This window comes from Pseudomonas sp. IPO3747, assembly GCF_013385245.1.
Classification (GTDB): domain Bacteria; phylum Pseudomonadota; class Gammaproteobacteria; order Pseudomonadales; family Pseudomonadaceae; genus Aquipseudomonas; species Aquipseudomonas edaphica.
On record NZ_JACAQL010000004.1, the window covers coordinates 438,364 to 495,339 of the forward strand.

54 protein-coding genes, 4 tRNA genes and 1 riboswitch (2 of these 59 cut by a window edge) are annotated in these 56,976 nt (G+C 59.7%); of the genes, 14 read left to right on the forward strand and 44 right to left on the reverse strand.

Annotated features, from left to right (window positions below; all coding sequences use genetic code 11):
* From tmk to HX790_RS09000, 10 genes are all read right to left on the reverse strand, one after another.
* Window positions 1–105, reverse strand: the 5' portion of a protein-coding gene (gene tmk / locus HX790_RS08955; protein ID WP_017138363.1) for a dTMP kinase. Its footprint begins 528 nt before the window's first position; the window shows 105 of its 633 coding nt (coding positions 1–105); its start codon is at window positions 103–105; the stop codon falls past the left edge of the window.
* Between the two features lie 19 nt (window positions 106–124).
* Entirely contained in the window at window positions 125–1,261 is a 1,137-nt protein-coding gene (gene mltG, locus HX790_RS08960) for an endolytic transglycosylase MltG (RefSeq protein ID WP_176991445.1), read from the reverse strand.
* Window position 1,262: 1 nt separating this feature from the next.
* A complete protein-coding gene (gene pabC, locus HX790_RS08965; RefSeq protein WP_176991446.1) occupies window positions 1,263–2,078 on the reverse strand; it encodes an aminodeoxychorismate lyase in 816 nt (271 codons plus the stop codon).
* On the reverse strand, window positions 2,078–3,322 hold the full coding sequence (gene fabF / locus HX790_RS08970) for a beta-ketoacyl-ACP synthase II (RefSeq protein WP_017138365.1): 1,245 nt from the start codon (window positions 3,320–3,322) through the stop codon (window positions 2,078–2,080). Before fabF ends, pabC begins: the two co-directional genes overlap by 1 nt.
* Before the next feature lie 128 nt (window positions 3,323–3,450).
* A complete protein-coding gene (gene acpP, locus HX790_RS08975; RefSeq protein ID WP_016973676.1) occupies window positions 3,451–3,687 on the reverse strand; it encodes an acyl carrier protein in 237 nt (78 codons plus the stop codon).
* A 192-nt stretch (window positions 3,688–3,879) separates the two neighbouring features.
* Window positions 3,880–4,623: a 3-oxoacyl-ACP reductase FabG gene (gene fabG / locus HX790_RS08980; RefSeq protein ID WP_015885432.1), complete on the reverse strand. Its 744-nt coding sequence runs from the start codon at window positions 4,621–4,623 to the stop codon at window positions 3,880–3,882.
* Between the two features lie 21 nt (window positions 4,624–4,644).
* Window positions 4,645–5,583: an ACP S-malonyltransferase gene (gene fabD, locus HX790_RS08985; RefSeq protein WP_099548165.1), complete on the reverse strand. Its 939-nt coding sequence runs from the start codon at window positions 5,581–5,583 to the stop codon at window positions 4,645–4,647.
* Between the two features lie 126 nt (window positions 5,584–5,709).
* A complete protein-coding gene (gene plsX / locus HX790_RS08990; protein ID WP_176991447.1) occupies window positions 5,710–6,720 on the reverse strand; it encodes a phosphate acyltransferase PlsX in 1,011 nt (336 codons plus the stop codon).
* Between the two features lie 4 nt (window positions 6,721–6,724).
* Window positions 6,725–6,907 carry a 50S ribosomal protein L32 gene (gene rpmF / locus HX790_RS08995; RefSeq protein WP_004371305.1) on the reverse strand — a complete coding sequence of 61 codons (183 nt, stop codon included), beginning with the start codon at window positions 6,905–6,907 and terminating at the stop codon, window positions 6,725–6,727.
* A gap of 13 nt (window positions 6,908–6,920) precedes the next feature.
* Window positions 6,921–7,451: a YceD family protein gene (locus HX790_RS09000; protein WP_005790551.1), complete on the reverse strand. Its 531-nt coding sequence runs from the start codon at window positions 7,449–7,451 to the stop codon at window positions 6,921–6,923.
* 105 nt (window positions 7,452–7,556) lie between these two features.
* Between HX790_RS09000 and HX790_RS09005 the strand changes: the two genes are divergently transcribed.
* Window positions 7,557–8,135 (forward strand): nucleoside triphosphate pyrophosphatase, encoded by a 579-nt coding sequence (locus tag HX790_RS09005; protein ID WP_138449123.1) that lies wholly within the window; start codon window positions 7,557–7,559, stop codon window positions 8,133–8,135.
* 133 nt (window positions 8,136–8,268) lie between these two features.
* Here the strand turns inward: HX790_RS09005 and HX790_RS09010 are convergent, their stop codons facing one another.
* Genes HX790_RS09010 through rluC form a run of 3 tightly spaced genes read right to left on the reverse strand, consistent with a single transcriptional unit; the run spans window position 8,269 to window position 10,882 of the window.
* Window positions 8,269–9,252 (reverse strand): S49 family peptidase, encoded by a 984-nt coding sequence (locus tag HX790_RS09010; RefSeq protein ID WP_017138369.1) that lies wholly within the window; start codon window positions 9,250–9,252, stop codon window positions 8,269–8,271.
* A gap of 24 nt (window positions 9,253–9,276) precedes the next feature.
* Window positions 9,277–9,936 (reverse strand): HAD-IA family hydrolase, encoded by a 660-nt coding sequence (locus HX790_RS09015; RefSeq protein WP_017138370.1) that lies wholly within the window; start codon window positions 9,934–9,936, stop codon window positions 9,277–9,279.
* Window positions 9,923–10,882, reverse strand: a complete 960-nt coding sequence (gene rluC, locus HX790_RS09020; protein ID WP_169985036.1) for a 23S rRNA pseudouridine(955/2504/2580) synthase RluC — start codon at window positions 10,880–10,882, stop codon at window positions 9,923–9,925. The genes HX790_RS09015 and rluC overlap by 14 nt, the downstream gene beginning before the upstream one ends.
* A gap of 756 nt (window positions 10,883–11,638) precedes the next feature.
* Here rluC and rne point away from each other — a divergent pair.
* Window positions 11,639–14,815: a ribonuclease E gene (rne, locus tag HX790_RS09025; protein ID WP_176991448.1), complete on the forward strand. Its 3,177-nt coding sequence runs from the start codon at window positions 11,639–11,641 to the stop codon at window positions 14,813–14,815.
* 173 nt (window positions 14,816–14,988) lie between these two features.
* Here rne and HX790_RS09030 read toward each other — a convergent pair whose 3' ends face one another.
* From HX790_RS09030 to HX790_RS09040, 3 genes are all read right to left on the reverse strand, one after another.
* On the reverse strand, window positions 14,989–15,576 hold the full coding sequence (locus tag HX790_RS09030; protein WP_176991449.1) for an NTP transferase domain-containing protein: 588 nt from the start codon (window positions 15,574–15,576) through the stop codon (window positions 14,989–14,991).
* The gene (locus HX790_RS09035) at window positions 15,576–16,562 is read right to left on the reverse strand and encodes an XdhC family protein (protein ID WP_176991450.1); all 987 of its coding nucleotides are present in this window, start codon (window positions 16,560–16,562) and stop codon (window positions 15,576–15,578) included. The genes HX790_RS09030 and HX790_RS09035 overlap by 1 nt, the downstream gene beginning before the upstream one ends.
* A 138-nt stretch (window positions 16,563–16,700) precedes the next feature.
* Complete coding sequence (locus tag HX790_RS09040) at window positions 16,701–18,032, reverse strand: dicarboxylate/amino acid:cation symporter (protein ID WP_017138374.1); 1,332 nt, start codon at window positions 18,030–18,032, stop codon at window positions 16,701–16,703.
* A 338-nt stretch (window positions 18,033–18,370) separates the two neighbouring features.
* Between HX790_RS09040 and HX790_RS09045 the strand changes: the two genes are divergently transcribed.
* Entirely contained in the window at window positions 18,371–19,369 is a 999-nt protein-coding gene (locus tag HX790_RS09045) for an AraC family transcriptional regulator (protein WP_176991451.1), read from the forward strand.
* 122 nt (window positions 19,370–19,491) lie between these two features.
* Here the strand turns inward: HX790_RS09045 and HX790_RS09050 are convergent, their stop codons facing one another.
* The 3 genes from HX790_RS09050 to HX790_RS09060 are packed head-to-tail and all read right to left on the reverse strand — an operon-like array spanning window position 19,492 to window position 21,839.
* The gene (locus HX790_RS09050) at window positions 19,492–20,838 is read right to left on the reverse strand and encodes an ATP-binding protein (RefSeq protein ID WP_138451490.1); all 1,347 of its coding nucleotides are present in this window, start codon (window positions 20,836–20,838) and stop codon (window positions 19,492–19,494) included.
* Entirely contained in the window at window positions 20,835–21,512 is a 678-nt protein-coding gene (locus tag HX790_RS09055) for a response regulator (RefSeq protein WP_017138377.1), read from the reverse strand. The genes HX790_RS09050 and HX790_RS09055 overlap by 4 nt, the downstream gene beginning before the upstream one ends.
* Window positions 21,513–21,530: 18 nt before the next feature.
* Entirely contained in the window at window positions 21,531–21,839 is a 309-nt protein-coding gene (locus HX790_RS09060) for a hypothetical protein (protein ID WP_170039843.1), read from the reverse strand.
* A 138-nt stretch (window positions 21,840–21,977) separates the two neighbouring features.
* Between HX790_RS09060 and HX790_RS09065 the strand changes: the two genes are divergently transcribed.
* A complete protein-coding gene (locus tag HX790_RS09065; RefSeq protein WP_099548169.1) occupies window positions 21,978–22,694 on the forward strand; it encodes a 4'-phosphopantetheinyl transferase in 717 nt (238 codons plus the stop codon).
* Window positions 22,695–22,783: 89 nt separating this feature from the next.
* Here HX790_RS09065 and HX790_RS09070 read toward each other — a convergent pair whose 3' ends face one another.
* Both HX790_RS09070 and HX790_RS09075 read right to left on the reverse strand, forming a co-directional pair.
* The gene (locus tag HX790_RS09070) at window positions 22,784–24,394 is read right to left on the reverse strand and encodes an ATP-binding protein (protein WP_017138380.1); all 1,611 of its coding nucleotides are present in this window, start codon (window positions 24,392–24,394) and stop codon (window positions 22,784–22,786) included.
* Complete coding sequence (locus HX790_RS09075; RefSeq protein WP_176991452.1) at window positions 24,391–25,116, reverse strand: response regulator; 726 nt, start codon at window positions 25,114–25,116, stop codon at window positions 24,391–24,393. The genes HX790_RS09070 and HX790_RS09075 overlap by 4 nt, the downstream gene beginning before the upstream one ends.
* 716 nt (window positions 25,117–25,832) lie before the next feature.
* On the opposite strand from HX790_RS09075, the gene HX790_RS09080 reads away from it, so the two are divergent.
* On the forward strand, window positions 25,833–28,727 hold the full coding sequence (locus HX790_RS09080) for a ribonucleoside-diphosphate reductase subunit alpha (RefSeq protein ID WP_099548171.1): 2,895 nt from the start codon (window positions 25,833–25,835) through the stop codon (window positions 28,725–28,727).
* A gap of 84 nt (window positions 28,728–28,811) precedes the next feature.
* Here the strand turns inward: HX790_RS09080 and HX790_RS09085 are convergent, their stop codons facing one another.
* The 5 genes from HX790_RS09085 to flgB all read right to left on the reverse strand — a co-directional run bounded on the left by HX790_RS09085 (window position 28,812) and on the right by flgB (window position 33,046).
* A complete protein-coding gene (locus HX790_RS09085; RefSeq protein ID WP_176991453.1) occupies window positions 28,812–29,906 on the reverse strand; it encodes a hypothetical protein in 1,095 nt (364 codons plus the stop codon).
* A 186-nt stretch (window positions 29,907–30,092) separates the two neighbouring features.
* On the reverse strand, window positions 30,093–31,403 hold the full coding sequence (flgE, locus tag HX790_RS09090) for a flagellar hook protein FlgE (protein WP_017138383.1): 1,311 nt from the start codon (window positions 31,401–31,403) through the stop codon (window positions 30,093–30,095).
* Between the two features lie 31 nt (window positions 31,404–31,434).
* A complete protein-coding gene (gene flgD / locus HX790_RS09095; protein ID WP_176991454.1) occupies window positions 31,435–32,166 on the reverse strand; it encodes a flagellar hook assembly protein FlgD in 732 nt (243 codons plus the stop codon).
* Window positions 32,167–32,182: 16 nt separating this feature from the next.
* Window positions 32,183–32,635: a flagellar basal body rod protein FlgC gene (gene flgC, locus HX790_RS09100; protein WP_017138385.1), complete on the reverse strand. Its 453-nt coding sequence runs from the start codon at window positions 32,633–32,635 to the stop codon at window positions 32,183–32,185.
* A 3-nt stretch (window positions 32,636–32,638) separates the two neighbouring features.
* A complete protein-coding gene (flgB, locus tag HX790_RS09105) occupies window positions 32,639–33,046 on the reverse strand; it encodes a flagellar basal body rod protein FlgB (RefSeq protein ID WP_003214246.1) in 408 nt (135 codons plus the stop codon).
* A gap of 325 nt (window positions 33,047–33,371) precedes the next feature.
* Here flgB and HX790_RS09110 point away from each other — a divergent pair, with 325 nt between their 5' ends.
* A complete protein-coding gene (locus tag HX790_RS09110; RefSeq protein WP_176991455.1) occupies window positions 33,372–34,151 on the forward strand; it encodes a hypothetical protein in 780 nt (259 codons plus the stop codon).
* 88 nt (window positions 34,152–34,239) lie between these two features.
* Here HX790_RS09110 and cheR read toward each other — a convergent pair whose 3' ends face one another.
* Entirely contained in the window at window positions 34,240–35,067 is an 828-nt protein-coding gene (gene cheR / locus HX790_RS09115) for a protein-glutamate O-methyltransferase CheR (RefSeq protein WP_017138387.1), read from the reverse strand.
* 44 nt (window positions 35,068–35,111) lie between these two features.
* On the reverse strand, window positions 35,112–36,044 hold the full coding sequence (locus HX790_RS09120; protein ID WP_017138388.1) for a chemotaxis protein CheV: 933 nt from the start codon (window positions 36,042–36,044) through the stop codon (window positions 35,112–35,114).
* 95 nt (window positions 36,045–36,139) lie between these two features.
* Between HX790_RS09120 and flgA the strand changes: the two genes are divergently transcribed.
* The 4 genes from flgA to HX790_RS09140 all read left to right on the forward strand — a co-directional run bounded on the left by flgA (window position 36,140) and on the right by HX790_RS09140 (window position 38,749).
* A complete protein-coding gene (flgA, locus tag HX790_RS09125) occupies window positions 36,140–36,898 on the forward strand; it encodes a flagellar basal body P-ring formation chaperone FlgA (RefSeq protein ID WP_026013793.1) in 759 nt (252 codons plus the stop codon).
* A 159-nt stretch (window positions 36,899–37,057) separates the two neighbouring features.
* Window positions 37,058–37,384, forward strand: coding sequence for a flagellar biosynthesis anti-sigma factor FlgM (flgM, locus tag HX790_RS09130; RefSeq protein ID WP_017138390.1), 327 nt, complete (start codon window positions 37,058–37,060; stop codon window positions 37,382–37,384).
* A gap of 48 nt (window positions 37,385–37,432) precedes the next feature.
* Window positions 37,433–37,903: a flagella synthesis protein FlgN gene (locus tag HX790_RS09135; protein ID WP_017138391.1), complete on the forward strand. Its 471-nt coding sequence runs from the start codon at window positions 37,433–37,435 to the stop codon at window positions 37,901–37,903.
* Between the two features lie 96 nt (window positions 37,904–37,999).
* The gene (locus HX790_RS09140; protein ID WP_017138392.1) at window positions 38,000–38,749 is read left to right on the forward strand and encodes a flagellar brake protein; all 750 of its coding nucleotides are present in this window, start codon (window positions 38,000–38,002) and stop codon (window positions 38,747–38,749) included.
* Between the two features lie 61 nt (window positions 38,750–38,810).
* On the opposite strand, the gene HX790_RS09145 is transcribed toward HX790_RS09140, so the two are convergent.
* Window positions 38,811–40,202: an MFS transporter gene (locus HX790_RS09145; protein ID WP_017138393.1), complete on the reverse strand. Its 1,392-nt coding sequence runs from the start codon at window positions 40,200–40,202 to the stop codon at window positions 38,811–38,813.
* Window positions 40,203–40,484: 282 nt separating this feature from the next.
* Window positions 40,485–40,561 (reverse strand) — tRNA-Arg (locus HX790_RS09150).
* Between the two features lie 325 nt (window positions 40,562–40,886).
* Here HX790_RS09150 and HX790_RS09155 point away from each other — a divergent pair.
* The 3 genes from HX790_RS09155 to HX790_RS09165 all read left to right on the forward strand — a co-directional run bounded on the left by HX790_RS09155 (window position 40,887) and on the right by HX790_RS09165 (window position 42,024).
* A complete protein-coding gene (locus HX790_RS09155; protein ID WP_099548206.1) occupies window positions 40,887–41,114 on the forward strand; it encodes a hypothetical protein in 228 nt (75 codons plus the stop codon).
* Between the two features lie 11 nt (window positions 41,115–41,125).
* Window positions 41,126–41,305, forward strand: a complete 180-nt coding sequence (locus HX790_RS09160; protein ID WP_017138414.1) for a PA3371 family protein — start codon at window positions 41,126–41,128, stop codon at window positions 41,303–41,305.
* Window positions 41,306–41,697: 392 nt separating this feature from the next.
* Window positions 41,698–42,024 carry an Arc family DNA-binding protein gene (locus HX790_RS09165; protein ID WP_003193592.1) on the forward strand — a complete coding sequence of 109 codons (327 nt, stop codon included), beginning with the start codon at window positions 41,698–41,700 and terminating at the stop codon, window positions 42,022–42,024.
* A 123-nt stretch (window positions 42,025–42,147) separates the two neighbouring features.
* Here HX790_RS09165 and mgtE read toward each other — a convergent pair whose 3' ends face one another.
* From mgtE to ltaE, 8 genes are all read right to left on the reverse strand, one after another.
* Complete coding sequence (gene mgtE, locus HX790_RS09170; RefSeq protein ID WP_017138415.1) at window positions 42,148–43,590, reverse strand: magnesium transporter; 1,443 nt, start codon at window positions 43,588–43,590, stop codon at window positions 42,148–42,150.
* A gap of 339 nt (window positions 43,591–43,929) precedes the next feature.
* A tRNA-Arg gene (locus HX790_RS09175) sits at window positions 43,930–44,006 on the reverse strand.
* Window positions 44,007–44,078: 72 nt separating this feature from the next.
* Window positions 44,079–44,155: transfer RNA gene (locus HX790_RS09180), tRNA-Arg, on the reverse strand.
* A gap of 108 nt (window positions 44,156–44,263) precedes the next feature.
* Window positions 44,264–44,354 (reverse strand) — tRNA-Ser (locus tag HX790_RS09185).
* Between the two features lie 62 nt (window positions 44,355–44,416).
* Window positions 44,417–44,605 (reverse strand): carbon storage regulator CsrA, encoded by a 189-nt coding sequence (csrA, locus tag HX790_RS09190; protein ID WP_003175645.1) that lies wholly within the window; start codon window positions 44,603–44,605, stop codon window positions 44,417–44,419.
* A gap of 174 nt (window positions 44,606–44,779) precedes the next feature.
* Entirely contained in the window at window positions 44,780–46,021 is a 1,242-nt protein-coding gene (locus HX790_RS09195; RefSeq protein ID WP_017138417.1) for an aspartate kinase, read from the reverse strand.
* A 97-nt stretch (window positions 46,022–46,118) separates the two neighbouring features.
* The gene (gene alaS, locus HX790_RS09200; protein ID WP_138450939.1) at window positions 46,119–48,737 is read right to left on the reverse strand and encodes an alanine--tRNA ligase; all 2,619 of its coding nucleotides are present in this window, start codon (window positions 48,735–48,737) and stop codon (window positions 46,119–46,121) included.
* A gap of 146 nt (window positions 48,738–48,883) precedes the next feature.
* Window positions 48,884–49,888: a low-specificity L-threonine aldolase gene (gene ltaE, locus HX790_RS09205; protein WP_138450940.1), complete on the reverse strand. Its 1,005-nt coding sequence runs from the start codon at window positions 49,886–49,888 to the stop codon at window positions 48,884–48,886.
* Between the two features lie 182 nt (window positions 49,889–50,070).
* Window positions 50,071–50,240, forward strand: a riboswitch (FMN riboswitch).
* A 114-nt stretch (window positions 50,241–50,354) separates the two neighbouring features.
* Between ltaE and HX790_RS09210 the strand changes: the two genes are divergently transcribed.
* Window positions 50,355–50,864 carry a 6,7-dimethyl-8-ribityllumazine synthase gene (locus tag HX790_RS09210; protein ID WP_003233516.1) on the forward strand — a complete coding sequence of 170 codons (510 nt, stop codon included), beginning with the start codon at window positions 50,355–50,357 and terminating at the stop codon, window positions 50,862–50,864.
* Between the two features lie 166 nt (window positions 50,865–51,030).
* Here the strand turns inward: HX790_RS09210 and astE are convergent, their stop codons facing one another.
* The 6 genes from astE to aruF all read right to left on the reverse strand — a co-directional run.
* Window positions 51,031–52,035, reverse strand: a complete 1,005-nt coding sequence (gene astE / locus HX790_RS09215; RefSeq protein ID WP_176991456.1) for a succinylglutamate desuccinylase — start codon at window positions 52,033–52,035, stop codon at window positions 51,031–51,033.
* An 11-nt stretch (window positions 52,036–52,046) separates the two neighbouring features.
* Window positions 52,047–52,337 (reverse strand): hypothetical protein, encoded by a 291-nt coding sequence (locus HX790_RS09220; RefSeq protein ID WP_003214319.1) that lies wholly within the window; start codon window positions 52,335–52,337, stop codon window positions 52,047–52,049.
* A 37-nt stretch (window positions 52,338–52,374) separates the two neighbouring features.
* Entirely contained in the window at window positions 52,375–53,721 is a 1,347-nt protein-coding gene (astB, locus tag HX790_RS09225; RefSeq protein ID WP_017138421.1) for an N-succinylarginine dihydrolase, read from the reverse strand.
* Between the two features lie 169 nt (window positions 53,722–53,890).
* Window positions 53,891–55,360 carry a succinylglutamate-semialdehyde dehydrogenase gene (astD, locus tag HX790_RS09230; RefSeq protein ID WP_176991506.1) on the reverse strand — a complete coding sequence of 490 codons (1,470 nt, stop codon included), beginning with the start codon at window positions 55,358–55,360 and terminating at the stop codon, window positions 53,891–53,893.
* On the reverse strand, window positions 55,357–56,382 hold the full coding sequence (gene astA / locus HX790_RS09235) for an arginine N-succinyltransferase (RefSeq protein WP_017138423.1): 1,026 nt from the start codon (window positions 56,380–56,382) through the stop codon (window positions 55,357–55,359). Before astA ends, astD begins: the two co-directional genes overlap by 4 nt.
* A 49-nt stretch (window positions 56,383–56,431) precedes the next feature.
* Window positions 56,432–56,976, reverse strand: partial view of an arginine/ornithine succinyltransferase subunit alpha gene (gene aruF / locus HX790_RS09240; RefSeq protein WP_017138424.1) — the 3' portion only. The gene runs 475 nt beyond the window's last position; the window shows 545 of its 1,020 coding nt (coding positions 476–1,020); its start codon lies off the right edge, out of view; the stop codon is at window positions 56,432–56,434.

Sequence of the window (56,976 nt, forward strand, 5' to 3'; positions counted from 1 at the left end):
CAGCACCTCGATGCCTTCAGCGCGCAAACGCTCGGCCAGGTAATCGCGGTTGGTGCTTTTGCCGGCGCCTTCCGGGCCTTCCAGGGTAATAAACAAGCCAGTCACAGGCAGTCCTTAGTCAGAGTCATTGCGGGCTTTGCGGCGCAGCGGCGTCCGGCGCTGGCTCGGCGTTTTTTTCAACCGGCGCGGCATCGGCCGGTGGTGTCGCGTCTTCCGGCGGTTTTACCGCCGGTGCCGGGCTGGAGCGATAATCGGCGCGGCGCTTGAGCTGGAACTCACGCACGGCGGCATTATGCGCATCCAGGTCATCGGAGAAAATATGGCTGCCATCGCCCCGGGCGACGAAATACAGGCTGCTGCCGGCCACCGGGTTCAAGGCGGCATGGATCGCCTCGCGGCCGACCATGGCGATCGGCGTCGGCGGCAGGCCGGCAATCATGTAGGTGTTATAGGGGTTGGCTTCCTTGAGGTGCGCGCGGGTCAGCTTGCCGGTGTAGCGCTCGCCCAGGCCGTAGATCACCGTAGGGTCGGTCTGCAGCAGCATGCCGATTTTCAGGCGGCGCACGAACACCCCGGCGATCTGGCCGCGCTCTTGCGGCACACCGGTTTCCTTTTCTACCAGGGAGGCCATGATCAGCGCCTGGTAAGGGTCGGTATACGGTGCATCGGCGGCGCGTTGGCTCCATTCCTGGGCCAGTACATCATCCAGGCGGTTGTAGGCTTTTTTCAGGAATTCGACATCGGTCATGCCGCGCACGAAGCGGTAGGTGTCAGGAAAGAATCGCCCTTCGGGAAACACGCCAGGGTGGCCGAGCTTGTCCATCACCTCGTTGTCGCTCAGGCCAGACAGGGTCTGCACGATCTTTTCGTGTTTGGCCAACGCTGAACGCACCTGGCGGAAGTTCCAGCCTTCCACCAATGTCAGGCTGTATTGCACCACTTCACCACGCTGCCACAAGCCGATCAGGCCTTCGGCAGTCAGGCCTGGGGTCATGCGGTATTCGCCGCTGTGCAGCGGCTGGCCCTCGAGGTTGAAGCGCCAGTACAGGCGCAACCAGAAGGCGCCATCCAGCACGCCTTCGGTTTCAAGGCGATTGAAGGTGCCCGTGGGGGTTGCCCCGGCGGGTACATCCAGCAATTGTTCCTGGGTCAGATTCAGGGGCTGCTTCAGCGCAGAGTCGAGCTTCCAGGCCGAGAAGCCCAGCAGCAAGCCTGCCGAGACCAGGCTGATCTGCAGCAGTAAAACCAGTTTTCGTATCAACTCAAATTTCCAATAGCGCGCGAACAATGCCCTGCAGTTTACGGGTGAGCGGCCCAACCGACCAGCTCATCCCGGCGCAACCACGTACGGGCCAAATGCCATAAACGCTGTTGCACACGAAAACTTCGTCGGCCTGTTGCAACTGGTCCATGCTGATGTCGGCCACGGCCACCGGGATGCCCAGGGTTTGCGCCTGCGCCAGAATCTCCGCGCGCATGACACCGGCAACCCCGCAACGATTCAGATCAGCGGTTAGTAACAAGCCATTGCGCACCATAAACAGATTGCTGAACACCCCTTCGATGACGCGGCCGGACATATCCAGCATCAAGCCCTCGGCATGTTCGGCGTCCTGCCATTCGGCGCGGGCGATCACCTGTTCAAGACGATTAAGGTGCTTGAGACCGGCCAGCAACGGCTGCTCGGCCAAGCGAGTGGCGCACGCAAACAGGCGGATGCCATCGGTTGCATGGGCCAGGGGATAAGCAGCGGGCGGATTGCCCTGCAAGATACGGCGCACGGGGACGCCAGGGTTGATGCCATAGCCGCGCAGGCTGTCGCCACGGGTGAGGATCAATTTGAGTACGCCATTACCCATGGCAGCGGCGTAAGCCAGCACTTCGCTGCGGATCAGGGTTTGATCCGCAATCAAGGCGAGGCGCCTGCACCCCTCTTCAAGGCGTTGTAGGTGACGGTCGAGCAGCACCGGCTGCCCGGCCTTGACGGCGATGGTCTCGAACAGGCCATCGCCGTACGCCAGGCCACGATCTTTCAGGGGCACGCTGTCCGCTGGCTGACCGTCGACCCAGCTGTGCATCACTCGGCGAACCGGCGGAACACCAGTGAACCGTTGGTGCCACCGAAACCGAACGAGTTGGAGATCACCACGTCGATCGGCATCGGCTGCGCTTCGTGAGGCACGAAGTTGAGGTCGCAGCCTTCGTCCGGCTCATCAAGGTTGATGGTCGGCGGAGCGACCTGATCCTTGATGGCCATGACGCTGAAGATCGCCTCGACCGCGCCCGCCGCACCCAACAGGTGGCCGGTCATGGACTTGGTGGAGCTGACCGCCAGCTTGTAGGCGTGCTCACCGAACACCGACTTGATGGCTTCGGCTTCCGCCAGGTCGCCCGTCGGGGTCGAAGTGCCGTGGGCATTGATGTACTGCACCTGGTTGGCGTTGACCTTCGCATCGCGCAAGGCGTTGGTGATGCAACGTGCAGCACCGGCACCGTCGGACGGCGGCGAGGTCATGTGGTAGGCGTCACCGCTCATGCCGAAGCCAATCAACTCGGCGTAAATGGTGGCACCGCGCGCCTTGGCGTGCTCCAGCTCTTCGAGTACCAGCGCACCGGCACCGTCGGACAGTACGAAGCCATCACGGCCCTTGTCCCACGGACGGCTGGCGCGAGTCGGCTCGTCATTGCGCGTCGACAGCGCACGGGACGCGCCGAAGCCACCCATGCCGAGGCCGCAGGCAGCCATTTCGGCGCCACCGGCGATCATCACGTCGGCTTCGTCATAGGCAATGTTACGCGCCGCCATGCCGATGCAGTGCGTGCCGGTGGTGCACGCGGTGGCAATGGCGTAGTTAGGTCCCTGGGCACCCAAGTGGATGGACAGGAAACCGGAAATCATATTAATGATCGAGCCCGGCACGAAGAACGGTGAAATTCGACGGGGGCCGGAATCGTGCAGCGTGCGGCTGGTTTCTTCGATATTGGTCAAACCGCCAATACCCGAACCCATGGCCACGCCGATGCGCTCACGGTTGGCGTCGGTGACTTCCAGGCCGGCATTACGCACCGCCTGAAAACCGGCTGCCAGGCCGTATTGAATGAACAGGTCGAGCTTGCGGGATTCTTTGATCGAGAGATATTCCTCGACATTGAAGCCCTTTACCGAGCCGCCAAAACGGGTGGAATAGGCTGAAAGGTCCGTGTGTTCGATCAGACCGATACCACTGTGGCCAGCCAGAATGCCCTGCCAACTGCTCGGCACATCCGTACCCAGTGGCGACAACATACCCATACCGGTGACTACGACGCGTCTACGCGACACAGCACTCTCCTTTTTCTAATGACGACACTTTGCTTCGCAGCTTACTTTTCATCACCGCTTAAAGAAAAAACCGCACGCCGTTACAGCAGTGCGGTTTTTCCCTGACAGCAAGCGACGACTACAAACTATTACGCTTGGTGGGCAGTAACGTAGTCGATAGCAGCTTGAACAGTAGTGATTTTTTCAGCTTCTTCGTCCGGGATTTCGGTCTCGAATTCCTCTTCCAGAGCCATCACCAGCTCAACGGTGTCAAGGGAATCGGCACCCAGGTCTTCAACGAAGGAAGCGGAGTTGGTCACTTCTTCTTCTTTAACGCCCAGTTGCTCGGCAACGATTTTCTTGACGCGCTCTTCGATGGTGCTCATACCTTGTTTAACTCCTAATGGACAAATTCAGGCAGCTGGCCAGTGGGTAAGTGTATAGAAAGCCTTTTCAGCTTTTCAACTGAAAGCTTCACCCTCGTACCCGACCGACCACCTGCCTATAAATTAAGTTGCAGCTTTATAACGGATTTTAGACAGCTCGTATGACATTTTTTTGAAGCGATCCGTCACAATTTAACTCATGTACATCCCGCCGTTCACCGGGATTGTAGCCCCAGTCACGTATGCCGCACCGTCGGATGCCAGGAAAGTGACCACATTTGCGATCTCTTGAGCCTGGCCCAGACGGCCCAGCGGAATCTGGGTCAGCAAAGCTTCACGCTGAGCTTCCGGCAGTTCGCGGGTCATATCGGTGTCGATGAACCCTGGGGCCACCGAGTTGACCGTAATCGAACGCGAACCGACTTCACGGGCCAATGCACGGCTGAAACCTTCCAGACCGGCCTTGGCCGCGGCATAGTTTACTTGGCCTGCGTTGCCCATGGCACCCACTACGGAGCCAATATTGATAATTCGGCCCCAACGCGCCTTGGTCATGCCGCGCAAAACGCCCTTGGACAGGCGAAACAGACTGTTCAAGTTGGTATCGACCACGTCGTACCACTCGTCGTCTTTCATGCGCATCATCAGGTTGTCACGGGTGATACCGGCGTTGTTCACCAGAATAGCCGGTGCGCCGAACTGTGCAGTAATTTCAGCCAGCACAGCAGCAACAGACTCGTCGCTGGTCACATTCAGCTCAAGACCGGTGCCCTGTACGCCGTTTTCCTTCAAGGTGGCAGCAATACGCTCAGCGCCCGAAGCGGAAGTGGCGGTGCCGATCACAACGGCGCCTTGACGGCCCAGTTCCAGGGCGATCGCCTGGCCAATGCCACGGCTTGCGCCAGTAACCAGTGCAACTTTACCTTGCAGACTCATGCAGGCTTCTCCTAAAGGGTTTCAGGCCAGTGCCGCGCGCGCGGCAGCGAAGGCATCCGGGGTATTGAGGTTGGCAGTCGACACGCCATCGGCGCAGCGCTTGTTCAGGCCGGCCAGGACTTTGCCCGGGCCGCACTCGACCAACTCAGTGGCACCATTGGCAGCCAGGGTCTGTACCGACTCAACCCAGCGTACCGGCTTGTAAAGCTGCTCCAGCAGGTCGCGCTTGAGGGTGTCGAGGTCGGCGGCAACGGCCGCACTGACGTTCTGCACCAGCGGGATCTGCGGCGCTTGCCAATTGATGGCGGCGATGGACTCGGCAAAACGCTCGGCAGCCGGGCGCATCAGCTCGCAGTGGGACGGCACGCTCACCGGCAACGGCAAGGCGCGCTTGGCACCACGGGCCTTGCAGCCTTCAATGGCGCGCTCCACAGCGGCCTTGGCGCCAGCGATGACCACCTGGCCAGGGGAGTTGAAGTTCACCGCGCTGACCACTTCGCCCTGGGCCGCTTCGGCACAGGCTTCGATCACCACAGCGTCGTCCAGGCCGAGGATAGCGGCCATGCCGCCCTGCCCGGCCGGAACAGCTTCTTGCATCAGCTGACCACGACGCTCGACCAGCTTGACCGCTTCAGAGAGGGTCAGGCTGCCGGCGGCCACCAAGGCGCTGTACTCGCCCAGGCTGTGACCGGCGACGTAGGCCGGGCGCGCGCCGCCTTCGGCCAACCACAAGCGCCACAGGGCGATCGAGGCGGTCAGGATCGCCGGCTGGGTTTTATCGGTTTGATTGAGTTGCTCTTCCGGCCCTTGCTGGGTCAGTGCCCACAGGTCGTAACCCAGGGCATCGGAAGCTTCCTTGAAAGTTTCCAGGATCAGTGGATGTTGCGCGCCCAGCTCGGCCAACATACCGAGGGACTGCGAACCCTGCCCTGGAAAGACGAATGCGAGGGATGTAGACATGTAACAAGCCCCTAATGATCTGGTCGTCAAAAATGCTCGCACCGAAGGTGGGCGCGAACGAAACTGACAGATTGGATGGTCAATTGAACTGGCCGGTCACATTTAAGCACTCCCGGGCCGATTCGCCTAAGGCAACAGATCCTCAAGACGCCCGTGCAAGCGTTGCGGCAGGTTTTCCTGGATCTCGATCAATGCCCGCGCAATCGCACTTTGAAAGCCCTGCACACCTGCAGAGCCGTGGCTTTTTACCACAATGCCCTGCAGCCCCAGAAAACTCGCGCCATTATGCCGTGCCGGTGCCAGGTCGGCCTGCAGGCGGCGCATCAACGGTAACGCCAGCGCGCCGACCATGCGTGAGGCCAGGTTCTGCTTGAACAAGGCCTCGATACGCGTGGCAATCATGGTCGCCAGGCCTTCGCTGGACTTAAGCAGGATATTGCCGACAAAACCGTCGCACACCACTACATCCGCCTCGCCTCGGTACAAGCCGTCACCTTCGACAAAACCGATGTAGTTCAAGCCCCGTGCGCCCTGCAACAAAGTCGCAGCCAGCTTGACCTGCTGATTGCCCTTGATGTCCTCGGTGCCGATATTGAGTAACGCCACACGTGGCCGGACCACACCCAACGCCTCAGCGGCCACCGAGCCCATCACAGCAAACTGGAGCAGGTGCTCGGCACTGCAATCGACGTTTGCACCCAGGTCCAGCAGTTGGCAATAGCCTTTCTGCGTCGGAATCGCCGCCACCATCGCTGGCCGATCAATCCCCGGCAACGTCTTGAGCACATGCCGCGACAACGCCATCAACGCCCCGGTATTGCCGGCACTGACACAGGCTTGCACCTTGCCATCACGCAACAACCCAAGGGCCACCCGCATTGAAGAGTCGGGCTTGCCACGCAAGGCCGCCGCGGGCTTTTCATCCATGCTGATGGTTTCGCTGGCCGCAGTAACTGTCAGGCGCGCGCGATCCACCGCCGGATGGCTGGCAATCAGTTCTTCAAGTAGGGAATGTTGACCGACGAGGGTCAGGTGCAGCGAGGGCGTAGCGGACAGGCTGGCAATGCAGGCCTGAACAATGCTGCGGGGACCGAAGTCCCCGCCCATTGCGTCAATCGCGATGACTTGAGCAGACAAGTGATTACTCGTCAGCGCCCTTGTCGATCACTTTACGGCCACGGTATACGCCTTCTGGCGATACGTGGTGACGCAGGTGAACTTCACCGGTGGTTTTTTCTACGGACAGAGTGCTTGCCGTCAGGGCATCGTGCGAACGACGCATGTCACGGGCAGAGCGGGATTTTTTGTTCTGCTGAACAGCCATAATTGATTAACTCCTAAACGTTTGGGTCACGCTTTAACTGCGCCAATACACTGAACGGGTTGGACCGCGTTACCTCGTCCTCGCTCGGCTCGGCCTCGTCATCAAGGCCCTCCGGCTGCTGGCATTCTTCCGGATGATGAGCAGGCACAATGGGCAAGGCGAGCAAAAGCTCCTCCTCGATCAGTGCATGCAGATCCAAAGGATCTTCGCCCAGTTCCAGCACGTCATAACCTTTCGGCAACGACTGGGTATTCGCACCCTCTTTCACCACAGCATAACTGCATTCGCTGTGGATCGGCAGGGTGACCAGCTCAAGACAACGCTGGCAAACCATTTTGACTTCGGTGTCGATAAAGCTGTGTATTACCACAGACTTACGTTCATCTCGTTCAAAAACGAATTTAGCCTGCACCGTACCGACAGTGTCGGAAAGCGGGTCGCAGAGTCTCTCCAAATCGGCCAGCAGCACTTCACCTTGAAGGGTGGTGCCACGATCAGCCAATTTGCGCGGGTCAACGTGAGGTGGAATCGGGTCATTCAACATAGGCGCAGCATTATAGGGATGCACCCAGCCATGTCAAAGGAAATTCAGCCCTGTGCGTCAGCTGGTCGCCCCGCTAGAATCGGCGGCTGCCTCGAGGAGACACCCATGCTGCCTTTATTACTCGCTTCCAGCTCGGTTTATCGCCGGGAATTGCTGGCCCGCCTGCACCTACCGTTCATCTGCAGCTCGCCGGATATCGACGAAAGCCATCGCGCAAATGAATCGGCCATTGAGCTGGTCAAGCGCCTGGCGCAAGAGAAAGCCCGCGCCCTCGCCGCCAGTCATCCAGGACACCTGATTATCGGCTCGGATCAGGTGGCCGCGCTCGATGGCCGCATTATCGGCAAACCTCATACCTTTGAAAACGCCCGCGAGCAATTGCTGGCAGCCAGCGGCAAACGCGTGAGTTTTTTAACTGGCCTGGCGCTGCTCAACAGTGAGACGGGCCACTGCCAGGTAGATTGCGTGCCGTTTACCGTGCAGATGCGCGAACTGAATGTAGAACGCATCGAGCGTTATTTGCGTGTGGAACAGCCTTATGACTGCGCAGGCAGCTTCAAGGCCGAAGGGCTGGGTGTGAGCCTGTTTCAGAGTACCGAAGGGCCGGATGCGACCAGCCTGATCGGCCTGCCGCTGATTCGACTGGTGGACATGCTCCTGGCTGAAGGCGTGCAAATCCCCTAGGCCCACCCCAAAACCACTGTGGGAGCTGGCTTGCCTGCGATAGCGGTGGGCCAGTCACTTTCAATGTCGACTGACCCGGCGCTATCGCGGGCAAGCCCGCTCCCACATTTTGAACTACCACAAAGCTGATATTTCAGCGCAGCGTCGGGCCCTGGAAGCCCATGTAGTAGGCCAGCTTCTGCGCCACACTGGCGCCGAGTTTCTTGGAGAAGCGATCAAACGGCGATTCCTGAACAGTGAAGTCCACCAGCTCCTTCTCACCAATCACATCGCGCGCCACCGAACTGGCACTGCCCAAGCCATCGATCAAACCCAATGGCAACGCTTGCTCACCGGACCACACCAGGCCGGAGAACAGCTCCGGATGGTCTTTGTCTTTCAGACGATCGCCGCGCCCCTGCTTCACGCTGGCAATGAACTGACGATGGGTGGTGTCGAGCACGCCCTGCCAGAACTGGGTTTCATCGGCCTTTTGTGGCTGGAACGGGTCCAGGAACGACTTGTGCTCACCCGAGGTGTAGGTGCGACGCTCCACCCCCAACTTCTCCATGGTGCCGACAAAGCCGTAACCGGCCGCTGTCACACCAATGGAACCGACGAGGCTGGCCTTGTCGGCATAGATCTGGTCAGCGGCGCTGGCGATGTAATAGGCACCCGAGGCGCCCAGATCGGAAATCACCGCGTACAGTTTGATGTCCGGGTGCAGCCCGCGCAGGCGGCGAATCTCGTCATACACATAGCCAGACTGCACAGGGCTGCCGCCTGGGCTGTTGATGCGCAGGATCACGCCCTTGACCTTGGGATCTTCGAAGGCTGCACGCAGGCCGCCGACGATATTATCGGCGCTGGCGGACTCCTTATCGGCAATCACCCCATTCACGTCGATTAAGGCGGTGTAGTTGTTGCCACGGGTGGCGCTTTTTTCCATGTCCATCAGCGGGCTGAACAACGCCAGCATGGCGATAAGCCAGATAAACGTCAGCAGCTTGAAGAAAATCCCCCAACGCCGTGCACGGCGCTGTTCCTGAACACTGGCCAGCAGGGTCTTCTCCAACAACTTCCAGCTTTTATCATCACCGCTTTCGGCCTTTTCGGGCGCTTTCCACTCGTCACTCATGCCATTAACCCCAGCAAAGACTTATCAGGCCCGGCTGAGCCAGGCTTGCAGTTCAGAAAAATGATCAATCGTCAGCCTGGGCTCGTATGCCTGCAAGGCTTCGGCTGCCTGAGCACCGTAGCTGACCGCCACGCTGTCCATGCCAGCATTGCGTGCCATCATCAGGTCGAAGGAAGCGTCACCCACCATCAACGCCTGACGCGGCGCTACGCCGCAATGCGCCAGGATCTGCTCCAGCATCAGAGGGTGAGGTTTGCTGGCGGTTTCATCCGCTGCACGGGTAATACTGAAATAATCTTCAAACCCGTGGGCCTTGAGCACCCGATCCAGCCCGCGACGGGCCTTGCCGGTGGCCACGGCCAAGTGATAACCCTCGGCGCGAAACGCTTCCAGGGATTGCCTTACGCCGTCAAACAGCGGCGAAGGCGTGGCCTCCAGCGCGATGTAGTGATCAGCGTAATGATCACGAAAGGTCACCAGTTGCGCATCGCTGATCCGGGGGTACAAGGTACGGATCGCCTCGGGCAGGCCCAGGCCGATAATGCCTTTTACCGCCAGATCAGTGCATAACTCGAAACCCGAACGGGTCGACGCCGCGTGCATTGAGTCGACGATGCGCCCAATGGAATTGCACAGCGTGCCGTCCCAATCAAAAATCAGCAGCTTGTAGTCAGGGTGCGACACTCAAACGCTCCACGGTCTTGGCCCACATCTCATCGACCGGCGCCTGCAACTTCAGCTCGCCGCCATCGGGCAGCGGTACGGTGAGCATGTAGGCGTGCAGGAACAGGCGCTTGCCGCCCAGGTCACGAATTTCCCTGGAGAAATCCTCATCGCCGTACTTGGTGTCACCGGCGATGCAGTGGCCCGCGTGCAGGGTGTGCACACGAATCTGGTGGGTACGCCCGGTCACCGGCTTGGCCTCGACCATAGTGGCGAAGTCACCGAAGCGGCGCAGCACCTTGAACAGGGTCAGGGCTTCTTTGCCCTCCTCGTCCACTTCGACCATGCGCTCGCCGGAGCGCAGGTTGCTCTTCTGCAGCGGCGCACGCACGCTCTTGATGGAGCTGGCCCAGTTACCACGCACCAATGCCATGTAGCGCTTGTCCACGCCATCGCCACGCAAGGCGGTGTGCAGGTGACGCAACATGCTGCGTTTTTTGGCGATCATCAGCAGGCCGGAGGTGTCGCGGTCCAGGCGGTGGACCAGTTCCAGCTCCTTGGCATCGGGTCGCAACTGACGAAAGGCTTCGATCACCCCGAACGTCAGGCCACTGCCGCCGTGAACCGCAATGCCGCAAGGCTTGTTGATCACGATCAGCTTGTTGTCTTCGAAGACAATCGACGCTTCCAGGCGCTGCAACAGGCCCTGGGCCAATGGCACCGGCTCGTCACGCTCAGGCACGCGCACCGGCGGCACACGGACGATATCGCCCGCCTGCAGCTTGTACTCGGGCTTGATCCGGCCTTTGTTCACGCGCACTTCACCTTTACGCAAGATGCGGTAAATCAAGGTCTTGGGCACGCCTTTGAGCCTGGCCAGGAGGAAATTGTCGATGCGTTGGCCGGCATATTCCGGCGAGACCTCGAGCAGCTGGACGCTGGGGGTCTGGGGGGCGGTATTCGTCATGGCGGCGATGATAACAATTTTTTATGGAATTGAAGCACTTAATCATTGCTGCTATAGTCGCGAACGCCGCCAAAAGCGGCCTGGACAGAGGACTTGCGGCAATCTGCCGGCCCTGACCATCGCAATTCATCAGGACGCGAGGCCGTCCTACGGGGCTTTTGCCACCCTGGAAGGCTCAGGATTGTAACAAGCGCAGGTGACATGAGGCCTGAAGCGAGTGCAGAAAGCAGAGTGAATACTCGCGTTCTGCGCCGATATTTACGGCCAGTTCACAAAGTGCAGTCAGTCTTGAGCCAGACCACGGCGAATGCTTCGGAAACAACGCCTGTTAAGAGCTGAGTGAGAGCGCAGTCGCCCACACCTAGTCTTGTTTAGCCATGAGCGTGGACTCCCCATTGGAGTACACGGTAAATGCCAACCCGCTGCGGATTCTGCGCGCGGCAGCACCCGAATTATCAGGGATACGTGTAGGGTGGAGATGCACAACCGTCGGACCGTGTAGCATTAGGCTTATAAGACGCTTCATCTCGTCCACAGTCGCCGGTTGATTCCTCCTCCTGACCTTAGCTTTTGTTGAAGTGGTGCCTTTGTCACCACCGCTAACAAGCAGGACGCGTCCGTCGCGATACCGGCCCAATTGGCTCGTTATTGCTGGACACTGGAGTGGCCAACCACTCTTGACGCACCTGACACCGACCGTGAGAAGTCGTGTGTGCCGAACGCCGTTTCCGGCAGCCCGGAAACCGACGGTACAACATGAAAAGAATGCTGATTAACGCAACTCAACCCGAAGAGTTGCGTGTTGCACTGGTAGATGGCCAACGCCTCTATGACCTGGACATCGAATCCGGTGCACGCGAGCAAAAGAAGGCCAACATCTATAAAGGCCGTATTACTCGCATCGAACCAAGCCTTGAGGCTGCCTTTGTCGATTTCGGCTCCGAGCGCCACGGCTTCCTGCCCCTCAAAGAAATCTCCCGCGAATACTTCAAGAAAGCCCCCGAAGGCCGCGTGAACATCAAGGACGTCCTGAGCGAAGGCCAGGAAGTCATCGTTCAGGTCGAAAAAGAAGAACGTGGCAACAAGGGCGCTGCCCTGACCACCTTCATCTCCCTGGCCGGCCGTTACCTGGTGCTGATGCCGAACAACCCACGTGCCGGCGGCATTTCCCGTCGCATCGAAGGCGAAGAACGCAACGAACTGCGTGAAGCGCTGAACGGCTTGATTGCTCCTGCCGACATGGGCCTGATCGTGCGCACTGCAGGCCTGGGCCGCAGCAGCGAAGAAATGCAGTGGGACCTCGACTACCTGCTGCAACTCTGGACCGCCATCAAAGAAGCCTCCCTGGATCGCTCCGCGCCGTTCCTGATCTACCAGGAAAGCAACGTGATCATCCGCGCCATCCGCGATTACCTGCGCCAGGACATCGGCGAAGTGCTGATCGACAGCGTTGAAGCCCAGGACGAAGCCCTGACCTTCATTCGCCAGGTGATGCCGCAGTACGCCAGCAAGATCAAGCTGTACGAAGACAGCGTTCCGCTGTTCAACCGTTTCCAGATCGAAAGCCAGATCGAGACCGCCTTCCAGCGCGTGGTAGAACTGCCTTCCGGCGGCTCCATCGTGATCGACCCGACCGAAGCCCTGGTGTCCATCGACATCAACTCGGCGCGCGCCACCAAAGGCAGCGACATCGAAGAAACCGCCCTGCAGACCAACCTGGAAGCGGCTGAAGAAATCGCCCGCCAGTTGCGCCTGCGTGACATCGGCGGCCTGATCGTGATCGACTTCATCGACATGACCCCCGCCAAGAACCAGCGCGCCGTGGAAGAAAAAGTCCGCGAATGCCTGGAAGCTGACCGTGCCCGCGTACAGGTCGGCCGTATCTCGCGCTTCGGCCTGCTGGAAATGTCCCGTCAGCGCCTGCGTCCCTCCCTGGGCGAGAGCAGCGGCATCGTCTGCCCGCGTTGCAACGGCACCGGCATCATCCGTGACGTTGAATCGCTGTCGCTGGCGATCCTGCGCCTGATCGAAGAAGAAGCCCTGAAAGACCGCACCGCCGAAGTTCGCGCGCAAGTGCCGATCCCGGTGGCCGCTTTCCTGCTTAACGAAAAACGCAACTCGATCACCAAGATCGAACTGCGCACCCGTGCCCGCATCGTCATCCTGCCGAACGATCACCTCGAGACGCCGCACTTCGAAGTGCAACGCCTGCGTGATGACAGCCCGGAAGCCCACAGCGGCCAGTCCAGCTACGAAATCGCTGCTGCCGCTGCCGAAGTGGAAGAAGTCCAGCCAGCCGCCGCGACCCGCACCCTGGTTCGCCAGGAAGCGGCCGTTAAGACAGCACCGGCACGTGCCAACGCTCCGGTACCGACCGAAGTGGCTGCACCGGTTGCCGCGCCGGCCGCCATGCCTGAGCCAAGCCTGTTCAAAGGCCTGGTGAAGTCACTGGTCAGCCTGTTCGCCAGTAAAGAAGAGCCTGCTGCGCCGGTTGTGGTTGAAAAACCGGCCACCGAGCGCCCGGCCCGCAACGAAGAACGTCGCAACGGCCGTCAACAGAGCCGTAACCGCAACGGTCGCCGTGACGAAGAGCGCAAGCCCCGCGAAGAACGTGCACCGCGTGAAGAACGCGCACCACGTGAAGAGCGTGCACCTCGCGAAGCCCGTGAAGAGACCCCGACTGTAGCCCGTGAAGAACGTGCACCGCGCGAAGAGCGCGCGCCACGTACTCCACGCGCCCCACGTGAAGACCGCAAGCCACGTGGCGAGCGTGAAGAACGTGTGCGTGAACTGCGCGAGCCGCTGGACGCCGCACCAGCGGTAGCTGCCGTCGCTGCCGAAGCTGCCAGCGAAGAACGCCCGGCTCGCCAGCCGCGTGAAGAACGCGCCCCACGTGAAGAGCGCCAGCCGCGCCCACCGCGTGAAGAGCGTCAACCACGTGCCGAGCAAGCCGCTGCCACCAGCGAAGAAGAAGTGCTGACCGGTGAAGAGCAACTGCAGGAAGACGGTCAGGACAACGCCGAAGGCGATCGTCCACGCCGCCGCTCCCGTGGCCAGCGTCGCCGCAGCAACCGCCGTGAGCGTCAGCGTGATGCCAACGGCAATGTGATCGAAGGCTCGGAAGAGACCGGCGAGAACGGCGAAGCTGCAACCGCAGAACCGACGGGCGCCGAACTGGCTGCCGGCCTGGCTGTGACCGCCGCAGTTGCCAGCACCGTGATCAGCGCACCGGCTGAAGCCCAGGCGCATGAGCAAGCTGAACGCGCTACCGCTGCTGTTGAAGAAACGGCTGCTGCAGAAGCACCGGTTGCCGAGACGCCAGCGGTTGAAGCGCCGGTTGTTGAAGCGCCAGTCGTCGAAGCCACTGCCCCGATCGAAGCCCCAGTGGTTCCGGAAGTGGAAGTTGCCTCGCCAGTGCGCGACGCTCAACCAGAAGTCGAAGTGGCTGCTGTCGAGCCTGCACCGGTAGTCGAGCCTCAGCCAGTGGTTGAAGCCGTCGTTGACGCGCTGGTTGTCGAGGAAGCCGCCCCGGCAGTGCGTGAAGTTCGCGAAGAACAGACCGCTTTCCAGTGGACTGCCGAGCCAGCTGCACCGGCTGAAGCGCCAGCACCTGCCCCTGCGGTGGAAGAAGCGCCTGCACCGGTTGCCGAAGTGGTTGCCGAGCCCGCCCCAGTGGTTGAGCCTGCACCCGTGGTTGAAGCGCCAGTGGTTGCCGAAGTCGCAGCGCCCGTGGTTGAAGCCGCGCCTGCCAGCGCCCTGACCGAAAACGGCCGTGCGCCGAACGACCCACGTGAAGTGCGTCGTCGCCGCAAGGAAGCTGAAGCCGCCGCTGCTGCAGCCGCTGCCGCACCGGCTGCCGAAGTGATCGAGGCTCCAGCCCCGGTTGAGCACAAGGCCTTGGAAACAGAGCACGAGCCTAAACCCCTCGTCTGATTCCATCCGCTACTAAAAAGCCCCGCCTGAGTGATCAGGCGGGGCTTTTTTATGGGCGTTCAACTTTTGCCTTGTGGAGATCAAAGGTGGGAGCTGGCTTGCCTGCGATAGCATCACCGCAGCGTGTCTGACACACCGAGGTGCCTGCATCGCGGGCAAGCCCGCTCCCACAGTTAGTCCGCGCTGAAACTCAATACTTGCGGCAGGTCCACATCCCACAGCACACCGGGATCTTCCACTCGCACCTCCTGCACACTCGCCTGGGCAAATAACGGCTTTGCGCCACGATCACCGCTCAATGCCATCATTCGCGGCCCAAGCGCCCGGCCAAAAGCCACCGGATGCCCGTATTTACCCGCCTGCACCGGCACACTGATGCCATCGTCCTGGACCGCATCAACCACCCGCTCAATGGTCGACGGCTGAATAAACGGCATATCCCCCAACACCACCAACCAGCCATCGGCCTCACCACTGGCTGCGACAGCCGCCGCGATGCTGTCACCCATACCGGCCGATTCGAGCAGCAAGACTTCACAGCCATACGCCTTGGCCAAGCGAATAACGGCCAGGCGGTCCGGCGAAGTGACCAGCCAACGCCTTACAACGCGCCCTGGCAAATTCATCAACACCTGCTCAATCACTGGCCGCGTTACGCCGTCAAGCCCGATGCAATCAGCCAGCAGCTTGTCTTGATCAGCTCCGGCCGCAGCGCGAAAGCGACTGCCCTGCCCCGCCGCCAGCACAATCGCCGTCACCATTACTCAGCCTCCACCGGCAACGGTTTCTTCTGCATCGGTGCCACGCCATTCTTGATCGCGACAATTTCCGCCATCAATGACAGAGCAATTTCGGCCGGCGTATGACTACCGATATGCAGACCGATCGGCCCATGCAGACGCGCGATCGCCTCCGCCGACAGTCCCAGCGCCGTCAGGGTTTCCCGGCGCTTCTGCGTATTGACCCGCGAACCGAGGGCGCCAATGTAGAACGCCGATGAGTTCAGCGCCGTCAGCAGCGCCATATCGTCCAATCGAGGGTCGTGCGTCAGGCAGACGATGGCCGTGCGCTCATCCGTCTGGATATTCAGCACCGCCTCATCCGGCATGCCGGGCACAAAGCGGCCATGCTGCTCTTCCCAGCCGTAGACGAATTCTTCGCGCGGGTCGCAGATCAGCACTTCGAAATCCAGCAGGCGCGCCATTTCAGCCACGTAGCGCGACAGCTGCCCGGCGCCGATCAGCAGCAAACGCCAACGCGGGCCGTAGATAGCCCGCAGGCGCTCGCCATCAAAGGTCACGACGTCGGTCTTGGCCGCGCCGCTCAAGGTCACCGTGCCACTGCTCAGGTCCAGTTCACGCGCGACGATCTGATGGTCTTCGCAGCGCGCCAGCAGCTGCGAGACCCAGCCAAATTCATCCACGCGTTCCTCAGTCAGGCGCAACGTGCCGCCGCACGGCAGGCCGAAACGCGCCGCCTCATCGCGGGTGACGCCGTAGGTCACCAACTGCACCGGCGGGCCATCCTCCGGCAAGCGGCCATCCTGCAAGCGCGCGATCAAGTCGTCCTCGATGCAACCACCCGACACCGAGCCGATCACCACGCCATCGCCACGCAAGGCCAACATCGCCCCCGGCGGGCGTGGGGCGCTGCCCCAGGTCTGGACCACGCTGTACAAAACTACTCGGTGCCCGGCACGGCGCCATTCGAGCACGCTGCGCAGGACATTCAGATCCACACTGTCCATCAGGTCTCCTACGGCGAATGAAGTATTCACTTACTGTAAAGCAAGCAAAACCCAAAGCGCCACGCCAGAAACGCAAACGCCCCGAACCAGTCGGGGCGTTTGCAGGCTTTGGGTGTTGTTCACACCTTGGGCAATTTTTTACTTGATAGCAGGAGCAGGGCCTTCGGCCACACCCAGGTCATCTTCCGGACGGGTATCGGAAATACCGGTGCCGCCGGACGCCAGCTCGCTGTGCAGCTTGTCGGTGTCCAGCTCTTTAACCCACTTGGCCACAACGATGGTGGCAACGGCGTTACCGACCAGATTGGTCAGTGCGCGGGCTTCGGACATGAAGCGGTCGATACCCAGGATCAGCGCCAGGCCGGCAACCGGCAGGTGGCCTACGGCCGACAGGGTGGCAGCCAGTACGATAAAGCCCGAACCGGTCACGCCTGCAGCGCCTTTGGAGGACAGCAGCAGCACCAGCAGCAAGGTGATCTGATGGGTGATGTCCATGTGGGTGTCAGTCGCCTGGGCGATGAACACGGCAGCCATGGTCAGGTAGATCGACGTACCGTCGAGGTTGAAGGAGTAGCCGGTCGGGATCACCAGGCCTACTACGGATTTCTTCGCGCCCAGACGCTCCATCTTGATCAGCATGCGTGGCAGTGCGGATTCGGAGGAGGAAGTACCCAGAACGATCAGCAGCTCTTCACGGATGTAGCGAACCAGCTTCAACACGCTGAAACCGTGCGCACGGCAGATGGCGCCCAGCACCACGACCACGAACAGGATGCAGGTGATGTAGAAGCAGATCATCAGTTGGCCCAACTGCACCAGGGAACCTACGCCGTAGGCACCGATGGTGAACGCCATGGCGCCCAGGGCACCGATTGGCGCGAGCTTCATGATCATGTTGATGATGTTGAACATCACGTGGGCGAAGCGATCGATAAAGTCCAGCACCGGCTTGCCGTAGGCACCCAGGCGATGCAGGGCAAAACCGAAGATCACCGAGAACATCAGCACTTGCAGGATGTCGCCGTTGGCGAAGGCACCGACGATGGTGTTCGGGATCACATTGAGGATAAAGCCAACCACGCTCTGGTCTGCACCAGCGGTCACGTAGGCCGCGACTTTAGAGGCGTCCAGGGTCGCCACGTCGATGTGCATGCCGGCGCCCGGTTGCACAACGTTGACGACGATCAGGCCAATCAGCAGGGCAATGGTGGAAACAACTTCGAAGTACAGCAGCGCGTAGCCGCCGGTTTTGCCCACCGATTTCATGCTTTGCATGCCAGCGATGCCGCTGACAACGGTGCAGAAGATGATCGGGGCAATGACCATTTTGATCAGCTTGATAAAGCCGTCACCCAGTGGCTTGAGGGCCACACCGGTCTGCGGGTAGAAGTGACCGAGCAAAATACCGATAACGATTGCGACGATCACCTGGAAATACAGGGATTTGTAGATTGGCTGACGAGTCGTCATTGCAAAGTTCCTCAATCGCACCGTGTGACAAAGATCCGCCATTGCCCACGACACTTGAATTGCGAACCCTCCTGCACTGGAGGGATTTGTTGTTTGCGAGGTCTGTAGGAATAAACCTGCGCTGTAATCCTTATCGCAAACGCCGTGCCACTTTGCTGAAAACCGCTGACGGCCTTTAGACATCAGGGCCGAGATCAGTAAATACGCCATCGACACTGGGGCCAGGTGGCGGAATTCCGCCCACTCATCCCCTCTCGTCCTACAATTTGGCGGATATCCGCCTTGTCGCCCCACCCGGTGATGGCTAACATCCGCCACTCCATGGACGAGGCCCTCACATGCGTGAACGTACCATCGCCAGTCACTACGCCCGCGCCGCCCTGGGCGGTGCGCGCCGCGCGGGTTACGACTATTCGGGCCTGCTGCTGCAAGTGGGCATCACCCCGGAACTGCTGAGCGAACCCCGCGCCCGCATCGCCCCCGAGCAATTTACCCGGCTGTTGCAAATGCTGTGGCTGGGGCTGGACGACGAATACCTGGGGTTTGCCGAAGGCCCGAGCAAGCGCGGCACCTTCGCCATGATGTGCCACGCGCTGATTCACTGCCGCACCCTGGAGAAGGCTCTGGAACGCGGCTTATTATTTTATAGCCTATTCCCGCAGGGTCCGCGCTGGCTGCTGACCAGAGAAGGCGATTTGGCCCGCTTGAGCCTGGACGATTCGCAGCTGTGGGACCCGGACCACTTTCTCAGCGAGTGCCTGCTGGTGATCTGGCATCGCCTGGGCAGTTGGCTGATCGGCCAGCGCATCCGGCTACAGCAAGCCACGTTCAGCTATCCGATGCCGGCCCATGCGGGCGAATATGACCTGCTGTTCCCCTGCCCTCAGGTATTTGGCGCGCCGAACAGCAGCCTGGTGTTTCCCGCCCGTTACCTGAGCCTGCCGTTGTTGCAGGACGAGCGCACCCTCAAGCACTTTCTCGAGCGCTCGCCCGCTGACCTGTTGTCGCGACCGGATGAGGGCGACAGTTTAAGCAGCCAGCTGCGCCGCTTGCTCAGCCGCGACCGCACGCCCTGGCCGGACCTGGAGGCCGTCGCCCAGCACCTGCACATCAGCCCGCAAACCCTGCGCCGGCATTTGCGTGAGGAAGGCACCAGTTTTCAGACGCTCAAGGATGAGTTGCGGCGGGACATCGCCATTTACCACTTGGGGCGGGCGGATTTGTCGTTACAGGAAATTGCCGAGCAGTTGGGGTTTTCTGAGCCGTCGGCGTTTCATCGGGCGTTCAAGAAGTGGACCGGATTGACGCCGGGGGCTTACCGCGCGCAGGAGAATTAGAGGGGCAGTGCCTGGGCGGGCCTCATCGCGGGCAAGCCCGACTCCCACAGTTGATCGGATTCACACAATCAAAAAGGTGGGAGCTGGCTTGCCTGCGATGGGGCCTGTAAGGACAATAAAGATCACGCCGCCGGAAAGTGAATCCTGAACGCCGCGCCACCCAAAGGCGAATCCCCAAGGGTCAACCGCGCGCTGTAGCTTTCAATGATGTCCTTGACCACCGCCAGGCCAATGCCCTGCCCCGGATGCTGGCGGTCCAGCCGCTCGCCCCTTTGCAGAATCCGCGCACGCTGATCGGGCGGTACGCCAGGGCCGTCATCTTCGATGCACAGCTCAGTGCCTTCAAGGTTCTCCGTCAGGCTGATGCGCACTTCACTCAGGCACAGGCGATAGGCGTTTTCCAGCAGGTTGCCAAGCATTTCCAGCAAGGCGCCCTTCTCGATCGGCACGTCACACTCGGGCGGCAATTCAAAGGTCACGGTCACGCGCTTGTCGCGGTAAACCTTGTCCAACGTGTCGCACAGGCTTTGCAACACCGGTTCCAGGCGCACCTGGTGCCGCACCAGGCCACTTTTACGCAGGCTGGCGCGCTGCAATTGGTAGCCGATCTGCTGGCTCATGCGTTCGATCTGCGATTGCAGCACCCAGGCCTGGCCGCGTTCTTCCGGGCGCTGGGCCATGTCTTCGCTCACGCCCTGCAACACCGCCAGCGGGGTTTTCAGGCTGTGGGCCAGGTCGTCGAGGGAATCGCGGTAGCGCGCCCGTTGCTCGCGTTCGCTGTGGAGCAAACGGTTGAGCGAGCCGGTCAGGCGCAACAGTTCGCGTGGGTGTTCCTCGGTGAGGCTTTCGCGGGTGCCGCCTTCGATCTGGTCTAGCTCCTGGCTCAAGCGCCGCAAGGCTTGCAGGCCCCAGGTCAGGCCCAGCCACAACAGCGTCAACAATACGAGCAAGGCCGCGCCGAAGCCCAGGTAGAGGTTTTCCTGCAGGCCTTCGAGGGTCAGTTGGTATTCACGCACCGGTTGCAGCGCCACGATACTGAACGCCGCGCTCTTGCCGCCCAGCAACTTGACCTCGACGTCGTACACGAAAAACTCCTGGCCATTGGCTTCGCGAATCCGCGCAAATTCATTACCGCGCCCGTCGTAGCGCGGCTTGTAGTTGATGTTTTCTTCCTGGGTCGCCCGCGAGCGCCACACCAGATGCCCCTCACGGTCGTAGATGTAACCGAGCAGGCGACTGTCAGTGAGGTTGAAGCGTTCGTCCGGCAACTGCGCAGGCATCAGCAGGCGGTTGTTTTCGACCCGCGCGGCGGAAATCAGCGTGGTGACATCCGAGGCCAGGCGCTGCTCGATGGAATCCTGCAGCGCCAGGCTGAACGCGCCTTGCATGGCGGGCAACAAGCCCAGCATAAACAGCACGGCCAGGGTGGTGGCCGCGAGCATCAAGCGCACACGTAGCGAGCGAATCAACGGCAGCGCTCATTGAACAGGTAGCCCAGGCCACGCACGGTGTCGATCGGTTTGAACCCGGCCGGGCCTTCCAGCTTGCGGCGCAGGCGACCCACCAACACTTCGATCACGTTCGGATCCCGCTCGTCGTCATCAGGGTAGAGCTGTTCCATCAAGCGGTCTTTGGCGACCACCTGCTGATGGTGACGCATCAGGTATTCGAGAATCCGGTACTCGTAGGCCGTCAGCGCCAACGGTTGCTCATCCAGCGACGCCTGCTTGCGATTGAGGTCGAGCAGCAAAGGCCCGGCGACGATGGTCGACTGGGTGAACCCGCTGGAGCGGCGCAGCAAGGCGTTCATGCGCGCCTCCAGCTCTTCGAACTGGAACGGCTTGACCACGTAATCGTCGGCACCGGCAGCCAGGCCTTCGACCTTGTCTTGCCAGTTGCCGCGCGCGGTGAGGATCAGGATCGGGAAAGTCTTGGCCTGGCTGCGCAGTTGGCGGATCAGGTCCAGGCCGCCCATGCCGGGCAGGCCCAGGTCGATAATCGCCAGGTCATGGTTGAATTGGCCGGTCTGGTAAAGGGCTTCCTCGGCATTGGCCACGGCTTCGACCACGTGGCCGCTGTCGGTCAGGCGGGTGAACAGGTGATGACGCAGCAGCGCCTCATCTTCCACGACCAGCAATTTCATAAGGCTCTCCAAGGCGATTCAACTGTCCGACAGGGGGATATCATAGCGGCCCTGCAAGTCTTGCGGGCGCAGTTTAATGCCATTGTATTGGCCCGTCAGGTGTTCGTAGCCGGTGCGGTAGGCCGGTTGCGGCGTGGTCATGCCCAAAGACTGGCCCCACGGCGCCGCCTGGCCAGCCACCTCGTCGAAGCTCACACGCTGGATCAGGTTGCTGGATTTCCTGGTTTTCTCGCTGCCGAAAGCGGCAAACGCACCGTCCGAAGCCTGAACCCCGGCAGTGGCGCCGAGCATGCTCAAGGCGAGAATCAGCTTTTTGATCGCAGTCATGGGGCTTACCTCTACGCGTTTTGGCTGTTGAAGCCAGACTACGCAGGCGCCCCTGAACTCCCCCTGAACGGGCTCTGAACCAGGCCTGAACCGTTACGGACTATCCACCGGCGCGCCAACTGACGCAAAATACCGCGCATGACGCCTCTACCCGCTTGTTGCACCCCGCTCGATGCCCATTGGCCACTGCCCATCCCGCTGCCGGGCACGGTGTTCTTGAGCACGCGATTCGACCCGGCCTTGTTGCTCGCCGATGACTTCCAGCGCAGCGCCGTGCCGCCTCCGGCCAGCATCCAGCGCTCGGTGGCCAAACGCCAGGCGGAGTTCCTTGCCGGTCGCCTGTGCGCACGGGCGGCGTTGCAACAGCTTGATCAGCTCGATTGCGTACCGGCCATCGGTGACGACCGTGCGCCGGTATGGCCTGGGCATATCAGCGGTTCCATTACCCACAGCACCGGGCACGCGGCGGCCATTGTCGGGCACAAGGCGCAATGGCGCGGGCTGGGGATGGACCTCGAAAATCTGCTGTCACGGGAGCGAGCGGAACGTTTGGCTGGAGAGATTCTGACCGCCGACGAATTGCAGCGCATGTCACTGGGGCCGCGCGAGCAGAATGCCCTGCTGGTGACGCTGACGTTTTCGGTCAAGGAGAGCCTGTTCAAAGCGCTGTATCCGATTGTGCACAAGCGTTTCTACTTTGAGCACGCCGAGGTGCTTGAGTGGTCGCAGGCAGGCCATGTGCGGTTGCGGTTGCTGACGGAGCTGTCTGCTGAGTGGTGTTATGGCACTGAGTTGGAGGGGCAGTTTGCGGTGGAGGGGGAGCAGTTGTTGAGTCTGGTGGCTGTCGGCGCCTGATAGATCGCTATCGCGGGCAAGCCCGGCTCCCACCTTTGATGTGCGCATACATTCAAAATGTGGGAGCTGGCTTGCCTGCGATAGCGGTCTTAAGTCTTGTCCTGATCCCTGGGCCAACTCAAGCTGAAACACGCCCCACCCAGGTTGTTGCTCTTGCTGATCAACGCCCGCCCGCCGTGCCAATAGATAATCCGCCGCACAATCGACAAACCCAGGCCATGCCCGCCTGAAGCTCGCGTGCGGCTATCGTCCAGACGCAAAAATGGCGTGAAAATCCGCTCCCAGGCGCTTTCCGGCACCCCCGGCCCGTCATCTTCCACATCGATGCGGCAACGCACCTGCCCCACTTGATAGCTGATCAGCACCCGGCCCTGGGCATGGCGCATGGCATTGCCCACCAGATTTTGCAGGGCGCGGTGCAAGTAGCGCGGCTCGGCGTCGACCCAGGCATCGTCCCAGTGTGCCGAAGACAGGCAGATGCCACGGGCAACACTGACCTGCGGGCGCAGTGGCGATAATTCGCCGATCACCTGATCGAGCAAGGCGCTGAGGTCGACCCGCTGGAAATTCAGCTCCGGCGCGCCCTGCTCCAGACGGGCGTAGGTGAGCATTTCGTCGACCAGGCCGTCGAGGTCCTGGATATCGCTGTCCATGCCGTCCATATATTTACGCCGCGCCTCTGGGGTGGCGGCGTCGCCGATCATCTCCAGGCCGAAACGCAGGCGCGCCACCGGGGTGCGCAATTCGTGGGAGACGGCGCGCACCAGTTCGCGCTGGATCGCCAGCAATTGCTGCAAGTGCTCGGCCATGCCATTAAAGGCGGCGGCCAAACGCCCCACCGAATCGGCGCCCCGGGCCGGTACGCGCACTTCCAGGTTGCCTTTGGCAATGCGCGTGGCCGCCGCCTCCAGGCCTTTGAGGCGGCGCTCAAGCTGGCGCACCAATAAATAGACGATCAAACCGATCAGCGTGAGGCTGATCAACGCGATCAGGATCAGCCACTGCGGCGGGTACGGGTTCATTTGATACAAGGGGCCGATTTCCAGCACCCACGGCGTGCCGACCATGCCGGCGAATACGCGGATGGAGTCGCCGCCCTTGCCCAGGGCCATCACCGTGTCGCCTTCCGCAACCCGGCGGCGCTGGTCATCATCCATATCCGCCTGATCCAGCGTCATCAGGTGCATCTCAAAACCAAAGCCCTTGGCCTCTTTTATGTCCGCCAGGCGTTGCGGCTGCTCGGCCACCGGGAAACGCACCAGTTCGTCAGCCAACAGGTAAATCGTCGCACGCGCCAGCTGCTCGCTGATCTGCTGCACTTCACCGGTGAGCACAAGCTGCGACTGTTCACTGACCAGGCGCAGCACGCGCGCGGCATGCGGGCCGGTCTGCTCCACCAGCACCTGGCCACGCTGCAGGCGGTTGCGCTGGGTCAGGTCCAACTGCGCGTCCGCCAACGGACGCAGTTCCAGGGGAATGCCGAGCAAGCGCTCCCACACCGCCAGGGCGCGCTGGCGCTCGATCGCGCTCATCGGTTGCAGGTTGTCGCCCATCAACGCAAAGGTGCCGTGGGCCAGGCGCTCACGGTACTGGCCGCTGCGCACTTCATTGAGCAGGTGCAGGGCCAGCACGCCAAGCAACGCCACCAGGATCAGCGCCGCGCACATGCCGCCGTAGATGCGCAGGAAGATCGAGTTCACAGCGGCAAGTCGGCGGCAGCTTCGGGGACGAACAAGTAGCCTTTGCTGCGAATGGTTTTGATCAGGCGCGGGTGAATCGGGTCGTCGCCGATCTTGGGTCGAATACGCGAGATGCGCACATCAATGGAGCGGTCCTGGCCGTCGTAGCCAATCCCGCGCAAGGCAATAAAGATTTCTTCGCGGGACAGGATACGCCCGGCATTCGCCACCAGCAGCCACAGCAGGTCGAACTCGGCACTGGTCAGCTCGATGCCGCCCTCATGCAGCCAGGCTTCGCGCAGGGCGTTGTCCACCACCAGCGGGCCGAATTGCAGGCGCCGCTGGCTTTCCACGGCGGCGGGTAGTACCGGCTCGCTGCGCCGCAACAATGCCTGAATACGCGCCAGCAACAAGCGCGGGCGCACGGGTTTGCACACATAGTCGTCGGCGCCCATGTCCAGGCCCTGAACCTGGTCCATGTCATCGGTGCGGGCGGTGAGCATCAGGATCACGCCGTCGTAGCGTTCGCGGACTTTGCGGCAGATGCTCAGGCCGTCTTCGCCGGGCAGCATCAGGTCGAGGATCACGAGGTCCGGTTGTTCGGCGACAATGCGCGCCGCCGCCTGGGCGCCGTCGCTCTCCACCGACACCTGCAAGCCGTTGCTCTCCAGGTAATCACGGGTCAACTCGGCCAGTCGCTCGTCGTCCTCGACGATCAATATCTGCCAGGCTTCTTGCTCCATGCGCTACCTCGGTTCTCATTATTGTCATGTGCAGCAAACACACTGCTGCCTCTATATGAAGGCCGATTGTAGCCATGGGCCAACCCTTAAACACAAGCCGGGAAATCCATTCGGTGATCGCGTTTTTTTGTGATAGGGTTCGCGCCCTCAAAAAACCAACAGACGGTTTTTGCCTTGGAATATTCGGTGACAAACGGCGTAATCCAGCAGTACTGCGGCCTACACGGGTGTTCCACGTTTCATACACATTTTACCCACAGCGTTATCCACAGGTAGTGCGTTGCTAAGCCCCCCAAAACGCATTATCTTGTACCTCGGCGCTAAAAAAACCCTACATGTAGGGTTTTAAGCAAAAAACCAAACACAAATCAGACAAGAAACTCAAGCGCTTTCTTGCTCCTGTTTGGTTGAACCAAAGCATTTTTTAAAAGCCCAAACCGCGCACGCGGATGGCAACCGTTTTCCAGCCCGATTGGCAGAAAACGGTACGGGTGTTGCAGTGCTTGCAGCGAGCAACTGTCACCCGGCAGGAATACGGCCAAGGGCTCTTTCAAGCCCCGAACCGAAGACTTCGGCATGGAAGCGGCGCGAATAGCTCCCTTCCTCCTGTCCCGAAGTTGTTATGCCAGGCCCAGGCCTGTTGTAAGTGCTTCAGGACGGAACGGTGGGCACCGTGATGGTGCCCAAATAAATATAGAATGTGGAGACAACCCCCCATGCAAACCGACACAACTCGCGAGAACCCGCAAGGCTCCGTGCCGCAGGCCGCTGATTCGAACCTGGATCTGTCCGCCACTGCACCTGGCCAACTGCGTGTGATCAAGCGTAACGGCACTGTCGTTCCTTATACCGATGACAAAATCACCGTCGCCATCACCAAAGCGTTTCTTGCAGTTGAAGGCGGCACCGCTGCTGCCTCGTCGCGCATCCACGACACCGTTGCCCGCCTGACCGAACAGGTTACCGCGACCTTCAAACGTCGCATGCCGTCGGGCGGCACCATCCACATCGAAGAAATCCAGGACCAGGTCGAACTGGCCCTGATGCGTGCCGGCGAGCAGAAAGTGGCACGCGACTACGTGATCTACCGTGACGCCCGTTCCAAGGAACGTGCCGTGCGCTCCCCGGCTGAAGAATCGGCCGTGCAAGCTCACCCATCGATCCGCATCACCCTGGCCGACGGCAGCTTTGCTCCGCTGGACCTGGGCCGCCTGAACACCATCATCACCGAGGCCTGCGAAGGCCTGGAAGAAGTCGACGGTGACCTGATCCAGCGCGAAACCCTGAAGAACCTGTACGACGGCGTGGCCCTGACCGACGTCAACACCGCCCTGGTGATGACTGCCCGTACCCTGGTTGAGCGTGAGCCGAACTACTCGTTCGTGACCGCGCGCCTGCTAATGGACACCCTGCGTGCCGAAGGCCTGGGCTTCCTGGGCGTGGCCGACAGCGCCACCCACCACGAAATGGCTGACCTGTACGCCAAGGCCCTGCCGGCCTACATCGCCAAGGGTATCGAATTCGAATTGCTGAACCCGATCCTGGCCACCTTCGACCTGGAAAAACTCGGCAAGGCGATCAACCACGAGCGCGACCAGCAGTTCACCTACCTGGGCCTGCAAACCCTGTACGACCGTTACTTCATCCACAAGGACGGTATCCGCTTCGAATTGCCGCAAGTGTTCTTCATGCGTGTGGCCATGGGCCTGGCGATTGAAGAGAAGCAAAAAGAAGACCGCGCGATTGAGTTCTACAACCTGTTGTCGTCCTTCGACTACATGTCGTCGACCCCAACCCTGTTCAACGCAGGCACCCTGCGTCCACAGCTGTCGAGCTGCTACTTGACCACCGTGCCGGATGACCTGTCGGGCATCTACCACGCGATCCACGACAACGCCATGTTGTCCAAATTCGCCGGCGGCCTGGGTAACGACTGGACGCCGGTGCGTGCACTGGGTTCTTACATCAAGGGCACCAACGGCAAGTCCCAAGGCGTTGTACCGTTCCTCAAAGTAGTGAACGACACCGCTGTAGCCGTGAACCAGGGTGGCAAGCGCAAAGGCGCTGTATGTGCCTACCTGGAAACCTGGCACATGGACATTGAAGAGTTCATCGAGCTGCGCAAGAACACCGGTGATGACCGTCGTCGTACCCACGACATGAACACCGCCAACTGGATCCCTGACCTGTTCATGAAGCGCGTCTTCGATGACGGCCCGTGGACCCTGTTCTCGCCGTCCGAAGTGCCGGACCTGCACGACCTGACCGGCAAGGCCTTCGAAGAGCGTTACGAGTACTACGAAGCCCTGTCCCAGTACCCAGGCAAGATCAAGCTGTTCAAGACCATCCAGGCCAAAGACCTGTGGCGCAAAATGCTGTCCATGCTGTTTGAAACCGGTCACCCATGGCTGACCTTCAAAGACCCGTGCAACCTGCGCAGCCCGCAGCAGCACGTGGGCGTGGTCCACAGCTCGAACCTGTGCACCGAGATCACCTTGAACACCAACAAGGACGAGATCGCCGTTTGCAACCTGGGCTCGATCAACCTGCCGAACCACATCGTCAACGGCAAGCTGGACACTGCCAAGCTGGAACGCACCGTCAACACCGCCGTGCGCATGCTCGATAACGTTATCGACATCAACTACTACTCGGTGCCACAGGCGCAGAACTCCAACTTCAAGCACCGTCCGGTCGGCCTGGGCATCATGGGCTTCCAGGACGCGCTGTACCTGCAGCACATTCCTTACGGTTCGGACGCTGCCGTCGAGTTCGCCGACAAGTCCATGGAAGCGGTCAGCTACTACGCGATCCAGGCTTCCTGCGACCTGGCCGACGAGCGCGGCGCCTACGAGACGTTCCAGGGCTCGCTGTGGTCCAAAGGCATCCTGCCGCTGGATTCGCAACAGATCCTGATTGAGCAGCGTGGCCAGAAGTACATCGACGTTGACCTGAACGAAACCCTGGACTGGGCGCCGGTACGTGCCCGTGTGCAGAAAGGTATTCGTAACTCCAACATCATGGCCATCGCACCGACCGCAACCATCGCCAACATCACTGGCGTGTCGCAGTCGATCGAACCGACCTACCAGAACCTGTATGTGAAATCGAACCTGTCGGGCGAATTCACCGTGATCAACCCGTACCTGGTTCGTGACCTCAAGGCCCGCGGCCTGTGGGACTCGGTCATGATCAACGACCTGAAGTACTACGACGGTTCGGTGCAGCAGATCGAGCGCATCCCGCAAGAACTCAAAGAGCTCTACGCGACCGCCTTCGAAGTGGACACCAAGTGGATCGTTGACGCCGCCAGTCGTCGCCAGAAGTGGATTGACCAGGCTCAGTCGCTGAACCTGTACATCGCCGGTGCATCGGGCAAGAAGCTCGACGTGACCTACCGCATGGCCTGGTACCGTGGCCTGAAAACCACTTACTACCTCCGTGCCCTGGCCGCGACCAGCACCGAGAAGTCGACCATCAACACCGGTAAGCTCAACGCTGTTTCCAGCGGCAACCACGGTGATGATTCGGTGCTGGCTGCTCCAGCCGGCCCGGCACCCGTGCCAAAGGCTTGCGCGATTGATGAGCCGGATTGCGAAGCTTGCCAATAAGCTGAGTGAGTCCCGGGCTTGAACGCCCGGGATGTAAAAAACCGATAAACCTGAATGCATTTGGGTTTATCGGTTTTTTTTGCGCTACACGAATGCGTAGGCGTTGCCTTCCTGAGGCCCTTCACCGCGCCCACCCCACAATTCAATGCGCCCGCCAATCACCGCCATTGAATGGTGGCCATAATCCACAACACCCAGCTTGCCACTTGCCAGCTCGGAACTCGAAGACCGCCTATAGAGGTCTTTCAGGCCAAGCCGGTCCAGCGCTTCCCAACCCATTTCGCCATTGTTCAAACTTTGCATCGCATGAGCGAAACTCTGTTTTGCAGCATTGGGGTTGTCATCGTAGCCATTGCCCTCCATTTGAGCCCGCTTGGCGCTCGCGGCATACATGAAGTTTGCGTCGGTAATCATGCCCGGATTATCGCCCTTGAACTGCGCGTAAGCGGCTGCATGCCTTAACTCACCCTTAGATAAAGTAAGCTCGAAACCGTCTCGCATTTTTACGTAGTAACCCCCTCCCGTCTCCTTCACATCCTTGAAGACGTCGGTAGGTTTTTGACCAAACTTCATCATCGCTCCCTTTATCGCGGAAACGGTGACGCAATTGCCGTCAGGGCCTTGGCTGAAACCACTCCAGATATTGTCCGGCTTTTTACCTGGGTTGCTTGCATCTGGCTTGTAGTTGAAATGCTTGGAACCGTCGGTAATCGGTAGATTACTCATGGGTTCGCTACCGCCGAAATTCTTCGGATTTACCCTGCCACCACCACCACCACCACCACCACCACCACCACCACCACCACCTGGTGACGGTCCAGGAGCTGGCGCTGGAGACGGCTCATCCGCAAATAAATCCGGAAACAGCCTCTTCAACAACGCGAGCAAATCGGTGGACGCGTCCTTCTTCAACTGCTCAAGGATCTCCTTGAACTTCTCCTCCCCCAGCGCTTTGCGCTTTTCATTGAGCTTGTCCCGCAAGTCCTGGGCAGTTTGGTTCTTGTTGCCCTTTTCGGCGTCATCCAGCTGTTTGAGCATTTGGGCGACGGTTTTTTTATCGGCCTCTATGTCATCCTTTTTTTCCTCTGTAGGGTTAGCGCCCCACAGGTTTTGCCCCGCGCCACTGACGTCATAACGCACACTTCCAGCCCCAGGGCCAGACACCGACAAATTCCACATACCCCGCCCCCTAAGATCCAGCACCTTTAAGTCCGATAAGTGGAAAGAACGGCGAGGTCGGTTCCACAAAGGCCTGTCAGCTCGCAACTGAGCAAAGGGTGGGAATGGTTGCTGATCCAAATAGCAGGCAAAAAAAAGCCCCTCGCTAGAGGGGCTTTCATTCACAGCAGTGTCAGGCCAACCGCATCAGGTCATCTGAATAATGGTCTGCATGATGGTGCTCTGGGTGGAGATGGTCTTGGCGTTCGCCTGGTAGTTGCTCTGGGCCTTGATCAGGTCCACCAGCTCGTTGGTCAGGTTGACGTTGGAGTTTTCCAGGGACTTGGACACGATCGAACCCAAGGTGCCGGATTGCGGGGCGTCATAACCCGGCTGGCCCGAGGCGAAGGTCTCTTTCCAAGTGGTGCCACCCGACGGCTGCAGCCCCTGTTCGTTGTTGAAGCTGGCCAGGGAGAGCTGACCGATGGCCTTGCTCTGCTGGTTGCTGAAGGTGGCGAACAGCACGCCGTTACCGTCGATATTCAGACCGGTGATCTGGCCGGTTGCGTAGCCATCGGTGACCGGTGGGTTACGGTAGGTGGCCGAGTTGTACTGGGTGATGTTGCCCATGTTGATGGCAATACCGCCAGGGTTGGCATTCGCGCCGTTTTTGGTCCACACGCCATTGGTCACTGTACCCGGCACCCAGCCAGTCAGCTGCAAGGTAGTGCTGGAGGTGCCCCCGGTGACAATCCCGGTGAGCTTGCCGGCACCGTCAAAGCTCAACGTCGATGCCACCGGTGGCGTCGAGCCTGTGCCGGTAGGCGCCGAACCGTCTGGGTTACGGCCGTCGATCAGGGTGTAGGACTTCCAGGTATTGGAATCCGTTTTGACCAGGTACTGCACCATCGGGTGCGCGTTACCCTGGGTGTCGTACAGCGTAGTGTTGTACTGGGTGCTGAACGAGCTGGACTCGGTTGGATCGAACGGGTGCGCCGCCTGATCGATCACCGGCGAGGAAGAGTTCAGGTTACTGGTGGAGTCCACTTTGGTGGACGCCTTGGGCGGCAGGTTCGACAGGTTCAATTGCAGGTCGGTCAGCGCGCCCTTGATGATGTTGCCATCGGCGTCCGCGGCGTAGCCTTGCAGGCGCGAGGTGCCGGTGTTGTTGGTGATGTAGCCGTCTTTGTCCGAACGGAAGGTGCCGCTACGGGTGTATTCCAGCGAACCGTCACTGCCCTTCTGCACGAAGAAGCCACCGCCCTGGATCGCCATGTCCAGCAAGCCGCCGGTGTTGTTGACGTCACCTTGGGTGAATTGCTGGGACACCGCCGCCAGGTTCACGCCGCTGCCGACACTGTTCTGGCCAGTGCCCAGTTTGGACGCCGCGTAGATGTCGGAAAACTCCGCACGGGACGATTTGAAACCGGTGGTCGCAACGTTGGCAATGTTGTTGCCCGTCACGTCCAGTTGTTTGTTGGCCGCATAGAGGCCGCTAAGGCCGATGTTAAAAGACATGTTTCTCTCCTTCTGCCGTATTTAGCCGGCTCTATGTACCGATAGTCTGAATTTGCGACAGCTTGACGCTGCCCATGCCGCCTGCAAGGTTGAGCAGCATTTCGCCGCCGGTCTTGCTCAACGTCACGCTGGTGACCGTTGCCGGCAGCGACGTCAACAGGGCAACCGCGTCGCCTTTGTCATTCTTGGTGCTGGCCGCGAAGGTATAAGTGCCGGCGGGGGCGACTTCACCTTTGTCGTTCTTGCCATCCCATATAAAGCTTGAATTGCCGGCGCTTTGGGCGCCCATGTCGATAGTGCGCACCACGTTGCCGTCTTTGTCGGTGATTTTTACCGAGACGTTACCTGTCGCTGCCGTCACCGCCACCGAGCCGGTCATGCTCTTGCTGGTATCAACCATGGCCTTGTCGGTCTGGGTGATGATCGAACGCCCGACCAGTGACGAGGCCTGCAACGCTTGCGAAGAGCTGAAGTTGCTGGAGATCGCATTCACCGAGTCGTTCAGGGTGTTGATGCCTTCCAGGCTGCTGAACTGCGCCAGCTGCGCCACGAACGCGCCGTTGTCCTGAGGCGACAGCGGATTCTGGTTTTTCAGCTGGGTCACCAGCAGTTGCAGGAACGCATCCTTGCCCAGCGCCTGGTTGCCCGTGGCCGCCTTGGCGGCACCATCAAGGCCGCTGTTGTCTGTGGCAGTCTTGACCTTGGAGTTGAACAGGTCCTGAACCGCCGTGTTGGGTGTAGAAGTGGTATCAACAATGGCCATTATTTGGCGCCCCTTATCACTGACCCAGGGTCAGGACCTTCTGCATCATGGTTTTGGCGGTGTTCATCATTTCCGCGTTGGTCTGGAACGAGCGGCTGGCGGAAATCATGTCGGCCATTTCCTCGACCACGTTGACGTTGGGGTAGTACACGTAACCCTTTTCGTTCGCGGCCGGATGGTTAGGCTCGTAGCGGGCTTCCAGGTTGCTCTGGTCTTCGACCACGCCGAGCACCTGCACGCCTTGGCCCGCCGCATCCTGGTTCTGGAACAGCGAATCACCGCTGCCGCTCTGGCCGGCCTGGCCACCCTGGAACATGGTGGCGAACACCGGGTGACGGGCGCGGTAGGTCTGGTCAATGCTCGAAGACACGGTCTCGGCGTTGGCGATGTTACTGGCGACGGTGTTCAAACGCGTGGTCTGCGCGCTCATGCCACTGCCGGCAATATTGAAAACACTGGCGAGGGACATGGCTTACTCTCCGCGCAGGGCTGACATCAGCCCTTTGAATTTGCTGTTAAGCAGGGTGAAGCTGGCCTGAAAATTCACCGAGTTCTCGGCGTAGGCCGATTGCTCCAGCTGGGCGTCGACGGTGTTCTGATCGATCGACGGCTGCATCGGCGTGCGATACAGCAGCGACTCGTCACCATTGCCCAGGCCTTGCGCTTCGATATGACGGCTGTTGGTCATGTTCAAGGCAAAGGTGCCGTTCTTGGTCTTGTCCTGCTGTGCGGCGAGCACGGCGGAGAAGTCCAAATCCCGAGCCTTGTAGTTCGGGGTGTCGGCGTTGGCAATGTTGTTGGCCAGGACTTCGGCACGTTGGGCGCGAAAGCCCAGGGCTTGTTCGTGGATACCGAGCGCTTTATCGAAGCTGATGCTCATGGCGGAAACCTTTAGGCTGACCTGCTTTTCGTATCTGGGTTATAGCAAGGCCCATGCCAATTCGCCGAAGGCCCGTATTACAAGGGTTTGCGCAAGGTTTGCCGGCGGCAATGCCAGAAAAGCGGCAATGGGCTTCCGCGTGGCGCCAGTAAAGCGGCAATGGCGGTTGCCGCTTTTACACCCGGTGGCAATCCTTCAACAGGCTGCCCCAGTGCGCCAGATACCTTGACCGCTCGTCTGCACTGTCATTTCTGACAGTTGTTGCGCCTACGTCTTTGCGTGCCTCATCGGGTGACCCCCTACATGCATAAAGCAGAGGCACACCATGCTGACTATTCCCCCCCTCAGATTCGTCCTGCAGGACAACGCGCTACCCATTCCAAACCTCTCGACCAGACTGCTGATCGGCAATGCGGTTGAATTGTTTTGCCCCTTTGCCGTCAAGCAGGGTGATTTCGTCAACGCAAATTTGATCGGCGAAAGAGGCAGAACGTACAACCTGAGCTTTGAGGTGGAGAAAGACGAGGCCGGGCTCAACTTTCTGACTCACCGTTCAATCATTGTCGGTAAGTCAGGGACCAATGTTGTTTTAATATTACGCGTTCGACGTGGCAGCGACGTGTACTTTGCGCCGAACGCAACCGTGTCCATCGATGCCGGCGGCATCGTTGTGCCTGTTCCTGGCACAGTGTGGGATTTCGCCGATGGCACCTTCCAAAGCTGGGTACCTCAGTCAGTTTATGCAGGCAGGGTGCTGCACATCGTCAACGGCAGCGTGGTCGTTGACCTGCCCAGCAGCCAGGTAACCAAGGCTCACATCATCACCCAACCCGTATCGGTCATCGCTGGGCGCATCTACGATGTCAGCTTTGACGTCCTGGGTGGTACAGCCGCCGGAGATGGCTCGACGCTGTACCTGACGGTTGACGGCAGCCGAATCGGCGCCAACGTACAAAACATAACCAACGCATCAACACAAACCGGAACCGGGACATTTACCGCAAGCAGTACCGGCACCGTGCATTTGGGTATTTTCAACGAGACCATCCCCAGCAGGAACCATCTTCTATTCTTGGGCAATATCCGAATGGCACCCAAACCCTGACCACCGCCCGTAATAAACTGGCGCTTGGCGCGCATAAAAAACGGGAAGCCTTTGCGGGGCTTCCCGTTTTTTTATGCTCAAGCCACCTTTATTTGGCCTGATAAATGATCCCGGGGCTGCACTGCACCATCTGGTAATGATCCGGCAAGCCGTTGAGCGCTTCGGATGCACCCAGGAACAAATAACCACCACGCTTGAGCGTACCGTGAATACGCAACAGGATGTCTTTCTTCACCTCTGCCGAGAAGTAGATCAACACATTGCGGCAGAACACCATGTCGAACTTACCCAGGCTGGCATAGCTGTCGAGCAGGTTGAACGAGCGAAATTCCACCCGGCTCTTGATCGGCGCCTTGACCGCCCAGCGTCCTGCCCCTTTGGGGTCGAAGAAACGTTGCAAGCGTTCCTGGGACAAACCGCGGCCCAGGGCCAGGCTGTCGTACTCGCCGGTCTTGCAGTTGGTGAGCATGGTGCCGGACAAATCGGTGGCGACAATTTGCGCGCCGGCCTTCAATTGGCCCATGTTCGTGCGCTCGAACTCATCGATGGACATCGAGATCGAGTACGGTTCCTGCCCCGAAGAACAAGCGGCCGACCAGATGCGCAGGCGCTGGCCCGGACTGGCCTTGATGGCCTCCGGCAGCACTTTGTTCTTGAGCACTTCAAAGGGGTAGGTATCACGAAACCACAAGGTTTCGTTGGTGGTCATGGCATCCACCACCATTTCCTTGAGCCCGCTGCGCGGCTGACCCTGGATGCGCTGGACCAACTCACCCAGGGATTTAATGCCCTGCTGTTCCATCAGTTTGTTGAGACGGCTGGATACCAGGTACTGCTTGTTTTCACCGAGCAATATGCCACAGGCTTTTTCCAGGAAGACCCGGAACTGTTCGAAATCCAAATTACCCGTAGACAATGATACCGCCTCTTAAATCGTGTGACCGCCAGGAGGAAATCCCCCTAGCCGTGATCTGCTGCCTTGATCCGGTCGACTACCCGGGATGCCAGGTCATCAGGGCGGAATTTGGCCAGGAAGTCATCAGCACCGACCTTCTTGACCATCGCCTGATTGAATACGCCCGACAAGGAAGTATGCAGGATGATATGCAATTTTTGCATGCGTGGATCGTTACGTATCTCGGCCGTGAGGGTATAGCCGTCCATTTCCGGCATTTCAATGTCGGAGATCATCATCAGGAACTCTTCTTCCGGCTTCTTGCCTTCGTCCACCAGCTTGCGCAGGTAATCCAGGGCTTGGCGACCATCGTTCAAGGCCACCACTTCCACGCCGACGGTTTGCAGGCAACGGCTGACCTGCTTGCGCGCCACCGAGGAGTCATCCACCGTCAGCACACGCAGTGACACTGCCTTGTGCGCGGTTTCGGCGTCTACCACGCCAACCGAAATGGTTTCCGAGGTGGGTGCGACTTCGGCGAGGATCTTTTCCACGTCGATGATTTCGACCAACTGGTTGTCGACCCGCGTCACTGCCGTGAGGTAGTGATCGCGCCCGGTGCCCTTGGGCGGCGGATGGATCTCCTCCCAGTTCATATTGACGATGCGCTCCACCGAGCGCACCAGGAAACCCTGGGTCTTGGTGTTGTATTCGGTGATGATCACAAAGGGGCTTTCGCGGTCCTGCAACCCCGAGGAACCGGTGGCCATGGCCAGGTCGAGAATCGGGATGGTCGCGCCTCGGATATTCGCTACGCCGCAGACCACCGGGCTGGATTTAGGCAATATGGTCAGCTTGGGGCACTGCAGTACTTCCCGCACTTTAAACACATTGATGCCGTACAGCTGCTTGCCGTCCAGGCGGAAAAGCAACAGTTCCAGGCGATTCTGCCCTACCAGCTGTGTGCGCTGGTTTACTGAGTCCATTACTCCTGCCATGCCTTGACTCCTACGCTAAAACCTTTGGCTATACCTACAAGGGCAACGACGCTCACCCAACACTAAACGGCACGGGCTTTGCTATTTATTGGTCTATGAACCTTAAAACGACAGTTTTCCGACGCATCCCACGGTATCGCAGATTGCTCTGCGCAACGATGGCTTTGCTTGCCTTGGGCTCGGGCACCACGGCTCGCGCAGATAATGTCACCTTGCCTGATCTCCTTATCGGCGTCACCCAAGGCTTTCTTGAGTTCACTGTAGAAGATTATCTGGCGACCACCCAAACGCCGGGGCGTTACGAAATCCAGGTCAACCAACTGGACCCGCGCCTGCGCATGCCCATGTGCGACAAGGAATTGACGGCCAGCCTCGAAAGCCCGGCCCAGCCCATCGGCCGCGTGACGGTAAAAGTGCGCTGCGAGGGCGCCTCACCCTGGACCGTGTTTGTGCCGGCGCAGGTCAAACTGTTCCGCGATGTGGTTGTGGTCACACGCCCGCTCAAACGCACCGGCATCATTGGTTTTGAAGACGTGGCCCTGCGTGAACGCGACATCAGCCTGATCAATCAGGGCTACCTCACCGCTGTGGACCAAGCGATCGGGCAGAAACTGACCCGACCAATGGTCACCGACCAGGTCATTACGCTGGTGCATCTGGAACAGGCTGAGGTGATTCGCAAGGGCGACCAGGTGGTGATTTCCGCCAGTAGCGGCGGGCTGATGGTAAAAATGCCGGGGGAGGCGCTGTCCAACGGCGGGATGAGCGAGCAGATCCGGGTCAAGAACCTCAATTCCAACCGTGTGATCAAGGCGCAGGTGACCGCGCCGGGCCAGGTTGAGGTGGCGCTATAGAAGATCACCGCTGTGAGATCACTGGTGTGAAACGCCAGGTTTTCCTACACTGTGCGTGGGATGTCGACCTGTACAGGTTTATTGTCAATCGGGCCTAAAGTTTGTCCGGGTATGGCCGAAAACATGGCAAGCGTCCAAATACCCAGAGGTTTTTTTAACATGGTCATTGATTTCAGTCGTTTAAATAACACCCAGGCTTTGCCGGGCAATACGCGCACCAGCGGGGCAAAGGACGGCGTAGAAGCCAAGTCCCAGCCAGCACCTGCCGCCAAGGCAGAACAGGCCAGCGCCAGCCAGAGCGGGGAATCGGTACACCTGAGCAATGAGGCTCAACAGTTGCAGAAGGTCACTGACTCGCTGCGCGATCAACCGGTTGTCAATAAAGCCCGCGTGGCCGAATTGAAACAGGCAATCGCTGATGGCAGCTATAAGGTCGACAGCAACCGTGTAGCCAGCAAGCTGCTTAACTTCGAAGCCGAGCGCTAGGCAAAGGCCTGCGCAGGGCTTGTGGACGCTTAAAACCCAAGGCCAGCCATGCACCACGACGAACATTTGCTTGAACTGATCATTGATGATCTGGCGCCGACGCAACTTCTGCTCGAGCTGCTCAAAGAAGAATCCCTGGCCCTCTATGGCCGGGACATGCGCTTGCTGGAGGAAATCCTGGCGCGCAAACAGTCGCTGATCGTGCTGCTGGAGCAGCATGGCAAGAAGCGCAGCGAAATTCTCATCAGCCTGGGCCTGCCGGCTGATCATGATGGCCTGGCACAACTGGCCAGCCACTCCTCGGTAGGCGATCAGTTGCTGGCGCAGAGCACCGCACTCAATCAATTGCTGGCCCAGTGCCAGGAAGCCAACCTGCTCAACGGCCAGTCGATCCAGCTGCAGCAGGCTACGACCGCCAACCAGTTGCGCATACTCCACGGCGGAGAGCCTCCGGCGCTGTACAACGCCCAAGGGTCGACCTCGCGCCTGGTCAAGCCAAGCACCCGCAGCCAAGCCTGACACCGGTTTACAGCGCGCCCTATCCAAGGCGCGCTACATGCTGGCAAAATGCCGGTTCTTGCGTGTAGTCGTATTTTGCCTGGAGATGGAAGAACCGTGTTCAACGCCCTTAATGCGGAAGATGCTCCGCAGCCACCCAAGGTGCTCACCACGCCTCTGGAAATCGCCAGCACGTTGCGAATGCTGCAAGAAAGCCATGACCCGCTGATTATCACTTTCCATGAACGCAGCCAGCGGTTCCAAAGCTATCTGGTGGATATAGATCGGGACAGCAAAACGCTCGCCCTGGACGAAATGATCCCCCGCGACGGTGAACGCTACCTTGAGAACGGCGAACCGTTCCGCATTGAAGGTTTCCATGACGGTGTGCGTGTCGCCTGGGAAAGCAACGGCACACTGACCATCAGTGAAAAAGGCGGCCACCGCATCTACACCGGCAGCATGCCCGACGAGGTGGTCTACCATCAGCGTCGCAATGCCTTTCGGGCAGCGTTGAAGCTGGCCCAACTGGTAAGCATCGAGCTGGGTGGCGAAAAGCTCAAGGCACCGATCAGCGGCAAACTGCTGGACATCTCCGCCACCGGCTGCAAGCTGCGTTTTGAAGGCGACATTTCCGATCGCCTGCAGCTGGGCCAGGTCTATGACCGCTTTATCGCCGCCCTGCCCTTTGGCAGCATGACCACCTCGGTGGAGCTGCGTTACCTGCACGTCGAAGACAAGATCAACACCACCTTCGCCGGCGTGCGCTTCCATAACATGAGCGGCTTGGTTCAGCGCCAGGTTGAACGTTTTGTGTATCAGTTGCAGCGTGAAGCGCGGCGCTTTGACAAAGACGACGACCTTTAAGCCTTAAAGGCCGTATCAATAAAAACGGGCAGATCCTGATGGGATCTGCCCGTTTTTGCTTTCAGGGGCGTGCCCTGCTCAAGTCGTGGGGATGCTCGTCCGGCCCCAGAGGCTCCGGCGGCCCTTCAAAAGCCGGTTCATCCGCGGGTTGTTGCGGGTCAGTTTCGATTTCAGGTTCCGGGTCGGGCACCACGCTCTGCATTTGCTCCTGCACCACCGCTTCATCCACCCGCGGGTCAAGGCAGGCCACCAGCGGCGAGCTGGACATGCTGTCGGGCATCGCCACGTGATGCAGCGGCGCATCGTCCACCTGATGCAGGTTAGTCACCGCCTTCGGCCGGATCCGCCACACCAGGACCAATGCACACAGGCTGAAAAAGGCGTACAGCATGTGGCTGCCGAACAGCTTCATCACCACACCCGCCAACAGCGGCCCGACACTCGCGCCGATGCCGTAGGTCACCAGCAACATGGCCGTCAGCGACACGCGGCGATCACCTTCCACATGGTCATTGGAGAACGCCACAGCCAACGGATACAGGCAGAACTGCACCAGCGAACACAGGAAGCCAGCCACAAACAGCACTTCCAGCGGCACTTGGGTCATCACGGCCAATGGCAACGCCGCCACCGCCAGGCACAAGGCAAAACAGCGAATCAGCAAGGCACGATCATAGCGGTCCGACAACCAACCCAATGGCCACTGCACCAACAGACCGGCAAAGATGCAGCTACCCATGAACAGACCGACCTGCTCGGTGCTCAAGCCTTGCTGCGAGGCATACAACGGCGCCAGGCCGTAGAACGAGCCAACGATCAGCCCCGCGCCCAGCACCGTACTCAGCGACTGCGGCACACGCTTGATAAAGAAGCGCGGCTCCATAGGCGCAGGGTGCAGCGGCGCCGGGTGAATGCGTCGGGTCATGGCCACCGGCACCAGGCACAAGGCAAAGCACAGCGCCACCAGCATGAGCAATTCGAGGCCAAGCTGCGGGTGCATGACCAGGATCAACTGACCCAATACCAGCCCAAGGTAGGAGGCGATCATATAGCCGCTGAATACCACGCCACGCTGCTTGGCGTCCGCCTGCTCATTGAGCCAGCTTTCGATAACCATGTACTGGCACATCATCCCCAGGCCCACGATCATCCGCAGCACAATCCAGGCCGGCAGCCAGTTGATGAGGCCGTGGCCCAACACCGCCGCGCCGACAATCCCGGCACAGGTGGCATACGCGCGAATATGCCCGACGCGGGCAATCAGGCGATGCCCGATCTTGCCGCCCAGCACCAGGCCGAAGTAGTTGGCCGCCATCAGCGCACCCACCCACAGGCTGTCGACGTGGTCGGCTGCCAGACGCAAGGCAAGGTAAGTGCTGAGCAGGCCGGACCCGATCAACATCATCAAGGAGGCGAAATAAAGGGCTCGAAAAGATTTCCAGATCTGGCGCATCGGCGTTCCGAGCGGCTCCTTGCAGTGAGGGACAGGGCTATCAGCATGATAGTCCGGGGTTGCCGGGAGCGGACAGACGCAGCGGGCCGTTTTCCGGGGAATATTTTGCTTAATCGTTCAGACGCTGCCTGGCCGCATGCAAGGTACATATGCAACGTACAAAAGCGACGAGAAACACACTGCGCACCTGCTGTGAACCCTGACAGGCGGCAAGGTTCGACCGGTGTTGCAGGCACGCACAAAAAAGCCCTGCCAGGACAACCTGTGCAGGGCTTTTGAAGATGGTGTCCCAGGGCCGGTTCGAACGGCCAACCTTCCCCTTAGGAGGGGGATGCTCTATCCAATTGAGCTACTGGGACAAATGACAGCCATTGGGCACGGGGCACAGCGACGGACGGCGTGCATGTTAACGGCCAAGGTGGGTTTTGTCATGTCGTCCGTGGGCTTTTTGAGTGTAGGCCGATCCTTGTTCGACCGAGGCCCGCGTTGCCCCGCAGCCACGGGGCCTGGATGCTGTCGTGCAAAATGCACTACCCCAAAATGCCATCATTGCAAATTGCAACCCGACGCCACTTTAAAGTAGACTCAAGTCATTGATTTTAATGAAATAATAGATTGGCACGGGACCTGCAATACTTCTCCTACAAACCCATCCAGCCACGGCGTTTAGCGGAGAACATGACCATGAACAGTGCCCTTCTGTTAGCCCTCAACACCATAGCCTTGGCTGCACTGGTGATGTTTCATTTCCAATCCACCGGCAGTAATGATCCTGCGCAACTTAGCCAGGCCGTGCCGCACCATCTACAACAACGCCCGCAATTGGCGGTGATGACGCCCAACGCGCAATCGCCGGTACGCCTGACCCAAGGCACCCAGACTGCACCGGCATCCGAACATTGGGTTTTCTAAGGACGCCATTCATGAGCAAATCCGCCTGGCTGTTTTTGTGCCTGACTGTCGCCACTGGCCTCCTGGGCCTGGGCGCCACCTCCGAAGATGGACAAACTGCTGCAATGGTCGCAGCCGGCGTGTTCACGAGCCTGCTTGTGCTGACGCTTTTCATGGGCCGCAAAATCAAATTCGACCCCGTTTTGCGGTAATCTCTGCACCACCTCCCTCCCTCGACCTTATGTCGCCCCGCCCTAGCAAATCGGCAAATTGCCACTAGTCTTAAAGATAAGGGCAAAAGGCCACTTTGCTTTAGGATATGCGGCCTCAATCCCTGCGCGCGCCTGGACTTACGGGAAGTTCCCCTGAGGAATGACGCGTTGAAAAGTTTTCCAACCAGTCCGCAAAAATACAAATGAGTGCTGGCATTAAGCCTTTAGTCAGTTCAATATTTGTCACAGAATTGACGCCAAGGAAATGTCAAATCTGAGGCATGATGCGGCCTCTTTGCAATTCGGGTTGAACTTTGGTCGTGAGCCTTGTCTTAACACTCATCTTGCGGCCAATTCCAAAAACCGCTCCCCTGAACTAACCGGTTAAATATATGCGCCCATTGAAACAGGCAATTTATTCCAGCCGTACGGCTGACAAGTTCGTCGTACGTCTGCCAGACGGAATGCGGGAACGCATTGCCGAGGTGGCTCGCAATCATCACCGCAGCATGAACTCCGAAATCATCGCGCGCCTGGAGCAGAGCCTTATTCAGGAAGGTGCGTTGGGCGAAGAGTTGAGCATGCGCCTGGACAGCCCTGAGCTGTCACTGCACGAACGCGAACTGCTGCAGCGTTTTCGTCAGCTCTCCCACCGCCAGCAAAATGCTCTCGTCTCGCTTATCGCGCACGACGTTGAGGCGGCCGCAGAAGCCAATTGATCTGCAACTGAAAGCCGAAGCCAGCGCTATGCTGGCTTTTTTTTGCGTGAAATTTGAGGGCACCGCAGAGGGCTTGTGTGGGAGCGAGCTTGCATTTGCTAGCAAGCCCGCCCCCACAGGGGATCAGAGCAGAAAGATCGTCGCCAGGCCCAGGAAGATGAAGAAGCCACCGCTGTCGGTCATGGCCGTGATCATCACACTGGCACCCATGGCCGGGTCGCGCCCCAGGCGTGCCAGTGTCATGGGGATCAACACGCCCATCAACGCCGCCAACAGCAGGTTGAGGGTCATGGCAGCCGTCATCACCACGCCCAGCGACCAACTGCCATACAGCAAGTAAGCCACCACGCCGATGACCCCGCCCCACACCAAGCCATTGATCAGGCCCACAGCCAATTCTTTGCGCAACAGGCGCGAGGAGTTGGCCGTACTCACCTGGTCCAGTGCCATGGCACGCACAATCATGGTGATGGTCTGGTTACCGGAGTTACCCCCAATACCTGCCACGATCGGCATCAGCGCCGCGAGGGCGACAAGCTTCTCGATGGAACCTTCGAACAACCCGATCACGCGCGAAGCGATGAACGCCGTGATCAGGTTGATCGCAAGCCACGCCCAACGGTTATGCAGGGAGCGCCAGACTGACGCAAAAATATCTTCCTCTTCACGCAGACCCGCCATGTTGAGGACTTCGGTTTCACTCTCTTCACGAATCAGGTCGACCATTTCATCGATGGTCAAACGGCCAATCAGCTTGCCGTTCTTGTCGACCACAGGCGCCGAGATCAAGTCATAACGCTCAAATGCCTGGGCAGCCTCGTAGGCGTCTTCATCCGGGTGAAAACTCACCGTATCGCTGGCCATCAGATCCGCTACTTTCTTTTCCGGATCATTGACCAGCAGGCGCTTGATCGGCAACACGCCCTTGAGAATGCCTTCGTAGTCGACCACGAACAGTTTGTCAGTATGGCCCGGCAGCTCTTTGAGCCGACGCAGGTAACGCAAGACCACTTCCAGGCTGACGTCTTCGCGGATGGTGACCATCTCGAAGTCCATCAATGCGCCGACCTGATCCTCGTCATAAGACAACGCGGAGCGCACACGCTCACGCTGCTGGCTGTCGAGGGCCTCCATCAACTCATGGACAACATCACGCGGCAGCTCAGGCGCCAGGTCAGCCAGTTCGTCGGCGTCCATCTCCTTGGCAGCGGCCAGGAGCTCGTGATCGTCCATGTCGGCGATCAGGGTTTCACGGACCGAGTCGGATACTTCAAGGAGGATGTCGCCGTCGCGGTCAGCCTTGACCAACTGCCACAGGGTCAGTCGATCATCGAGTGGCAAGGCTTCAAGAATATAAGCGACGTCGGCGGAGTGCAGATCATCGAGCTTGCGTTGCAGCTCAACGAGGTTTTGCCGGTGAACCAGGTTTTCGACGCGGTCGTGGTGCGGACCTTCCTGGCGGTGCGTGAGGTCTTCGACCACGCGCTGACGCTGCAGCAGCTCGATGACTTGAGCCAGGCGATCCTGCAGGCTGTCTTGTGTTTTCTTTACTTCTACTTCGGTCATAGGCGAACTCCACTCCCAGCAGCGGGGCACGCCGGAAGGATCAATCAGTCAATTCATGATTGGTAAAACGGGGTACTGAGCAACTACTGGGTAAGTCCATGGAGGTATTCCACAAGCCCCGGCGGGGCTGACGGGCGCAATGATACACGCTGCGCGCGCTTTAAACGTTAAAAAACTGGAAAGAACAAGCGCTTGCGAGCCAAAGCTGAGCATTGGCTGCATCTATGAACTGCGACGACACAGCCCGAAAGGAAAACACATGAGACAGGAGAAAGAGTTGAAATCCTACACAAACCCCAGACGGCAAAAAGCCCGCACTAGGCGGGCTTTTTGTTTGTATGGTGCACTCGACAGGATTCGAACCTGTGACCGCTCGGTTCGTAGCCGAGTACTCTATCCAGCTGAGCTACGAGTGCAGATTGTGTTTTTAGACCAGATCACAACTGGTTGAAGCCAAGTCACCTGCATTGCTGCAACTGACTCTTAAATGGTGCACTCGACAGGATTCGAACCTGTGACCGCTCGGTTCGTAGCCGAGTACTCTATCCAGCTGAGCTACGAGTGCATTTGTTGCCGCGCATTATAGGCCGTTCAATCTCTATGTAAAGCTATTTTTTCGTTTAATTTCAACAACTTAGCGAAAAAACCAGATTGCAACGTACTAAGCAAATAATGGCGGAGAACGGGGGATTCGAACCCCCGACACCCTTTTGAGGTGTACTCCCTTAGCAGGGGAGCGCCTTCGGCCACTCGGCCAGCTCTCCGCAACACGGGGCGTATATTAACCACGTTCATCCCCGTTTGCAAACATAAAAAACGATAAAAATTAAAGGCTTGGTTCTTCGTCCTTCTCTTTCTTGATCCGCAGGTAGATTTCCTCGCGGTGGACAGCTACCTCTTTCGGAGCGTTAACCCCGATACGTACTTGATTGCCTTTGACGCCGAGCACGGTCACGGTGATTTCGCCATCACCGATAATCAGGCTTTCTGCGCACCGACGAGTCAGAATCAGCATAGCTTTCACCTCACGCATTTCAGTTCAGGAACAACAGTCTGCAAAAAAAAGGCGTTCGACCTACAACCTGATGGCCATAGCCCTAACGACCTAAGTATTGTCGAGCGCACGCAAAAGACCATGCGCTCCACAAAAAATGAAAGGCGCGGTATACCGCGCCTTCCTGGTATCGCATCACTCGCCCGGTCGGGCCGGAGCGTCCAGCTCAAAAGCGGTATGCAGCGCGCGCACAGCCAGCTCCAGGTACTTCTCTTCGATCACCACCGAGACTTTGATTTCCGAGGTGGAGATCATCTGGATGTTGATGCTTTCCTTGGCCAACGCCTCGAACATGCGGCTGGCAACGCCGGCATGGGAACGCATGCCCACGCCCACGATCGACACCTTGGCAATCTTGGTATCCCCGACCACTTCACGGGCGCCAATCTCGCTCGCGGTGTTCTGCAGGATACGCTCGGCAGCATCGTACTCGTTGCGGTGCACAGTGAAGGTGAAATCGGTGGTGTTATCGTGCGAAACGTTCTGCACGATCATGTCGACTTCAATGTTCGCGCCACTGATAGGGCCGAGGATCTTGAACGCCACGCCCGGGGTGTCTGGCACGCCACGGATCGTCAGCTTGGCTTCATCGCGGTTGAAAGCGATGCCGGAAATGATCGGCTGTTCCATGGATTCCTCTTCATCAATAGTAATGAGGGTGCCCGGACCCTCTTTGAAGCTGTGCAATACGCGCAGCGGAACGTTGTACTTGCCGGCGAACTCCACCGCGCGGATCTGCAACACCTTGGAACCGAGACTGGCCATTTCCAGCATCTCTTCAAAGGTGATCTTGTCCAGGCGCTGGGCCACGGACACCACACGTGGGTCGGTGGTGTACACACCGTCCACGTCAGTATAGATCTGGCATTCATCGGCCTTGAGCGCCGCTGCCAGCGCCACGCCGGTGGTATCCGAACCACCACGCCCGAGGGTGGTGATGTTGCCCTGCTCGTCCACACCCTGGAAGCCCGCTACAACTACCACGCGGCCGGCTTTCAGATCTGTGCGGATTTTCTGATCGTCAATCTGCAGGATGCGTGCCTTGGTATGCGCGCTGTCGGTGAGGATGCGCACCTGGCTGCCCGTGTAGGACACTGCCGGCACACCACGCTTGTTCAGTGCCATGGCCAGCAAGGCAATGGTTACCTGCTCACCGGTGGACACGATCACATCCAGCTCACGCGGCAGCGGCTGTTGGTCACCACTGATTGCCTTGGCCAGATCGATCAGGCGATTGGTTTCGCCGCTCATGGCCGACAGCACCACCACCAGGTCATCGCCGGCGTCGCGGAATTTCTTAACCTTGTCGGCGACCTGCTCGATTCTTTCGACAGAGCCGACCGAGGTGCCTCCAAATTTCTGTACGATCAAAGCCATTTCTAAGCCGCCTCAGCCCGTAAAGGGGCGCCCAATAAACAAATCGTCCAGCACCCAAACGAGCCCATGACTAGACCATGGGCTCATTAACAGTGCCTTAAATGCCGGCCTCGACAAACGGCACGGTCAGGGCCAGGGCCGCGTCCAGGGAGCCTGCGTCTACACCACCGCCTTGCGCCATGTCCGGACGACCACCGCCCTTCCCGCCCACTGCCGCAGCGGCTTGCTTCATCAAATCACCGGCCTTGAGTTGGCCAGTCAGGTCTTTGGTTACACCGGCAACCAGAACGACCTTTTCCTCATGGACACCGCCGAGCAGGATCACTGCGCGGCCGAGCTTGTTCTTCAACTGATCGACCAAGGCCAACAGCGCCTTGCCGTCCTGGCCGTCCAGGCGCACAGCCAGTACTTTCACGCCCTTGACGTCCAGCGCGGAGGCCGACAGATCGTCGCCCGCTGCGCTCGCCGCCTTGGCTTGCAACTGCTCCAGCTGTTTTTCCAGTGCGCGGTTGCGCTCCAGCACGGCCGACAGCTTATCGATCAGGTTGTCGCGGCTGCCCTTGACCAGGCCGGCCGCTTCCTTGAGTTGTTCTTCAGCCGCATTGAGGTAAGCCAGGGCCGCAGCACCGGTGACCGCTTCAATACGCCGTACACCAGAGGCCACGCCGCCTTCGCTGATGATTTTCAACAGGCCGATATCGCCCGTACGGTTAGCGTGGATACCGCCACACAGTTCCACCGAGAAGCTGCCGCCCATGCTCAGTACGCGCACTTCGTCGCCGTACTTCTCGCCAAACAGCGCCATGGCGCCTTTCTTCTTGGCGGTTTCAATGTCGGTTTCTTCGGTTTCAACCGGGGTATTCTTGCGAATCTCGGCGTTGACGATATCTTCCAGCGCCTTGATCTGCTCAGGCTTGATCGCTTCAAAGTGGCTGAAGTCGAAACGCAGGCGCTGGCTATCGACCAACGAACCCTTCTGCTGCACATGCTCACCCAGCACTTGGCGCAACGCAGCGTGCAGCAAGTGAGTGGCAGAATGGTTCAAAGCAGTTGCATGCCGCACGTCGGCATCGACTTGAGTGTCGACCGGCGCACCGACCGTCAGGTTGCCCAACACCAGCACACCGTGGTGCAGGAACGCGCCGCCGGTCTTGGTGGTGTCACGCACTTCAAAACGCCCGGAGGTCGAGCTCAGGAAACCACAGTCACCCACCTGGCCACCGGATTCGGCGTAGAACGGCGTCTGGTCGAGGACCACCACCGCTTCGTCGCCTTCGCTCAATACGTCGACCGACTTGCCATCTTTGTAGATGGCCACGATCTTGGCCGCGCCAACGGTCGCCGCGTAACCGGTGAACTCGGTGGGCACGTCAACCTTGACCAGGGTGTTGTAGTCCAGGCCAAAGGAGCTGGCGGAACGGGCACGCACGCGCTGGGCTTCCATCTCACGCTCAAAACCCGCCTCATCGATGGTCAGCTCGCGCTCACGGGCGATGTCGGCGGTCAGGTCCATCGGAAAACCGTAGGTGTCATACAACTTGAACACTACATCGCCCGGCACCACGGTGCCTTTAAGTTCAGCCAGGTCCTGCTCGAGGATCTTCAGGCCGTGCTCCAGGGTCTTGGAGAACTGCTCTTCTTCAGCCTTGAGCACGCGCTCTATGTTGGCCTGCTGCTGCTTGAGTTCCGGGAAGGCATCGCCCATCTCGGCGACCAGCGCGGCCACGATCTTGTAGAAGAAGCTGCCGGTGGCGCCCAGCTTGTTACCGTGACGGCAAGCGCGTCGAATGATGCGGCGCAGCACATAGCCGCGGCCCTCGTTGGACGGCAGCACACCGTCGGCGATCAGGAAGCCGCACGAACGGATGTGGTCCGACACTACCTTGAGCGAAGACTGGTTGTCATTGGCGCAGCCAATGGCGGCCGCCGACGCGCTCAGCAGGTTGGTGAACAGGTCGATTTCGTAGTTGGAATGCACGTGCTGCATCACCGCACTGATCCGCTCCAGGCCCATGCCGGTGTCCACCGACGGCGCCGGCAGCGGATGCAACACGCCATCGGCGGTGCGGTTGAACTGCATGAAAACGTTGTTCCAGATCTCGATGTAACGGTCGCCGTCTTCTTCCGGCGAGCCCGGTGGGCCGCCCCAGATATCGGCGCCGTGATCATAGAAAATCTCGGTGCACGGGCCGCACGGGCCGGTATCGCCCATGGTCCAGAAGTTGTCGGACGCGTAAGGCGCGCCCTTGTTGTCGCCGATGCGAATCATGCGCTCGACGGGCACACCGATTTGCTGGGTCCAGATGTCATAGGCTTCGTCGTCGGTCGCGTAGACCGTGACCCAGAGCTTTTCCTTGGGCAGCTTCAACACGCCGGTCAGGAAGGTCCAGGCGAAGGTAATCGCATCTTTCTTGAAATAGTCGCCGAAGCTGAAGTTACCCAGCATCTCGAAGAAGGTGTGGTGGCGAGCGGTGTAGCCGACGTTTTCCAGGTCGCTGTTCTTGCCGCCGGCGCGTACGCACTTCTGGCTGCTGGTGGCGCGGGTGTAAGCGCGCTTTTCCTGGCCCAGGAAGCAGTCCTTGAACTGGTTCATCCCCGCGTTGGTGAACAGCAGGGTTGGGTCATTGCCTGGGATCAAGGAGCTGGAGGCTACACGGGTGTGGCCTTGCTCTTCGAAGAAGCGAAGGAAGGCTTCACGGATTTCTGCGCTTTTCATTAGGTTCTTCCACGGAGTCTGCGGCCAAAGGCCAGTGCGCAACATCATCAGACGGAGCGACGGCAAAGGGCCGCATTATATCGGCCCTTTGCCGGTGGTACAGCGTGTTTATGCGATAGAAACAGTCAATTAGACGGTCTGCACGATCATTTTCGGGAAAACTCGACAAATGTCTGCACCACCTGCTCCATCTGCACTCGGCTGACATCCAGGTGAGTGACCATGCGCAGACGCGGCGCGGCGCTCAACTTGATCCCGCGTTCGGCGGCAAAGGCCTTCAGCGCCTGGGCCTGATCGCCAATCTGCACGTACACCATGTTGGTTTGCACCGGCTCCACTTCAAAGCCTGCGTCGCGCAGTGCATCGCCCAGCCATTGGGCGTTGGCGTGGTCATCCGCCAAGCGCTGCACCTGATGATCCAGGGCATACAAGCCCGCCGCCGCCAGCGAGCCGGCCTGGCGCATGCCGCCACCGACCATCTTGCGCAGGCGCCGCGCCTTGGCGATCAGCGCGGTGGAGCCGCACAGCACCGAGCCGATCGGCGCGCCGAGGCCTTTGGACAGGCACACCGACACCGAGTCGAAATGCTGGGCAATCTCCCGCGCATCCACACCGAGCTTCACCGCCGCGTTGTAGAGTCGCGCGCCGTCCAAGTGCAAGGCCAGGCCATGTTCACGGGTAAACGCCCGCGCTTTCGCCAGGTACGCCAGCGGCAGCACTTTGCCCTGCATGGTGTTTTCCAACGCCAACAGGCGGGTGCGGGCGAAGTGGAAATCATCGGGCTTGATCGCCGCCAGTACGTGGTCCAGGTCCAGCGAACCGTCGGCTTGCACCTCCAGCGGCTGCGGCTGGATCGAGCCGAGCACCGCCGCGCCACCGCCTTCGTATTTGTAGGTGTGGGCCTGCTGGCCGACGATGTATTCCTCGCCACGCTCACAGTGGGCCATCAAGGCAAGCAGGTTGCTCATGGTGCCCGTCGGCACAAACAACGCAGCGGCAAAGCCCAGGCGCTTGGCCAGTTCGGCTTCCAGATGGTTGACGCTCGGGTCTTCGCCGTAGACGTCATCACCGCTGACGGCAGTGGCCATCGCGTTGAGCATGCCGGCGGTGGGTTGGGTCACGGTGTCGCTGCGCAGGTCTATGACGGTCATCCGGGGGCCTCTGAATAGGGTTGTCGTATTGACGATTACTGCGGGCAAAGCCACGCAATATCAAGCCCCACGTGCATTCAATCGAATACCAACCAAACAAACCGATATAGGTTATCGATACGGCGATCGTGCAGTTTCTGAAAAAGCATGTTAAAAACTCTCCGCCGCCAGGGTTCTGGCGGCAACGTTCTCAGGGCGGGGTGTAATTCCCCACCGGCGGTAATTGCACGCAATGTGCATAGCCCGCGAGCGCTTGGCGCCTCGAACTGCTCACGCAGGACGGCGACAAGGTCAGCAGACCCGGTGTGATCCCGGGGCCGACGGTCATAGTCCGGATGAAGAGAGAACGGGATTGGCACCCAAGGGCCGCGCGATGAACTCATGCCTGCATGATGCCGCTGTTCGTACCCTTGAAATCCCATTCGATTCATAACGCCCTGTTTTTTTCTTAAACAGGAGTCAGAACATGCAACCCACCGCAATCGACAGCAAAAGCAAAAACCACCACGGCGAGCGCGTCGCGTTTATCCAGGCCTGCTGGCACAAGGATATTGTCGACCAATCGCGCAAAGGCTTCCTCGCCGAAATGATCGCCCAGGGCTACCAGGAATCGGACATCGATTTCTTCGAAGTCGGCGGCGCCTTCGAAATGCCCCTGCACGCCAAGCTGCTGGCCAAGACCGGCCGTTACGCCGGTATCGTTGCCGCGGCATTGGTGGTGGACGGTGGCATCTACCGCCACGAATTCGTCGCCCAATCGGTGGTCAGCGGCCTGATGCAGGTTCAGCTGGAAACCGAAGTGCCGGTATTCTCCGTGTCCCTGACCCCGCACCACTTCCACGCGGGCAGCGAGCACCACACCTTCTTCTACGAGCACTTCGTACACAAGGGCCAGGAAGCCGCGCGCACGTGCGCCGACACGCTGCACAAGGTGCGTGCGATCCGTCGCAGCGAGCCGCGTGCTGTAGCGGTCTAAGCAACACCAAAAAACCCGGCCTCAGAGCCGGGTTTTTTGTGGGCGCTTGCTTGTGTGGGAGCTGGCTTGCCTGCGATAGCGGCAGGTCAGTCAACATCACTGTTGCCTGTGCCGCCGCCATCGCAGGCGAGCCAGCTCCCACATTTGATCGCGGCTGTCTTGGGACCTATATCAGGCCAGCATCCGTGGTCGGCACGATCAATATCCCCGCCCGCAAACCATTCTTGACCTTCGGGTTCGGGAAGATGATGCGCGCGCCCTCCTCCTCGATCACCCAGCGGGTCTTGGCCACTTCTTCGGCCAACAGGTAGCCCTTGGCCAATGGCGAAAAGTTTTCTACATCCGCCGGCAGGTGCAGCAGGAAGGCATCACTGTGCTTGATCACTTCGCGAGAGACGGCAAACAATTGCAGGCCATCGAGGCTCTCGGTTTCGGGCTCATCACCTTCGATGATCTGCTTCAACCGTGTCTCCAGGCGTGACACATCCACGCCCTGGTTCTGCCCGAACGGTCGGGCCTTGCCCAATTCCAGGGTGAAGGCTTCGGCGTCGAGTTGCTCGTAGGTGAACGCGGTGAACGTGATCGAGGTTTTGTTCTGCAACAACACCGCCTGCATACCGGCAGCGTTCAGGCGCGCCAGCTCATGGCGCGAATGCTGGCGCCCGTTCTTGAACGGGTACAGCGCGAACTGCTCGATCTTCGAGCCGCGAATGGCCGTGTGCAGGTCGTAATGCAGGCGCGAACGGCCCGGCAGGCTGAAGAAGCTGCGAGCCAGTTGCTCAAGCTCGGCGGCGCGCATGGCCTCCGGGCCGATGTTTTGTTCGTGACGGCCGTTGAACAGCCGGTTGACGTCCAGCTCAAGGTAACGCTCGCCGCGGCGCATGGCCTCGGGGTTGCCGAACAGGAACAGAATACGATTGCGGGGTTTGATCTCCCCACGGGCAATGCCATGCAACAGGCGGTCGAGCAATTCGATCGGCGCGGTTTCGTTGCCATGGATGCCGGACGACAACAGCAGGTCGCCGCCGTTGTCCAAGGCCTGCGGAGGGCGCACTTCAAGCGCGCCTTCGCTGAGCCAGCGCATCTGCACGCCGTCGACAGTCAGTTGAATTTTTTGCGCCGGTTCGCGACCGGCGAGGGTCAGTTCAAGCAGTTTGCCGAGGGCGAGCATAAGCAGCTTCCTTAGTGGTTGCAGCCAGGACCGTGAACGTGATCGTCGTCATCACCTTCAACGTCGGCCGGTTCCATTTCCAATTGCAGGCTCATCAGGTTGGTGGCCAGTGGGCGCATCAGCAGGTTGGCGTATTCAGCGTCACCTTCTTCCACGTCCACGCCGATCAGCAGTTGGCCACGGCCGTCGTGCTGGATCCAGATTTCCTTGCCCTGCCACACCACGGCGACGCGGGTGCAGGAGGTTTCCAGCTGGGTGCCGTCGGTGTCTTCAAGGATCAGTTTGAGGGTGTCGGTGGTCATAAATTGTTCTCAGCATAGGGTGTAAAAAGAGGCAGATTTAATTGATCTGGAAAGGATAAACCGAGCCCAGTTTAAGGATTTGCGTCAGTTCATCCAGTGCCGTCCGGCACTCAAGCAGCAATTGCGGGTCAGCCAGGTCGCTTTCACGCAGGCTGTCGCGGTAGTGCTTGTCGACCCATTGGGTCAGCGTTTCGTACAACGGCGCGGTCATGATAACGCCTGGGTTCACCGCCGCCAGTTCCGATTCATTCAAGGCCACGCGCAAGCGCAGGCACGCCGGGCCACCGCCGTTCTGCATGCTTTGCTTGAGGTCGAAGACCTTGACTTCGCGGATCAGCCCACCGGAGGCCGTCAGGCCTTGCAGGTACTGCCAGACGCGCTCGTTGGCGCGGCATTCTTCCGGCACGATCAGCAGCATCGAGCCGTCGGCGCGGGTCAGCAACTGGCTGTTGAACAGGTAGGAACGCACCGCGTCTTCGACGCTGACCTCGGCGCGTGGCACACACACCGACTGGAAGTTGCCACCCAGCTTGCCCAACTTGCCTTGCAGTTCGGCGAGCATCTGCTCGGTATTGAGGAACGCGTCCTCGTGGTAAAACAACACCTCGCCGTTGCCCACCGCGATCACGTCATTGTGGAACACACCGGCATCGATTACCGCCGGGTTCTGCTGGCCGTACACCACGCCGTCATCTTTCAAGCCGTGCAGGCGTGCAACCGCCTGGGAAGCTTCAAGGGTCTGGCGCGCCGGGTATTTTTGCGGCGCCGGGTAACGGGTGTCGAACGCACTGCGCCCGAACACGAAAAACTCAACCCCGGCCTCGCCGTAGTCACGGCAAAAACGCGTGTGGTTGGCGGCGCCCTCATCGCCGAACTGCGCCACCGCCGGCAACGCGGCGTGATGGGCGAAGTGCTTCTGGTCGGCAAACATCGCCCCCAGCACACGGCTGGTGGTCGGGTGCTCGATGCTGCGGTGGTATTTGCAGTTGAGGTTGGCGGCGGTGAAGTGCACGCGGCCATCCGCCGTATCGGCGCTCGGGCTGACCGTGGCGGCGTTGGCCACCCACATGCTCGACGCCGAGCAGCTGGCCACCAGCAATGGCATCGCCTGCTTGGCGGCCTGCTGGATCACTTGGGCGTCAGTGCCGCTGAAACCGAGGCTGCGCAAGGCGGCCACATCCGGGCGCTCTTGCGGCGCCAGCACGCCTTGCACAAAGCCCATGTCCATCAGGGCTTTCATTTTCTGCAGGCCCTGCAACGCCGCAACCTTGGGGTTCGAAGACTGCTGGCTGTTGCTCTGGGACGCGACGTTGCCATAGGACAAACCGCCGTAGTTATGGGTCGGCCCCACTAGACCGTCAAAATTGACTTCACAGGATTTCATCGGCGAGGCTCCACGAACATCTGTTTTTATAGGCATCAAGTTACTTGAACACACCACTGACCTTGTGTGGGAGCTGGCTTGCCTGCGATGGCATCACCTCGGTTTTACTGAAAAACCGAGGCGCCTGCATCGCAGGCAAGCCAGCTCCCACACAAGCCCGCACCCACATTTAGATCAGCGTTACCCCTGGCGTCAGTGTCGCTGGCAATACCAAACTCGGGGTCTCCAGCGACGCCACCGGGTACGCGCAATAATCCGCCGCGTAATACGCACTGGCGCGATGGTTGCCCGAAGCACCCACACCACCGAACGGTGCGGTACTGGCAGCGCCCGTCAGCTGTTTGTTCCAGTTGACGATACCGGCGCGGCTTTCCAGCCAGAACTGCTGGTAGCGCGCTTCGGAATCCGACAACAGACCCGCAGCCAGACCATATTGAGTGTTGTTGGCCTCGGCAATCGCCCCGGCAAAATCAGCGTAGCGGATCACTTGCAGCAATGGGCCGAACAGCTCTTCATCCTCACGCTCGGTCACGCCGGTTACATCAATGATGCCTGGGGTCAGCAAGGCGGCCTGAGCCTGCGGCTGAGTCATTTCCAACAGCGCCACCGCGCCATTGGCCAGCATCCACTCCTGGGCATCCATCAAGGCTTTGGCCGCGCCGAGGGAAATCACCGACCCCATGAACGGTGCCGGCTGCTGGTCGAATGCACCGACTTCAATCGTCGCACTGACCGCCACCAGACGCGCCAGCAAGGCATCGCCCCAGGCGCCTTCGGGCACCAGCAAACGCCGGGCGCACGTGCAGCGCTGGCCAGCCGAAATGAATGCCGACTGAATAATGGTGTAGACCGCCGCATCCACATCGGCCACTTCATCGACCACCAATGGGTTGTTGCCACCCATTTCCAGGGCCAGGATCTTGTCCGGGCGCCCGGAGAACTGCTGGTGCAGATGGTTGCCGGTGCGGCTGGAGCCAGTGAAGAACAACCCGTCAATGCCAGGGTTGGCCGCCAGGGCGATACCGGTTTCCCGCGCACCTTGCAGCAGGTTCAACACGCCCGCCGGCAAACCGGCTTCAACCCAGCATTGCACGGTCAGCTCGGCGACTTTGGGGGTCAGTTCGCTCGGTTTGAACAACACCGTGTTACCCGCCAGCAAGGCCGGGACGATATGCCCGTTCGGCAAATGGCCCGGGAAGTTGTACGGGCCGAACACCGCCACCACACCGTGGGGCTTGTGGCGCAATACGGCCGTGGCGTCGCCCAACGGGCCGCTCTTTTCGCCGGTACGTTCGCGGTAGCTTTGCACCGAGATGGCAATCTTGTTGGCCATGCTGGTGACTTCGGTGGCCGATTCCCACAGCGGCTTGCCGGTTTCCTCACCGATGCAACGGGCGATTTCATCGGCGCGCGTTTTCAGCGCAGCGGCAAAGGTTTCCAGCACGCTGATGCGTTCTTCCAGCGGGCGCCTGGCCCACGCTGGAAACGCCTGACGCGCGGCTTGCACGGCCGACTCGACCTGCTCGGCAGTGGCGCCATTACCAGTCCACAGCACCTGCTGGGTCACCGGGTTGCGCGACTCAAACAGCTCACCCTGGCCGGCCAGCCAGCTACCTGCGATATACAGCGAATTCATTATTTCGACTCCCGAGCAGCAGACAGCGCAACAGCGCGCACTTGATCACCCACCACCAGTTGCAGGCGTTTGGCGGTTTGCGGATCGACCACCAACGTGCCTGCCGCCAGCCGGGCCGGAGCGGCAGTAATGCGGCACTCCTCGCGCTTGCGGTTATGGATCAGGAACGGCGTAGCGTCGTCCCCCGGCGTGCCGATGGCCAACACCAGCGACTGGCTGTCGCGCACCGCACGGATTTTGCTGGTTTCACATTCCACCGCCGGGCCGGCGTCGAAGATATCGACATAACCCTGGTAGCTGAAGCCCTCACTCTTGAGCATGCTCAATGCAGGCTCGGTGTCCGGGTGGACCTTGCCGATCACATTACGCGCGTCTTCAGACAAGAAGCAGCTGTACAGCGGAAACTTCGGCATCAGCTCGGCGATAAACGCCTTGTTGCCCACGCCGGTGAGGTAATCGGCCTGGCTGAACTCCATCTTGAAGAAGTGCCGGCCCAGGCTTTCCCAGAACGGTGAGCGCCCGGCGTCGTTGGACACGCCACGCATCTCGGCAATGATCTTGTTGCCGAACAGCTGCGGGAACTCGGCGATAAACAGCAGGCGCGCCTTGGCCAGCATGCGGCCGTTGAGGCCGGTGCGGTAATCGGCGTGCAGGAACAACGAGCACAACTCGGAATTGCCGGTAAGGTCGTTAGCCAGGAACAGCGTCGGAATCTCGCGGTAAATGTTCAGCTCCTGGGAAGCGCTGACCGTGAGGCCGACCCGGAAGTTGTACCAAGGCTCACGCAGGCCGACGGCACCGGCAATGGCAGAAATGCCCACCACACGGCCTTCGTCGTTTTCCAGCACGAACAGGTAGTCGGCATCACCCCGCCCGGCTTCACCGCGAAAGGTTTTTTCCGCCCAGCCAACTCGATGGGTCAGGCGCTCCTCGTTGGCCGGCAAGGTGGTGAGGCCGGTGCCGGTGCTGCGCGCCAGATCAATCAGGGCCGGTAAATCGCTGCTGCGTACGGGACGAACGATCATGCTATCTCCTCAGACGGGCCGCTTTGCAGCCACCCGCGAAACTCTCTTTTTAAACCGCTACCAGACGCACACTTGCGCCTTCGCCAACGCCCAGGGCTTCAGCCGCTTCCAGGTCCAGGGTCACCGGCTTGCCGGGCGCGTAGTCCAGTTCCAGCATCACCGCGCGGTAATCCTGCAACTGCGCGTTGCTCACCAGGTACTGGCGGCCGACACCTTTGACCATCTCGCCGATTTTTACCGGCACCACGCGGCTCTGGGCGATCGAGCGAATGCCCGAAACCCGTGCGTGCAACGTTGGGCCGCCGTCGAAGATGTCGATGTAGTGGTCGGTCTCAAAACCTTCGCGCATGAGGATGTCGAAGGTGATTTGCGCACGCGGGTGCACCTGGCCCATGGCTTCCTGGGCTTCATCCGGCAACAGCGGCACGTAGATCGGGTAATGCGGCATCAGCTCGGCGAGGAAGGTGCGGCTTTTAAGCCCGCACAGGCGCTCGGCGGCGGCGTAATTGAGGTCGAAGAAGTTGCGACCGATGGCGTCCCAGAACGGCGAATCACCGTTCTCGTCGCTGTAGCCGACAATCTCGGTCACCACCG

Bases quoted from the DNA above. Each gene is read 5' to 3' on its own strand.
- flgE (WP_017138383.1), bottom strand. From the start codon at position 31,403: ATGTCTTTTAACATCGGCCTTAGCGGCCTCTATGCGGCCAACAAACAA.
- HX790_RS09045 (WP_176991451.1), top strand. From the start codon at position 18,371: ATGCGTGAACGTACCATCGCCAGTCACTACGCCCGCGCCGCCCTGGGC.
- mgtE (WP_017138415.1), bottom strand. From the start codon at position 43,590: ATGACCGAAGTAGAAGTAAAGAAAACACAAGACAGCCTGCAGGATCGC.
- astA (WP_017138423.1), bottom strand. From the start codon at position 56,382: ATGATCGTTCGTCCCGTACGCAGCAGCGATTTACCGGCCCTGATTGAT.
- ltaE (WP_138450940.1), bottom strand. From the start codon at position 49,888: ATGACCGTCATAGACCTGCGCAGCGACACCGTGACCCAACCCACCGCC.
- flgD (WP_176991454.1), bottom strand. From the start codon at position 32,166: ATGGCCATTGTTGATACCACTTCTACACCCAACACGGCGGTTCAGGAC.
- astE (WP_176991456.1), bottom strand. From the start codon at position 52,035: ATGCTCGCCCTCGGCAAACTGCTTGAACTGACCCTCGCCGGTCGCGAA.
- pabC (WP_176991446.1), bottom strand. From the start codon at position 2,078: ATGCACAGCTGGGTCGACGGTCAGCCAGCGGACAGCGTGCCCCTGAAA.
- HX790_RS09040 (WP_017138374.1), bottom strand. From the start codon at position 18,032: ATGACGACTCGTCAGCCAATCTACAAATCCCTGTATTTCCAGGTGATC.
- HX790_RS09010 (WP_017138369.1), bottom strand. From the start codon at position 9,252: ATGAGTGACGAGTGGAAAGCGCCCGAAAAGGCCGAAAGCGGTGATGAT.
- fabG (WP_015885432.1), bottom strand. From the start codon at position 4,623: ATGAGTCTGCAAGGTAAAGTTGCACTGGTTACTGGCGCAAGCCGTGGC.
- HX790_RS09000 (WP_005790551.1), bottom strand. From the start codon at position 7,451: ATGTTGAATGACCCGATTCCACCTCACGTTGACCCGCGCAAATTGGCT.
- HX790_RS09035 (WP_176991450.1), bottom strand. From the start codon at position 16,562: ATGGACAGTGTGGATCTGAATGTCCTGCGCAGCGTGCTCGAATGGCGC.
- HX790_RS09145 (WP_017138393.1), bottom strand. From the start codon at position 40,202: ATGCGCCAGATCTGGAAATCTTTTCGAGCCCTTTATTTCGCCTCCTTG.
- HX790_RS09135 (WP_017138391.1), top strand. From the start codon at position 37,433: ATGCACCACGACGAACATTTGCTTGAACTGATCATTGATGATCTGGCG.
- HX790_RS09210 (WP_003233516.1), top strand. From the start codon at position 50,355: ATGCAACCCACCGCAATCGACAGCAAAAGCAAAAACCACCACGGCGAG.
- csrA (WP_003175645.1), bottom strand. From the start codon at position 44,605: ATGCTGATTCTGACTCGTCGGTGCGCAGAAAGCCTGATTATCGGTGAT.
- acpP (WP_016973676.1), bottom strand. From the start codon at position 3,687: ATGAGCACCATCGAAGAGCGCGTCAAGAAAATCGTTGCCGAGCAACTG.
- flgA (WP_026013793.1), top strand. From the start codon at position 36,140: ATGAACCTTAAAACGACAGTTTTCCGACGCATCCCACGGTATCGCAGA.
- alaS (WP_138450939.1), bottom strand. From the start codon at position 48,737: ATGAAAAGCGCAGAAATCCGTGAAGCCTTCCTTCGCTTCTTCGAAGAG.
- rluC (WP_169985036.1), bottom strand. From the start codon at position 10,882: ATGACGAATACCGCCCCCCAGACCCCCAGCGTCCAGCTGCTCGAGGTC.
- HX790_RS09165 (WP_003193592.1), top strand. From the start codon at position 41,698: ATGCGCCCATTGAAACAGGCAATTTATTCCAGCCGTACGGCTGACAAG.
- rpmF (WP_004371305.1), bottom strand. From the start codon at position 6,907: ATGGCTGTTCAGCAGAACAAAAAATCCCGCTCTGCCCGTGACATGCGT.
- flgC (WP_017138385.1), bottom strand. From the start codon at position 32,635: ATGTCCCTCGCCAGTGTTTTCAATATTGCCGGCAGTGGCATGAGCGCG.
- HX790_RS09005 (WP_138449123.1), top strand. From the start codon at position 7,557: ATGCTGCCTTTATTACTCGCTTCCAGCTCGGTTTATCGCCGGGAATTG.
- HX790_RS09060 (WP_170039843.1), bottom strand. From the start codon at position 21,839: ATGACTGCGATCAAAAAGCTGATTCTCGCCTTGAGCATGCTCGGCGCC.
- HX790_RS09085 (WP_176991453.1), bottom strand. From the start codon at position 29,906: ATGTGGAATTTGTCGGTGTCTGGCCCTGGGGCTGGAAGTGTGCGTTAT.
- HX790_RS09075 (WP_176991452.1), bottom strand. From the start codon at position 25,116: ATGGAGCAAGAAGCCTGGCAGATATTGATCGTCGAGGACGACGAGCGA.
- HX790_RS09195 (WP_017138417.1), bottom strand. From the start codon at position 46,021: ATGGCTTTGATCGTACAGAAATTTGGAGGCACCTCGGTCGGCTCTGTC.
- HX790_RS09080 (WP_099548171.1), top strand. From the start codon at position 25,833: ATGCAAACCGACACAACTCGCGAGAACCCGCAAGGCTCCGTGCCGCAG.
- HX790_RS09110 (WP_176991455.1), top strand. From the start codon at position 33,372: ATGCTGACTATTCCCCCCCTCAGATTCGTCCTGCAGGACAACGCGCTA.
- fabD (WP_099548165.1), bottom strand. From the start codon at position 5,583: ATGTCTACATCCCTCGCATTCGTCTTTCCAGGGCAGGGTTCGCAGTCC.
- HX790_RS09155 (WP_099548206.1), top strand. From the start codon at position 40,887: ATGAACAGTGCCCTTCTGTTAGCCCTCAACACCATAGCCTTGGCTGCA.
- HX790_RS09055 (WP_017138377.1), bottom strand. From the start codon at position 21,512: ATGAAATTGCTGGTCGTGGAAGATGAGGCGCTGCTGCGTCATCACCTG.
- HX790_RS09160 (WP_017138414.1), top strand. From the start codon at position 41,126: ATGAGCAAATCCGCCTGGCTGTTTTTGTGCCTGACTGTCGCCACTGGC.
- HX790_RS09030 (WP_176991449.1), bottom strand. From the start codon at position 15,576: ATGGTGACGGCGATTGTGCTGGCGGCGGGGCAGGGCAGTCGCTTTCGC.
- HX790_RS09065 (WP_099548169.1), top strand. From the start codon at position 21,978: ATGACGCCTCTACCCGCTTGTTGCACCCCGCTCGATGCCCATTGGCCA.
- flgM (WP_017138390.1), top strand. From the start codon at position 37,058: ATGGTCATTGATTTCAGTCGTTTAAATAACACCCAGGCTTTGCCGGGC.
- flgB (WP_003214246.1), bottom strand. From the start codon at position 33,046: ATGAGCATCAGCTTCGATAAAGCGCTCGGTATCCACGAACAAGCCCTG.
- HX790_RS09120 (WP_017138388.1), bottom strand. From the start codon at position 36,044: ATGGCAGGAGTAATGGACTCAGTAAACCAGCGCACACAGCTGGTAGGG.
- rne (WP_176991448.1), top strand. From the start codon at position 11,639: ATGAAAAGAATGCTGATTAACGCAACTCAACCCGAAGAGTTGCGTGTT.
- HX790_RS09220 (WP_003214319.1), bottom strand. From the start codon at position 52,337: ATGACCACCGACACCCTCAAACTGATCCTTGAAGACACCGACGGCACC.
- astB (WP_017138421.1), bottom strand. From the start codon at position 53,721: ATGAAATCCTGTGAAGTCAATTTTGACGGTCTAGTGGGGCCGACCCAT.